Source organism: Rhodococcus sp. NPDC056960, from assembly GCF_042674125.1.
GTDB lineage: Bacteria > Actinomycetota > Actinomycetes > Mycobacteriales > Mycobacteriaceae > Rhodococcus_F.
Map to the genome: position 1 here is coordinate 1 of NZ_JBHURF010000024.1, position 57,671 is coordinate 57,671.

Below are 57,671 nucleotides of genomic sequence, written 5' to 3' on the forward strand. Positions count from 1 at the left end.
GATGGTACTGCACCCGACAGGGTGTGGGAGAGTAGGACACCGCCGAACATCCGTTACCGAAAGCCCCCCAACACCGTTGGGGGGCTTTCGGCATTCCCGGGCATCAACACATCTGCACCACAACAGGTTTCACCGGCGATCACCGCCGGCCAGGACCTGAAGTGCTCGGGCCGCCAGGTGAAGATTCAGGCGCGTGTCGACGCTCCGGAGGTCGCGTCCGGTCAGTTCGTGGATGCGGGACATCCGGTACCGCAGGGTGCTGCGGTGGATCCGGAGTGCCTGTGCGGTTTCGTCGTACTTGCCGCCGCATTCGAGATATTGGGCCAGTGTGGCCGTCATGGTGCTCCGGTGCTCCCGGTCGTAGTCGAGGAGCGGTCCGAGCCATTCCTGAACGAACGCCTCGACGTCGCCGGTACTGCTGTGCGAATCGAGAATGCGGTAGACGCCGAGGTCGTCGAACAGTGCCACCCCGCGGGGTGACAGCGACTGCTTCCGGATTTCGAGCGCACGCATCGCATGGGTGTGCGAACCGGGCAGACTGCTGGGGGAGGTGCATTCGGAGCCGACACCGACCACCCCGACGGCGGGTCCGAGTGCCTTCTCCAACGCTCCGAAGAGGGTGTTCACGTCGGTTTTCGCATTTACGACAGCGGCGAGAACCCCGTGTCGGTGGTCGTCGCCGTTAGCGAGCAGGGCAGCGGAATCGATTGACGCGAGGTGACGCCGGAACACGTCGGCGACGGATTCGACGGGTGTGTCCGAGCCCCACTGGACCACCACGACGCGCTGTGGTGTGTGTAGGTCGTATCCCAGCGCGTCGGCCCGTGAGTACGCGCTGTCGTCGTCGGTCCCCGCGAGCAGGTCGGCTCCCAGGTCGCGGCTGAGCCGCGCCTCCGTTTCGGCGAGGGACCTGCGGTGTGACATGTCCACGGCGAGGACGGTCGTGGCGTACTCGAGGGCGAAGGTGTGCAGGTCGGTGGCCCGGTGGTCCGGGTCCGACAGGTACAGGATTCCGAGGAGCGTCTTGCCGGGCCGGACGATCTGCACGATCCGGTTGTCGTCGCGCAGGGGGCGTCCCTCCGTCGTGGCGCGGCGAATGAGGTCGACGCGGTTGCGGCCGCCGACCTTGCGGTACCTGGGAGGTCTGTTCGGGCCGGCCCAGACTCGAAGATTGCCGAACGCGTCCTCGATTCCGACCGAGAGGCCGGTCAGCTGGTGGAGGGTCTCGGCGATGGCGGACTCGTCGCCGCCGGCGGCGGAGAGGCGTCCGAACGACTGATGGATCTTCGCTTCCTGCTCCAGCCGCTGCGCCCGGGCCGTGATCGTGGCGATGTCCTCCGCGGCCTCGATCAGTTGCCGCTCCTGGGTGGCGGCACGCCCGCGCATCGATGTGGCGCGCAGGGCTGAGCCCGTGTGCTGAATCAGCAACTCGAGCAGTGTGGCCTGCAGCGGGGTCGGCGGGTAGTCGGCCCGCAGAGTCAGCGACACCGGCCTGGACCACGAATCGTCGAGCAGGACGCGGTGCCGCCAGACGTCGCCGTCGTCGTCGTGGGGGTCGCCCGCCACCGCCGATGCGGGCTCCACGGTGAAGGGGCCGAGTTCGGGGAGTGCGTCCACCATCAGGGCGAGGATCTCGTCCCGGTTTCCGCAGTCGTGCATGTGCGCGGTCACGGAGAGCACCGCGCACAGGTTCGCGGCCCGCGGAGTGTGGTCCACCCTCGGGTCTGGGGCTGCATCCAGATCCATGGCATGGAACTACCCCGTTTTGCGCGGTCGAAACCGGGACGCTGTCCGGGGAGGCCGGATTCCGGGCGATTCTTTCGTTCCGTGGTGACCATGTGGCGAGGCGCGCCAACCGCCAACCTTGGTAACTGAGGGGTGGCAAATATGACCCAATCCAATAACTGGCACGATCCGGATCTGAACATGATCCGCGATGTCGTCGCGCATACGTCGGACGGGTGTGAGGGCTGTCTCGCACTCGGTACCCGCTGGGAGCATCTGATGCTGTGCCTGACCTGCGGCTATGTCGGATGCAGCGATGCATCACCGATGAGACACGCGAGACACCACGCCGAGCGCAGCGGTCACCCGATCGTCCAGTCGCTCCACGCGGGGGACAACTGGCGCTGGTGCTTCGTGCACGACGTCCAGATCTGCACGCCGTACCCGGCGACCGGGGCCCGAGTTGTCGCGCCGAGCCTGGTCCCCGGACCGTCGGAGGACGTCAGGCACGGTCTCCGCATCGCGCGATCGCAGTAACGGATCGCCGCAGCAGCGACGCGATGTCGCCGCGTCGCCGGCGGACCTGTTCCCGGGTGCCGTGGGAAGATCTCGGCATGGGTAGAAGCGCGACACCGGAGGGTGATCCGGCCCGCACCATGGAGATGCTGTGGGGTGGCGGCAGCGCACCCGTCTCGCGCCCCCGCAACGGGAAACCCGGCCTGACACTGGACCGTATCGTCGAGGCCGCCGTTGCCGTCGCGGACGCGGAAGGGCTGGACGCCGTCTCGATGCGACGGCTGGCGGCCGAACTCGGCACCGGAGCGATGTCGCTGTACACGCACGTTCCCGGAAAGTCGGAGCTCGTCGAGGTGATGCTCGATCGCGCCCTCGCCACACTCGATCCGGCGGAGCACACCGATGGCGCCTGGCGGGAGCGTCTCACGGACGCCGCCCGCGACTACTTCCAGCTGCTGTGCGCGCACCCCTGGATCCTCGGCGTCGTCGCACTCAGCAGGCCGGTTCTCGGGCCGGGTGGGATGGCCAAGTACGAACGGGAACTGCGCGCCGTCGAGGGCCTGGGACTGTCGGACGTCGACATGGACTCCGTCGTCACGCTGCTGGACAGTTTCGTCGCCGGGGCGGCGCGGGCCTCGGTGGACGCGGCCGCGATCGCCGCCCGCGGGGACGCGGACAGTGAATGGTGGCGGAACATCGCTCCGCATTTCGAGAAGGTCTTCGACCCCGACCGGTTTCCGCTGGCCGCTCGGGTGGGGACCTCGGCCGGCGAGTACCACAGCGCCGCGTTCGCTCCGGCCCACGCCTTCGAATTCGGGCTCGCGCGGCTACTCGACGGAGTCGGCGCCCTCATCGTCGACGACGGAACCGGCACGGATTAGTTCGGCGGGAATCGCAAGCGTGGTCGGCTCGACACGTCCGCGCAGGGTGACGGTGTCCGTGAGTTGCCACCGCGCGCGTTCGTCCGCCGCGGCGGCATCGATCGCGCGCTGCGACGCGACGACGTGCCCGCCGACGTTCTTGGCGAGCTCGGACAGTCGCGCCGCCTCGTTGACGGGATCGCCGATCACCGTGTACTCGAAACGTTCGTGCGCTCCGATGTTCCCGGCCACGGCCCGGCCCGAGGCCACGCCGACCCCGGCGTCGCATTCCGGCACCTCGGCCGAGAGACGTTCGCGCAGAGCCCTCGCCGCGGAGAGGGCGGCGCCGGCATGGTCGTCGAGGGCGACGGGCGCCCCGAAGATGGCGAGCGCCGCGTCGCCCTCGAACTTGTTGACGAACCCGCCCCGGCGATCGATCTCGTCGACGACCACATCGAAGAAGCGGTTGAGCAGGTCCACGACCTCCGCGGGCGAGCGGGTGGCTGCGATCGTGGTGGATCCGATGATGTCGACGAACAGCACCGCTACATCACGTTCCTCCCCGCCGAGTTCAGGATTGTGGCGGAGCGCCTGGGAGGCTACCTCCTGCCCGACGTGGCGACCGAAGAGGTCGCGGATCCGCTCGCGTTCGCGCAGTCCCTCCGCCATCCGGTTGAACCCGGTCTGCAATGCGCCGAGTTCGGTCCCGTCGTACACGACGACCTCGGCGTCGAGATCGCCCTCCGCCACCTTCGCCATACCCTGCGACACCGAACGGATCGGCGCCTCGGTGGCCCGCACGCTGATCACGACCAGCAGGAGTCCGAAGAGCAGGATGACCCCGCCGAGCGCGAGGATCGACACCGCGAGGCTGGTCGGGCTCGCGGGGCGTATGAAACTGAAGATCGCGATGAGCATCAGCCCCAGCACGGGAACGCCGGTCCCGAGCATCCACGCCAGTGCGGTGCGACCGGTGATGCCGAGCGTGCGGCGGGGTTGCGGTCCGTCGGATCCGAGTGCGCGGGCTGCGACGGGCCGGAGCGCGAATTCCGTCAACAGGTAACAGAATGCGCAGACCGTGATCCCCGCGAGGGCGATCGTGAACGCGACCTTCGGGATGGTCTGGTAATCGATGATGCCGTACAGCGTGGTGAAGAAGATCAATCCGAGGCCCCACAGCGCCGCCTGGACCCGGGTCAGACGCCACGGTGCGCGAAACGCGGCCGCCCGGTCGCGGTCGGTGGGCGCGGCGTCCTCCGTCGCCCACCGCAGATCCGACACCAGCCGCTTGGTGCCCCAGGTCACTCCGACCAGCACCGCGCACACCACGAACACCGGAACCGCGACGAAGTTCGCGATCGTGAACTCGCTCGTCCACACGGTCGGGCCCGGGACGACGACGCTGACGAGCAGGGACGTGATCAGCGCGCCGACCAGATTGGTGAACACCAGCGGGGCGGTCAGCAGCAACTGGACACGGATGCGACGCCGGCGTGGACTCTCGTCGGGCGATCCGAGCAACCACGATCCCAGCGGGGCGGCGGATCGGCGAGGGCTGCGCATAGTCATTCGAGACTAGTCGGGGCAATCCCTTAGGGTGGGCGGGTGCGCCTAGTGATTGCCCGATGCCGAGTCGACTACGTGGGCCGCTTGACGGCACATCTGCCCACCGCCCGTCGTCTGCTGCTGATCAAGTCCGACGGCTCGGTGAGCATCCACGCCGACGACCGTGCCTACAAGCCGCTCAACTGGATGTCGCCGCCGTGCTGGCTCGTCGAGGACTCCGCCGAGGACGCGGAAGCCCTGTGGGTGGTGACCAACAAGGCCGGCGAGGAACTGCGGATCACCATCGAGGAGATCGAGCACGACTCCAGCCACGAACTCGGGGTCGATCCGGGGCTCGTCAAGGACGGTGTCGAGGCACACCTTCAGGAATTGCTCGCCGAGCACGTCGAAACCCTCGGCAGCGGTTACACGCTCGTCCGGCGCGAATACATGACCGCGATCGGTCCCGTGGACCTGCTGTGCCGGAATGCCGACGGCGCGTCCGTCGCCGTGGAGATCAAACGCCGGGGGGACATCGACGGTGTCGAACAACTCACGCGGTACCTGGAACTGCTCAACCGGGATCCACTGCTGGCGCCGGTGAGCGGCGTCTTCGCCGCCCAGCAGATCAAGCCGCAGGCCAAAACGCTGGCCACCGACCGTGGAATCCGGTGCCTGGTACTCGACTACGAGGCGCTGCGCGGCACCGAGAGCACCGAGTTCCGGCTCTTCTGAGGCCTAGGCTGAATCCGTGCCCCGTCGTAAACCTCAGCGGAAGAACACGCGCCGCAGTGCGCCCCCGGACGACTCCGAGGGTTCGCTGTTCGGAAGCGCGCTGATGCGTCAGGAATCCGGCCCGGCAGGCGATGCGGACGAGAGCTACATCGTGCGCACCGTCCCGGGGGCCCGGGCGACCAAGTCCTACCGATGCCCCGGCTGCGATCACGACATCCGGCCGGGCGTCGCCCATCTCGTCACGTGGCCCGCCGAATACGGCGGAGCCGAGGACCGGAGGCACTGGCACACCGGGTGCTGGTCGGGGCGCAGCACCCGGGGCCTGACGCGCAGGTGGTCCTAGCTTCCCGTCTTCACGGTTCGCTGATCTGCCGGCCGAGTGGCCGGGTTCTTCTCGACGGTCGTCAGCACCGCCGTGTCCTCGTCGGAGTTGTCCGAGTCACCCTCGGACTTCTTCTCGGACTCGTTCGGCGCGTTCTTCCTGTCCGCGGCGGCCGGAGCCGACTTCGCGTTCTTGTTCTCGTTCGAGCGCTGCTCCGACTTCGACGACGCGGCGTCGGGCTGCGCGTCGAGGAGTTCGCTCTCGCGGTTGACCGATGCCAGCATCGCGGGAACGGAATCGAGCTGTCCCCGAATTCCCAAGAGCTGCGCCAGGATCCGGCCGCGCAGCACTCGCAGTTCCTCCGCCAGTTCCTTGGCGTGCGCGATCTTGCGCTCCGACTGGTCGGTGGCCGCCTGCAGTCTGCGCTCCGCCTCGTGGGTGGCGTCGGCGAGCCGGCGATGCGCCTCCGCCTTGCTGGTGGCCTCGAGCTCGTTGACGGCGGTGATCGTCTTCTGGCGACGCTCGGACATCGCGAGGTCGAAGTCTTCCTGCACCTGCGAGCGGCGCAGTTCTGCTTCGGCGGCGAGCCGGTCGCGCTCCGACTGGGCCGCCTCGACGATCTTCGCCGCCTCCGTGCGGGCCTTGGCCATGGTCTGCTCGTGCTGGATCTCGAGAGCGCTGCGGCGATCTTCGAGTTCCGCGACCAGTGACTCGTACTGGCCGCGGAGCTGCGCGCCTTCCTGCTCGGCGACTGAGATCATCTCGGCGGCGTCGGCCTCGGCCTTGGCCCGCACCTCGGACGCCTCGTCCGACGCGAGACGGAGCATGCGCGAGATGCGGTCACTCATTCCCTCCGCGGTGGTGGGAGGGACGGACAGGCGGTCGACGTCCTTGCGGAGATCGTCGATCTCGTCGCGCGCATCGTCGAGCTGCTTGGCAAGGTCCCGCGCCTGCGCCGCCGCGGCGTCGCGGTCGGCGGCAGTGACGCGGAGCTCGGCGTCGAATCGCTCGAAGTAGTTGCGTACCTCGTCCCGGTCGAATCCCTTACGCACGGTGGAAAAGGGAAGGGGGATCGAACCACGGTCCTGCTCGTTTACCATGGCCGCCAATCTACCTGGGCAAAGTAGAACTTGTCTCTGCGCCTGGTGCCCGGTGCTAGTGGCTCGCCGCGGGCTCCACCAGTTCGACGAGAACGCCGCCCGCGTCCTTCGGGTGGACGAAGTTGATGCGCGAATCGGCGGTTCCCCGGCGGGGAGCGTCGTAGAGCAACCGGACGCCGCGCTCGCGCAGCTGAGCCGAGATGGCGTCGATGTCCGTGACGCGGTATGCGAGCTGCTGCAGACCGGGACCGCTGCGGTCGATGAACTTGGCGATGGTCGAGTTCTCGTTCAACGGAGCGAGCAGCTGCAGCGCGGTGCTGCCGGCGGGCGAGCCGACGACGCTCAGCATCGCCTCGCGCACGCCCTGCTCCTCGTTCACCTCTTCGTGCGTCGACACCATGCCGAGGTGTTCGGAGTACCACGCGATGGCGGCGTCGAGGTCGGGAACGGCGATGCCGACGTGGTCGATGGCGGTCACCAGGTCCGAGGACAGCGGGGACGTGGTCTGGGTGGGGGAGGACTGTGTCATGGTCCCGACGTTAGCGCTACCGTTTCGGTAGTTCTCGTCGGGATGTGACTTCCGTCGCCCGGCACCCGTCCATTCGTTCACACGCGGAGGAAATCGTGACCAGTTCTGTGATCGTCGCCGGAGCCCGGACCCCGATGGGCCGATTGCTGGGTTCATTGAAGGATGTGTCGGGTTCGGATCTCGGCGGGGTCGCGATTCGTGGTGCGCTGGAGAAGGCGGGCGTCGCTCCCGAGCAGGTCGAGTACGTGATCATGGGCCAGGTGCTCACGGCGGGTGCGGGTCAGATCCCGGCCCGGCAGGCGGCGGTGGCCGCAGGCATCGGCATGGACGTGCCCGCGCTGACGATCAACAAGGTGTGCCTGTCCGGGATCGACGCGATCGCGCTGGCGGATCAGCTCATCCGGGCCGGCGAATTCGAGGTCGTCGTCGCCGGGGGTCAGGAGTCGATGTCCCGCGCCCCGCACCTGCTGGAGAAGTCGCGGGAGGGGTTCAAGTACGGCGACGTCACGATGCGCGACCACATGGCCTTCGACGGGTTGTACGACATTTTCACCGATCAGGCGATGGGGAGTCTGACGGAGGCGAAGAACACCGAGGACGGGCAGCGGATCAGCCGAGAGGAGCAGGACGCGTTCGCGGCGGCGTCGCATCAGCGGGCGGCGCGGGCCTGGAAGGACGGGGTCTTCGACGACGAGGTGGTGCCGGTGCCCGTACCGCAGCGCAGGGGTGAACCCGTGCTGGTCGGCTCCGACGAGGGCGTGCGCGGGGACACGACGACGGAATCTCTCGCCAAGCTGCGGCCGGCGTTCAGCAAGGACGGCACCGTCACCGCCGGGTCGGCGTCGCAGATCTCGGACGGAGCCGCCGCCGTCGTGGTGATGAGCAAGGCGAAGGCCGAGGAACTCGGGCTGTCGTGGATTGCCGAGATCGGGGCGCACGGGGTGGTGGCGGGTCCGGATTCGACGTTGCAGTCGCAGCCGGCGCGGGCGATCGCGAAGGCGTGCGCCAAGGAGGGGATCGACCCGAAGGACCTGGATCTGGTGGAGATCAACGAGGCGTTCGCGGCGGTGGGGATCGCGTCGACGCGGGAGCTGGGATTGGATCCGGCGATCGTGAACGTCAACGGCGGGGCGATCGCGATGGGGCATCCGCTGGGGATGTCGGGGGCGCGGATCGCGCTGCATCTGGCGTTGGAATTGCGTCGACGCGGTGGGGGCGTGGGTGCTGCGGCGCTGTGCGGTGGCGGCGGGCAGGGAGATGCTCTGATCGTTCGCGTTCCCCGGTCCTGACCCGACGACGGTCCGCGGTGGTGTATCTCACACCACTACGGACTGTCGTAGAAGGTCGGGCACAATGGTCGGCATGGCGAACGTCTTCGATCTCAGTACCACGGCCAAGCGCTTCCGATTTGTCGCAATTCTGGAGGCCTTCACCTGGCTCGGCCTCCTCATCGGCATGGCCTTCAAGTACCTGCCTGCCGACGGCAACGAGATCGGCGTCAAGATCTTCGGCCCCATCCACGGCGGCGTCTTCGTGCTGTACCTGCTCGTCTCGCTGTGGACCGCCCGCAAGCTGAGCTGGAACCTGGTCACCACGTTCTGGGCCCTCGTCGCCAGCGTCCCGCCGTTCGGCACCGTCATCTTCGAGGTCTGGGCGGCGCGCACCGGCCGCATGGGCGAACTGTCCCGGTCGACCACGGTGAAGGCCGAACCCTCACTCGTCTGACCGACTTCGCGGTAGGCACGGCCCGCATTCCGGTGCGCCCGCAAATCGTGACAAACTGGTGGGCGTGACTCGACCAGGTTCTCGTCCGTCAGCGCGTTCCTCAGCAGTGGCCGCAGCCATGAGTGGAGCAGTCGATCTCTCCGCACTCAAGGAGCGGGCGGCCGCTCCGCCCCCGTCGGCGCCCGCACCCTCCGGTGACGGTGCCGCCCCGGCCGCCCCCGGCAGCACCGGGCTCGCACCCGTCATCGACGTCACCGAGGCGACGTTCGAGGCCGAGGTGCTCGTCCGGTCCCAGCAGGTTCCGGTCGTCGTCGACCTGTGGGCCACCTGGTGCGAGCCGTGCAAACAACTCTCCCCGCTGCTCGAGAAACTGGCGCGCGAGGCCGGCGGCACCTGGGTGCTGGCCAAGGTCGACGTCGACGCCAACCCGCGCATCGCGCAGGCGTTCGGTGTGCAGTCCGTTCCGACCGTGGTCGCCATTGCCGGCGGCCAACCGCTTGCCGACTTCCAGGGCGCGCAGCCGGAACCGCAGCTGCGTCAGTGGCTCGCCGCGGTCCAGCAGGCGGTCGCCGGAAAGCTGTCCGGACCGCCGGCCGGTGACGGCGACCCGGACGAGCCCGAGCCCGAGGACCCGCGCTTCGCCGCCGCCGAGGCCGCCCTCGACGAGGGCGACCTGCCGGCCGCCGAGGCCGAGTTCCAGAAGATCCTCGACGAGGAGCCGGGCAACGCGGAGGCGCAGGGCGCGATCCGTCAGGTGCGTTTCCTCGCCCGGGTGCAGTCCGTCGATCCCGGTGCCGTCGCCGCGGCGGACGCCGCCCCGAACGACATCGACGCCCAGTTCCAGGCCGCGGACGTCGAGCTCTACTCCCAGGCCCCCGACGCCGCGTTCGCCCGGCTCATCGGTCTGGTGGCCCGCAGCGCCGGCGACGACAAGACGCGGGTCCGCACCCGTCTGCTCGAGCTGTTCGAGCTGTTCGATCCGGCCGAGCCCGTCGTGATGACCGCGCGCCGGAAGCTTGCCGCCGCCCTGTACTGACGAGTGAACCGGGGTGAGCGCCGACGGCACTCACCCCGGTTCCGGACCGGAACGTCAGCTCCGGACCCGCTCCACCCGTCCGACCAGGAATACGTAGGACGCGATCCCGACCGCGGTCACCACGGTCATGTAGACGAATCCCGGCGCGAAACTGTCGTCGGTGACGAGCAGCCCGATGACGATCGGCGTCGCGATCGACGACAGGTTGCCGATGAAGTTGAACATTCCCCCGGTGAGCCCGAGCAGGCGTTCCGGTGCGAGAGCCGACACGAGCGACCAGGTAATCGACGCGAGACCGTTGCCGAAGAACGCGATGGACAGGAACAGAATGACCATCGTGGTCGAATCGGTGAAGTTCGCGCCGATCATCGCGACGGTCAGCAGCAGGCCCACGATGATCGGGCCCTTCCGGGCGACCCCGAGCGACACGCCCTTCTTGAGCAGGAAGTCGGAGAACACCCCGGAGAACAGCACACCGACGAGCGCCGCGACGAACGGCAGCGACGCGAGAAAACCGGACTTGATGTAGTCCATACCCCGGTACTCGACGAGGTAGGTCGGGAACCAGGTGAGGAAGAACCACAGCGTCGACGTGAGGCAGAACTGGCCCAGATAGATCCCCCACAGCTTGCGCCGGCCGAGGACGGTCGCCACATCGGTGCGGGTCACGGCCGGACGCTCGGGTTGCTGCTCCTCGACGAGGTCGACGAGTCCGCCGCCTTCGCGGATCAGGTCGATCTCCGCCTCGTTGGCCCGTGAGTCGCGAGGCTCGCGGTAGAAGGCATACCACACGAGACCCCAGCCCGCCCCGATCACACCGGTGACGATGAAGACCCAGTGCCAGGACAGGACGGACTGCAGCCAGGACAGGAACGGCGTGAGCAGTGCCAGGCCGATGAACTGGCCGGAAGTGTAGAAGCCGATCACCGTGGCACGCTCGCGCTCGGGGTACCACGCGGTCGCGACCCGGTTGTTGATCGGATACGCCGGTGCCTCGAACACGCCGACGAGAAGTCGCAGCGCGATGAGGGCGACGAAGCCCCCGATGATCCCCATGAAGGCCGTCGCGACGGACCACAGGATGAGGCACGCCGGGTAGAGCAGTCGCGGGGGGATGCGGTCGACGAGCCAGCCGCCCGGAATCTGCAACGCCGCATACGTCCACCCGAAGGCGGACAGCAGCAGCCCTTGCTGAGCCTTGGACAGATCCATCTCGTCGGCGATCGCGGGCATCGCGATCGACAGGTTCGCGCGGTCCATGTAGTTGATGACGACGGTCACGAACAGCATCACCGCGATGAGGACGCGCGCCTTCGACGCCTGCGTGGCGACGGCCGTGGACGCGCCGATCTTCTGGGTCTGCACCATGTCTCTCACCACTCCGCGAACGAGCCGTCACTGTGCCGCCAGACGGGGTTTCGCCAGCGATGTCCTTCGGCGGCCCGTTCGACCACATACTCCTCGTTCACCTCGATGCCCAGTCCCGGACCGGTGGGGATCCGGACCTGACCGTCCGCGTAGGTGAACACGGACGGGTCGACGAGGTAGTCGAGCAGATCGTTCGACGTGTTGTAGTGGATGCCGAGGCTCTGTTCCTGGATCGTCGCGTTGTAGCAGCCCGCGTCGATCTGCAGGCACGTGGCCAGTGCGATCGGTCCGAGCGGGCAGTGCAGGGCGAGGGCCACGTCGTACGCCTCGGCCATGTGCGCGATCTTCCGGGCCTCGGTGATGCCGCCGCAGTGCGACGGATCCGGCTGGATGATGTCGACGGCTCCGGACGCGAGGACGGTCTTGGAATCCCAGCGGGAGAACAATCTCTCACCCAGTGCGATCGGGATCGGCGACTGTCGCAGCACGTCGACGAAACCGTCGACGTGTTCGGAAAGCACCGGTTCCTCCACGAACATCAACCGGAACGGCTCGAGTTCCTTCAGCAGCACCTTGGCCATCGGCTTGTGCACCCGGCCGTGGAAGTCGACGCCGATGCCGATGTCCGGGCCGACGGCATCGCGCACCGCCGCGACGTTGGCGAGACACCGGTCCACCTTGTCCCAAGTGTCCAGGTACTGCAGCTCCTCGGTGCCGTTCATCTTCACCGCGGTGAAGCCGCGGTCGACGACCTCCCGCGCCGCCTTCGCGGTGTCCGACGGGCGGTCGCCGCCGATCCAGGAGTAGACCTTGATCCGGTCCCGGACGCGGCCGCCGAGAAGTTCGTACGCCGGCACACCGAGGGCCTTGCCCTTGATGTCCCACAGGGCCTGGTCGATGCCGGCCAGTGCACTCATGTGGATGCCGCCGCCGCGGTAGAAGCCCGACCGGTACATGACCGTCCACAGGTCCTCGATCTGCGTCGGATCCTGCCCGATCAGGTAGTCGGACAGTTCCTCGACCGCCGCCGCGACCGATGCCGCGCGGCCCTCGAGGACCGGCTCGCCCCAGCCGACCACACCGTCGTCCGTTTCGATCCGCAGGAACAGCCACCGCGGTGGCACGGTGTAGGTGGTGAGTGACTTGATCTTCATGGAGTCCTCCTGTGCGGGGCGATGATGTGGGCCCCGGTGGTCGTAGGGGTCGGTTCAGGCGGCGTCGGCCGACCAGATGTCCAGCAAGGTGAGTGCGCGGTCACGCACGGCGTCGGCGCTGTCCCCGGGGCGGTACAGGCAGGTGCCGAGGCCTGCGCCGCCCGCGCCGGCGGCGGCCCACTCGGCGAGATTGGTGCGGTCGACGCCGCCGACGGGAAGCAGTTCGACGTCCGGGGGCAGCACCGCCCGCCACGCCTTCATCCCCGCCGTCCCGACGGAATCGGAGGGGAACAGCTTCACGCTGCGGGCGCCCGCGCCGACGGCGAGAAAGGCCTCGGTGGGCGTCGCCGCCCCCGGGTACGGGCGCAGGTTCCGGGCGACGGCAGCGCCGATGACGTCGACATCGGTATTGGGCGAGACGATGATCCGCGAGCCGGCGGCCTCGGCCCGGATCACGTCGTCCACACTCAGCACGGTCCCGGCGCCGACGACACAGACGTCGCCGACGGCAGCCGCCAGCCGTTCGATCGATTCGAACGGCCGAGGCGAGTTCAGCGGGACCTCGATCGCCGCGAAGCCGGCGTCGGCGAGGGCGGAACCCACCGCGACGACGTCCTCGGGGGTGATGCCGCGCAGGATGGCGATCAGTCCGGTCGCGGTTGCAGTGGCTGTGGGGCTCACAGGGTCTCCTTCGAGTGGTTCGTGGATGGTGTCGGTTCGACGAGACCCGCGGCGACCGCCACGTGCCACAGGCCCTGCGCCGCCGCTTCTTCGGCGACCGTTTCGGCGACCACGCCGTGCACACGCAACGCCGCTGCGTAACGCCTGCTCAGATCGGCGTTGCCGCACAGCAGGATTCGGTCGCCGAACGCGTAGTGGGGGAGGAGGTGCCGCACCTCGTCCGCGATGATGACGCCGGAGACGTAGTCGGGAACAGAGGACGGATCGAGCAGTCCGTCGAGGACGAGCGCTCGTGCTCCGAACAACTCGGCGGGCAACCCGCGCGATGGCGCCGACGTTCCCGTGACGAGTCCGCGCTCGAACGCGGCGTCGTCCCGCACTCCGCCGTGTGCGGTCCGGCCGAGGATGCCGTGCTGCATCACCAGGCCGTACAACTCGCCCGACATCGACGTGGCGAACGAGACGATCTTGCGGTTCTCGACGCGGGTCCACTTCGTGTGGGTTCCGGGCAGGACGATCGTGATCGGACCGTCGGTCGGGGGGAGCAGGCCCAGCGCCCCGATGATCTGCGTCTCCTCGCCCCGCATGACGTCGCCGGCGACCGCCCCGTCTGCCGTGGGCGCGACCCGCAGGCCGGGGACGAGATGCAGTACTCCGCGCGGGTGCGGGACCGTGGTGAGGTCCGTGGCGTCGATCGCGAGGTCGGTCGGGGTGGTGAGGTAGCCGGCCTCCCGCCAGCCCTGGGCGCTGCCGACCATTCCGCATGCGATGGCAGGCAGGCCGGGGCAGGCGGCGAGCCAGTCGCCGCAGGCCTCGTCGAATGCGGCTTCGTAGTTGCGGGTTCTGGATCCGGGGTCGTCGCCGGTGGCGCCGAGCAGTCCGAAGTCCGGCCGGCGGACGTCCAGAATGCGGCCTTCGTCGCCGAGGAGCCAGGCGCGCTGCGACGACGTTCCCCAGTCGAGGGCGATCAGACGCGGTGTCGATGGGTCGGGGGTGTTCTGGATCACCCGGTTACTATCGGACGCGAATCCCATAATGACGAATACGGTCCCTATATATGGGACAGTGGGGTGTGGCGACTCCGACGTACGACATTCCACCCGGTACCCAGACGCTGGCACGAGGGCTCTCCGTGATCCGTGCCGTCTCCGACGGCGCGCACGATCTGCGCGCCGTCGTCGAATGCACCGGTCTGGGGCGCAGTACCGCGCACCGACTCGTGCAGCTGCTGGTGCACGAGGGCTACCTCCGAAGCGGCAGCCGCGGCTACTCTCTCGGCCCGACGTTGATCGAACTGGGTTTCAAGGCGCTCCACGGGAACCCGCTGCCCGTCGTCGCCCGCCCGATCCTCGAGGAGTTGTCGGCGCACGTCCACGACACGGTGCACCTGGCGGTGGAGGACGGCGGTTCGGTGCTGTACCTGGACAAGTTGCCCGGATCGCGGGGCGCCGAGATGCGCTCCCGCATCGGCCACCGCATGCCGCTGACCCGGACAGGCGTCGGGAAGGCGCTGCTGCTGGACTCGTCCGAACGCTGGGATGCGCTGTACGAGAGCGACGCCGCGCAGGGGCCGAGACCGGCGGCCGGCGTATCCGGCGGCGCTGCGGAGTTCCGCGCACGCATGAACGACTACGTGCGGACGGGCGCGTCGCTGGACCTCGAGGACAACGAGCCGGGCATCCGGTGTGTGGCGGCGCCGGTCCGGGACGCGTCGTGTGCGATCGTCGGTGCGATCAGCGTGTCGGCGACCAGCCCGTACATGCCGGACGAGCGCATGCGCGGCCTGGTGCCGGTGGTGTGCCGGGCCGCCGGACGGATCTCCGCGGCACTCGGCTACCGGGAGATCTGAGAACGGTCACCGGGCGAGGGTCAGCGGTACCGGCCCTCGCAGGCCTGCTCGCCACCGAGCACCCCGGTGCGGAACGCGTCGACCCGGGAGAACCCGCTCGGCACCGTCTCCCCGTTGACGTCACTGGCGGCCAGTCCGTCGGTGAGCAGACCCGACACGGCCTCGTCGAGGTCGCCGGGGGACAGCCACACGCTGCCCGCCTCCAGGGTGGCGGGATTGTCCGGACTCAGCGCGGTGGTGATGACGCCGGACAGGCAGGCGGCGCGGAGCGCGGTCTGCGGTGAATGCAGATCGTCGCCCCGGTCCCGCTGCAACGCCAGGGTGTACCGGGAGGCGAGCAGGACGTACGCGTTGTAGTCGCCGGTGAGGTTGGTCGGGAAGAGTTCACGCCTGCCGAGGTGCCCTGGTGTGCCGCGTTCGGCGAGGGCGTCGACGCTGACACCGATCGTGTTGGTGGCCGGACAATACGACACCGGTTCGGTGACGTCGGCATCCGGGCAGCCGAGGTCGGCTCCGTCGAGTTGCAGCGCCGGGGGATCGTCGAGATCGAAGATCTGCTGGAACGACGTGAAGAACGACTGCAGCGACTCCTCGGTGACGGGCAGTTCGCCGTCGTCGGATTCGTCGGCGAACCGCTGCGGCAGATCCGCGCGCCGCGAGTCGATCTCCTTCTCGTCGATCCGCGTGCACGGCGCCGGACCGTCCGTGAACCCGATCTGTGTTGCGGTGACCCGTTCGAACGCCGAACCGTGCACGTTGTCGGGGTCGTTCGGGTCGGTGTCGCCGATGGCCACCGCGGACGCGAGCACCTTGTTCAGCCCGTCCGACGTGTTGAGCGTGAAGTGTGGTGCCTTGTCCTCCGCGATGTGCCGCATGAACGCCCCCGCGAGACAGTCGGCCTGCTGTTCCCGCACGATGCCACCGCCCTCGTCCTCGTCGGCGATGCCCGCCTTCGTCTGGACGGCGTGCCCGTATTCGTGAGCCAGGACGAACACGGCGGCGACGACGCCGAACTTCTTCACGACCTCCGGCAGCAGCAGAGCCCGGTCCCAGCCGATCGTGTGGTCGGTGGTGCAGTATCCGGCGTTGAGCAGTTCCCTGGTGCTGTCTCCGCAGAACCGCGGGCCGTCGGCGTCGCGGGGATCCCAGGAGATCAGTTCCTCCACCGGTTCGAAATTGCGCTGGAACAGCACCGGAAATTCGGTGCTCCAGTAGTTCTCGATGTCGCTGACCGCGTTGGCGACCATCGTGTCGATCTCGCCGCCGTCGGTGCCGGTGACCGGGAGGTCGGCGTCGGGCGCGCCCTTGCGGGCACCGCTCGGCCCCGACGTCGCATCCAGTCCCGCGACCTTGAAGGGGTCGTCGTAGATGGACGCCGCTTCGCCGTCGACGGAACGGGCGCATCCCGACAGGACGACCGCGGTCACGGCCAGCACGCCCATGCTCGCAGCCCACTGCCGGCGTCGGGTCAGCAAGGCCGTGCCTTCATCAACGCTCCAGACTCATCCAGATCGCCCCGTTGGCGGGCAGTGCCACCTCTGCCGAGGCGGGACGGCCGTGCCACGGCTGCGAAGTCGCCGTCACCGCACCGAGATTTCCCCAACCCGATCCCGCATAGGCCTCGGCGTCGGTGTTGAGAATTTCACGCCATTCGCCCAGTTCTGGCAAGCCCACACGATAATTCGCGTGCGGGGAACCCGAGAAATTGAACAGGCAGGCCAGGATCGACCCGTCGGTGCCGTAGCGCAGGAAGCTCAGAACGTTGTTGGCGGTGTCGTTGGCGTCGATCCAGGAGAACCCGCCCGGCGAGGTGTCGAGAGTCCACAACGACGGGTGCTCGCGGTAGGTGGCGTTGAGGTCGTGGACGAGACGGAGCAGACCGCGATGGAAGCCGCCGGTGTACCGGTCGTCGAGTTGGTACCAGTCGAGTCCCCGCTCCTCGGACCATTCCGCGGTCTGTCCGAACTCCTGGCCCATGAACAGCAGTTGCTTACCCGGGTGGGACCACATGTACGCGAGCAGGGCGCGGACCCCCGCGGCCTTCGCGTGGTCGTTTCCCGGCATCCGTGTCCACAGGGTGCCCTTGCCGTGCACCACCTCGTCGTGGCTGATGGGCAGCAGGTAGTTCTCGCTCCACGCGTACATCAGCGAGAACGTGATCTCGTGATGGTGATAGCTGCGGTGCACGGGATCGTGGGCCATGAATCCGAGGGTGTCGTGCATCCACCCCATGTTCCATTTCATGTTGAAACCGAGACCGCCGACGTTGGTCGCGCGCGTGACTCCCGGCCACGCCGTCGACTCCTCGGCGATGGTGACGACCCCGCGGTGCTGCTTGTGGACCGTGGCATTGGTCTCCTGCAGGAAGGCGACGGCCTCGAGGTTCTCCCGGCCGCCGTGGATGTTCGGCGTCCACCCGCCCTCCGGCCGCGAATAGTCGAGGTACAGCATCGAGGCGACCGCGTCGACGCGCAGGCCGTCCACATGGAACTCGTCCAGCCAGTACAGCGCGTTGGCGACCAGGAAATTGCGGACCTCCCGCCGCCCGAAATCGAACACGTACGTTCCCCAGTCGAGTTGCTCGCCGCGCTGAGGGTCGCTGTGTTCGTAGAGGGGCGTGCCGTCGAATCGTGCGAGGGCCCACTCGTCCTTGGGGAAATGGGCAGGCACCCAGTCGACGATGACCCCGATGCCGGCGGCGTGCAGGTGGTCGACGAACCACCGGAAGTCGTCGGGGGAGCCGAACCGCGCGGTGGGCGCGTAATACGACGTCACCTGGTACCCCCACGATCCGCCGAACGGGTGCTCGGCGACCGGAAGCAACTCGACGTGCGTGAAACCCGTCTCCGTGACGTGGGCGGCGAGTTGCTCGGCCAGTTCGCGGTAGGTCAACCCGGGACGCCACGAACCGAGGTGGACCTCGTACACGCTCATCGGGGATTGCGCCGGCTCGGTCGCGGCGCGCTGTTCCAGCCACTCGGCGTCGTTCCACTCGTACGTGCTGACCGACACCCGCGACGCCGTCGCGGGCGGCACCTCGGTGGCGAAGGCCATGGGATCGGCCTTGTCGCGCGCGCTGCCGTCGGGCCCGTGGACCCGGAACTTGTACAACTCGCCGACCTCGATACCGGGGATGAACAGCTCCCACACCCCGGTGGACCCGAGCACGCGCATCGGGAAGTTCCGGCCACTCCACCCGTCGAAATCGCCGATCACGCTGACACCGCGGGCGTTGGGGGCCCACACGGCGAACGACGTGCCGGTGACGGTGCCGTCGGGGGTGTCGTAACGACGGCGGTGTGCGCCGAGGATCTCCCACAACCGTTCGTGCCTGCCCTCCCCGAACAGGTGCAGATCGAGTTCGCCGAGGGTGGGCAGGAACCGGTACCCGTCGGCGGAGACGTCGTTGTGACCGCCCGGCCACGTCGTGGACAGGCGGTAGTCCATCAGGTCCCGGTACGGGACGAGCGTTCCCCACACCCCGTGTGCAAGATGGTCCAGCGAGAAACTCGTTCCCCCGATGACAGCGTCGACCGCCTCGGCATACGGCCGCAGTGCGCGGATCACCGTGCCCTCGGGGTGCGGGTGCGCACCGAGGATCGAGTGGGGGTCGTGATGCTCTCCCCGCGCCAGCAGGTCGAGGTCGGCGGCGTCGGGTGCGATGGCGGCAGGCGGTTCGACGGTCACTCTGTACCTCCGCGGTGGGCCAGCTTCGTTCTGGCCGGATAGGGGATCGACGGTAGTGCCAGGATATGGGCCACGGAGCGCCACGGTTCGAGGCGCACGAAGTTGGCCTGGCCCCAGTGGTACTGCTCGCCGGTGACCTCGTCGAGCACGGTCAGGTGGTCGTGCCAGTCGCGTCCGAGCGCGGGCATGTCGAGCCACACGTTGCCCTGTTCGGCGCCATACGGGTTGAGGTTGATCACCGTCAGCACCGCATCGCCGGTGGTGGCGTCGAATTTGGAGTAGGCGATCAGGGCGTCGTTGTCGACGTGATGGAAATGGATGTTGCGCAACTGCTGCAACGCCGGATGCTGCCTGCGGATCCGGTTGAGCGCGGTGATCCACGGCTCGAGGGACTCACCGCGTGCGGCCGCACCCTCGAAATCGCGGGGACGCAACTCGTACTTCTCCGAATCCAGGTATTCCTCGCTGCCCGCCCGCACCGGAACGTGTTCGTACAGTTCGTATCCCGAATACACGCCCCACGTCGGAGACAGCGTCGCCGCCAGCGCGGCGCGCAGCGCGAACATGCCCGGGCCGCCGTGCTGCAGGCTCTCGTGCAGGATGTCCGGGGTGTTGACGAAGAGGTTCGGGCGCGCCTCGTCGGCCTTCGCGGCGATCTCCTTGCCGAACTCCGTCAGCTCCCACTTGGCCGTGCGCCACGTGAAATACGTGTACGACTGTGTGAACCCGCGGCGGGCGAGGCCGTACAACCGGGCCGGACGGGTGAACGCCTCGGACAGGAACAGGACGTCCGGATCCGACTTCTTCACCTCGGCGATCAGCCACTCCCAGAAGTCGGCCGGTTTGGTGTGCGGGTTGTCGACCCGGAAGATCTTGACACCCGCCGCCACCCAGTGCCGCACCACCCGCAGGACCTCCGCGTAGATGCCGTCCCGGTCGTCGTCGAAGTTGACCGGATAGATGTCCTGGTACTTCTTCGGCGGATTCTCCGCGTAGGCGATGGTGCCGTCGGGAAGCACGGTGAACCATTCGGGGTGCTTCTTCGCCCACGGGTGGTCCGGCGCGGCCTGAAGGGCCAGGTCGATGGCCACCTCCATGTTCAACTTCCGGGCGGCCGCGATGAAGGCCTTGAAGTCGCGCATCGTCCCGAGCTGGGGGTGGATCGCGTCGTGGCCGCCCTCGTCCGAGCCGATGGCCCACGGTGAACCGACGTCCTCGGGCCCCGGGGTGAGGGTGTTGTTGGGGCCCTTCCGGTTGATCTTGCCGACCGGGTGGATGGGCGGGAGGTAGACGACGTCGAATCCCATCGACGCGATCCGGGGGAGCGCGGCCGCGGCGGTGGCGAACGTGCCGTGCCGGGGTCGCCCGTTCTCGTCCCAGCCGCCGGTCGAGCGCGGGAAGAACTCGTACCACGAGCCGAACAGGGCGCGGGTGCGGTCGACGAGCACCGTGTGCGGTTCGCTCTTGGTGACGAGGTCGCGCAGCGGATGCGCCCGCAGCAGTTCGGTGAGGTCCGACCCGAATGCCGGCGCCACCCGTTCGGACAGGTGACGGTCGGAACGCAGCGACGCCGCAACCCCGGTCAGCCGGGAGCGGTCGGCGCGGGGCACACCCTTCGCGGCACGCTCGAAGAGCCGTGCACCGATCTCGAGGTCGTTGGCCAGTTCGGCGGCGCCCTGACCCACCGACAGTTTCGCCTCGACCGCGTGCTTCCACGTGGTCACAGGATCGCTCCACGCCTCGATGCGGTACGTCCAGAGGCCCTCGCCGGTCGGAGTGAACGAGCCGTCGACGGTATCGGGCACCGGGCCGCTGGTCATGGGGATACGGAACGTCGCGGAGCCGCCCGACGCGGCGCCACGGGGCCCCCGCACCGCGAGCGTGGCGGCCACGGCGTCGTGGCCTTCGCGCCACACTGTTGCCCGGACGGGAAACACCTCACCCACAACGGCCTTGGCTGGATACCGACCACATCCGATGTTCGGTTCCACGTCGTCGATACCGAGTCGACCTGTCACGCTGGGCTCCGTTCCATAGCCGGAAGTTGCCGGCGGCTCGTGGGCTGGGCCGCCGGTTCAACCGTAATGGAGTCGACCGGTTCCTGTCGGTATTGGAGTTCTGGCGCCGACCCACCCCGACACGCACGCAGTGGTCCTCGTAGTGCGTTATCGTTCGCGAGGTGAAAGCCTTGCGTCGGTTCACTGTCCGCGCCCACCTTCCGGAGCGGCTCGCTGCCCTCGGACCGTTGTCCACCAATCTCCGCTGGTCGTGGCACCCGGCCACGCAGGAGTTGTTCGGACTGCTGGACGAGGACCTGTGGCGGCAGGTGCAGTTCGACCCGGTCCGGATGCTCGGCGAGGTCGATCCCGCGCGCCTCGACGAACTGGCCGAGGACGTCTCGTTCCTCGCGCGCCTCGACGCCGCGGCCGCCGATCTCGACGACTACCTGTCGAGGCCCCGCTGGTATCAGAACCAGCAGGCCAAGGGAGTCTCGCTGGACGGCGGGATCGCCTATTTCTCAATGGAGTTCGGTGTCAGCGAAGTGCTGCCCAACTACTCCGGCGGTCTCGGGATCCTCGCGGGCGACCATCTGAAGGCGGCGTCCGATCTGGGGCTGCCGCTGATCGGAGTCGGGCTGCTGTACCGCTCGGGATACTTTCGTCAGTCGCTGACCGCCGACGGCTGGCAGGCCGAGCACTACCCGCCCCACGACCCGCAGGGTCTGCCGCTGCGGCTGCTCACCGAGTCCGGGCCGTCCTCGTCCGACGGTGCCCCCGTCCTCGTCCACGTCGCGGTCCCCGGCGGCCGGGTTCTGCGCGCCCGGGTCTGGATCGCCCAGGTGGGGCGCGTCCCGTTGCTGCTGCTCGACTCCGACATCGCGGAGAACGACGCCGAGATGCGGGGCGTCACCGACCGACTGTACGGCGGCGACCAGGACCATCGGATCAAGCAGGAGATCCTCGCCGGCATCGGCGGGGTGCGGGCCGTGCGCGCCTACACCCACGCCTACGGTCTGCCCGATCCCGTCGTCTTCCACATGAACGAGGGACATGCCGGGTTCCTCGGCATCGAGCGGATCCGGGAACTGGTCACCGCGGGCGGCCTCGACTTCGACGAGGCCCTGGCCACGGTCCGCGCCGGCACCGTGTTCACGACCCACACCCCGGTGCCCGCCGGAATCGACAGATTCCCGGCCGACCTCGTCCGGCACTACTTCGGTGGCGACAACGGCGCGAACGAATCCTCGCTGCTGCCGGGACTGACGGTCGACCGGATCCTCGGACTCGGGCGCGAGCCGGATCCGTCGGTGTTCAACATGGCCCACATGGGCCTGCGACTCGGGCAGCGCGCCAACGGTGTGTCCAAATTGCACGGCATCGTCAGCCGTGAGATGTTCCGGCCGCTGTGGCCGGGGTTCGACGCCGGCGAGGTGCCGATCGGTTCGGTGACCAACGGCGTCCACGCGCCCACCTGGGCCGCACCGGAGTGGATCGACCTGGCGACCCGGATTCTGGGCCCCGAGCTGGTGGAGGAGGCCCGCGGCTGGGAGCGGCTGCAGGATCTATCCGCCGAGGAGCTGTGGGCGACCCGGAACGCGCTGCGCGGGAAGCTGGTGGAGGAGGTGCGCCGGCGGGTGCGCGCGTCCTGGATCGAACGCGGAGCGACGTCGGCCGAGCTCGGCTGGACGAACGAAGTGTTCGATCCGAACGTGCTCACGGTCGGGTTCGCCCGCCGGGTGCCCACCTACAAGAGACTGACGCTGATGCTGCGCGATCCCGCTCGGCTGAAGGCCCTCCTCCTCGACGAGGAGCGGCCCGTGCAGCTGGTGGTCGCGGGGAAGAGTCACCCCGCGGACGACGGTGGGAAGGCCCTCATCCAGCAGGTCGTGCGTTTCGCCGACGCCGCCGACGTCCGGCACCGGATCACCTTCCTCCCCGACTACGACATGTCGATGGCGCGGTACCTGTACTGGGGCTGCGACGTGTGGCTCAACAACCCGCTGCGACCACTCGAGGCCTGCGGCACGTCGGGCATGAAATCGGCGCTCAACGGCGGACTGAACCTGTCGATTCGCGACGGGTGGTGGGACGAGATGTTCGACGGTGAGAACGGCTGGGCCATCCCCACCGCCGACGGCGTCGTCGACGAGACCCGGCGGGACGACCTCGAGGCCAGCGCGCTGTACGAGCTGCTCGAGCGCGCCGTGCTGCCCCGGTTCTACGACCGCGCCGACGGCCTGCCGGTGCGCTGGGTGGAGATGGTCCGTCACACGCTGCAGAATCTCGGGCCCAAGGTGCTCGCGTCGCGGATGGTGCGCGACTATGCCGTCCAGTACTACGCGCCGGCGGCCGAATCGGCCCGGACGGTGGCGGCCGACGACTTCGCCGGCGCCCGCGAGCTGGCCCGGTTCCGTCGCCGGGTCGAGGCGGCCTGGCCGGCGGTCGCGGTCCTGCAGGTCGACGGCGCGGGATTGCCCGACACCCCCGAGATCGGAGCGAATCTGGCACTCCGCGCCCGCGTCCGCCTCGGTGCACTGTCCGTCGAGGACGTCACCGTGCAGGCCGTCATCGGAAAGGCCGGTCCGGACGAGGAACTCACCGACATCGTCACCGTCCCGATGACCCACCTGTCGTCGGACGAGTCGGGGGAGTTGTTCGCCGCGGACCTGGCGCTGCCGCTGTCCGGGTCGGTCGGATACACGGTGCGGGTCCTCCCGCACCACCGGTTGCTCGTCGATCCGTCGGAGCTGGGTCTGGTGGCGGTGCCGCACCCCTGACCGCCGAGTCGGCCGACGGGGACCCCGGCGGCCGACACCTCAGCGGCCCACGTCCCGTCGCCGGAAGCCCGTGATTCCGGCGAGAAACAGGATCGCCGCGACACCGAGCAGAACGACGAGGGGAGGGGCCGCGAAACTCTCGGCCGGCAGGGCGGGCGTGTAGTGGAAGGGGGACAGCACCCCGAACCAGCCCGGGAGCACTTCCCCGAACATGCCGGCGACGAGCACGTAGCCCAGGTAGGCCCACAACACCGGCAGCATGCGCGGGACGATGCCGTACACCGCCGCGCACAGCCCGACGATCAGGAGCAGCGCGGGCACGGTATTCAGTGCCGCCCCGAGCAACCGGCCGACAGCGCCCGCGTCGGACAGGGTGAATGCGGCGGTGATCCCCATGCCGATCCCTGCCGCCGCCGCGATCGCGACGGCCGCGGTGGCGGTTATCGCCAGCTGCCCGCCCAGCCATCGCGCCCGCGACACCGGAGTCGCCAACGCCTCCTCGGCGCGACCCGAGGACTCCTCAGAGCGGATGGACCCGACCGCCCCGACGGCGTACATCGCGGCCATCACCACCAGGAACACCAGGTAGAGGGCGAACGCCCCGTCGGCCGCCGCGGCGGCGCCACCCGGCAGCAGCTGGGCGAGATCGGGATCCTGGTCGATGAAATCGCTGATCTGCCTGCCCAGGGACCCGATGGGCAGCGACAGGGCGAACACGCCGACACCCCAGGCCAGGATCTGGCCGCGTTGCTGACGCGTCGCCAGTGCCGCGACACCGTTCAGGCGGGCGGTCGCCTCGGCGCGCCCACGCCGTGGCGGGAGAAGCCCCGCCCCGACGTCCCGGCGACCGATGGCGGCATACGCACCCGCCACGGTCAGCGCCGCAGCGACGAGGCCGATCAGCAACGGCCACCAGCGTTCGTCGACATAGGCGCGGGTGGCCTGCGACCAGCCGATCGGCGACACCCACGTCAGCAGGCTCCCGCTTCGCCCCTCCTGGACGTCGCCGACGGCACGCAGCAGATACGCGACGACGACCGCGCAGATTCCGGCCCCGCTCGCGGCGCGGGCGTGTTCGGTGAGCTGAGACGCCAGTGCCGACAGCGCGGTGAACACCAGACCCACCACCAGCACACCGGCGGACATGTTCAGCGACCCCGCCGGCGGCAGACCCACGGCCAGCAACCCGATGACGAGCAGAAGGGCGACGAACACGTTGGCGAGTGCCGCGGAGATCAGTCCCGCCGTGATGCCCGCGTACCGACCGACGACGCCGGCGCGCACCAATTCCGTGCGCCCGGTCTCCTCCTCGGTCCGCAGGTGCCGGGTCACCAGCAGTACCGACATGATCGCCACCGCCACCATCGTCATACCGGCGATCTCGTTGGCCACCATCGCGCCCAGCGTGTAGTCGTCGAGGCCGTACCCCGGACCGGCGAGCGCGGTCGCGGCCGGGGACGAGATGAGTTCGGCACGGGCCTGACGGGACTGTGCGGTCGGGTAGATGGTGGAGTAACTCGAGGCGAGCAGCACGGTCAGTCCCGCGACCGCGACCGTCCACACCGGGATCCGCACTCGGTCGGTGCGCACCGCCAGTTCGGCCAGCACAGCCGCTCCGCTCAGCCGGCTCACTGCGACCGTCCGATCCCGAGGGCCTCGACCTCGTCGCGGTACTCGCGGAGGAACAGGTCTTCGAGCGTCGGCGGGTTGGCGGTGATGGAGACGATGCCCAGCCCGGTCAGCGTGGTCATGACCGGATCGATCTGATCGGCGTCGACGTCGAACGTCACGGTGTTCGCGTCGTCACCCTTCCGCAGGTTGTGCACACCGGGGACGTTCGCGATGGGGTTGGGTTTGATCCGGGTGGTGGCCGTCACCGTCGTGCGGGTGAAATGCCGCAGTTCGGTCAGCGTTCCCGCCTGCACGGTCTTGCCCGCGCGAATGATCGTGACGGCGTGGCACAGCGCGTCGACCTCGGCGAGGATGTGGCTGGACAACAGGACGGTGCGCCCGCCGCGCGCGAATTCGGTGATGCACTCCTGAAACACGGCCTCCATCAACGGGTCCAGGCCCGATGTCGGCTCGTCGAGAATGAGGAGTTCGGTGTCCGCGGCCAGCGCCGCCACCAGGGCGACCTTCTGCCGGTTGCCCTTCGAATACGTGCGGCCCTTGCGGGTGGGATCGAGTTCGAACCGTTCGATCAGCGCGGCGCGACGCGCCGGATCGAGTCCGCCGCGCAGGCGCCCGAGAAGGTCGATCGCCTCCCCGCCGGACAGCGTGGGCCACAGGTTCACGTCACCCGGAACGTAGGCGAGTCGTCGGTGCAGGGGAACGGAATTCCGCCACGGATCGGAACCGAGAACGGACGCGGAACCGCCGTCGGCGCGGAGGAGACCGAGAAGAACCCGGATGGTCGTGGACTTGCCCGAGCCGTTGGGGCCGAGGAATCCGTGCACCTCACCCGGTTTCACCTCCAGGTCGAGGCCGTCGAGGGCGAGGACGTCGCCGAACTTCTTGGTGAGTCCGCGGACTGAGATCGCAAGGTCCATCGGTCGAGCATAGGTGCGCACCGATCCGGTGTCCGAGTCAGTGCGCGACAGTGGTTCAGGCCGGCGCGACCGCGGTTCAGGGGCGCGAGTCGCGGATCCGGCCGAGTGCCTTACGCACGACTTCCGGATCGGACGTCTCCCAGAACGGCGGCAGCGACGCGCGGAGGTATCCGGCGTAGCGGGCGGTGGCGAGCCGCGGGTCGAGGACGGCCACCACCCCCTTGTCGTCGACACTGCGGAGCAGTCGCCCCACGCCCTGCGCCAGCAGCAGGGCCGCGTGATTGGCTGCGACGGAAAGGAACCCGTTGCCACCGCGGGACTCGACGGCCTTCTGCCGGGCGACCAGCAGGGGGTCGTCGGGGCGGGGGAACGGGATGCGGTCGAGGATCACGAGGCTCAGCGACGGGCCCGGCACGTCGACCCCCTGCCACAGCGACAGGGTGCCGAAGAGCGACGTCGGCTCGTCGCCGGCGAACGCCCGGACGAGGGCCCCCGTCGAGTCGTCGCCCTGGCACAGGATCGGGCTGTCGAGTCGGTCGCGCATCGCCTCGGACGCGGCCTTGGCGGCCCGCATCGACGAGAACAATCCCAGGGTGCGGCCGCCCGCCGCCTCCACGAGTTCGGCGATCTCGTCGAGATACGTGGGGGAGAGGCCGTCCCGTCCCGGCGGCGGAAGATGTTTCGCGATGTAGATGATGCCGGCGCGGCCGTGGTCGAACGGCGATCCCACGTCGAGGGCGTTCCATTTGATCGTGCCTGCGTCGGACGGCGCCTCGGATCCGGTGGCCAGCGCCGGATCGATGACGACCGATGATTCGGCGGGAAGCCCCCAGTTGACCGCCAGCCCGTCGAAGGAGCCGCCGACGGTCAGCGTCGCGGACGTCAGGACCACCGTCGATTCGGCGAACAGCCGGGACCGCAGCAGCCCGCCCACCGACAGCGGCGCCATCCGCACCACCCGGCGGACCGAACCGCGGTTGTCATCCGCGGCCAGCCACACCACGTCGTGGCGCTTCGCCGGGTCCGGTTCGTCGAAGGCGCTGAGCACGCGGACGGCGCTGTCGTGCACCTCCTCGACCGACGCGAGCGCGGTGTTGCGTGCCGCGGCCGCCTCCGGATCGCTCAACGCCATGCCGGGACGGGACGGGCCGATGGCCGTGCGCAGCGACCAGGCGGCGTCGCGGACGGCGGCGAGCGCGGGCGCGGCGCCGGGCGGCAACGCCTCCCACCGCTCCGGCCGCAACTCCTCGAGCAGCGCCGCCCAGCCCTCGCCCGCTGCCTCGAGACGATCGGCGTCCTCCTCGTCGACGAGCTTCGCGCAGCGCCGCGCCGCGGCGCTGATCGTCGACGCCGCCAACTCGGCGGTGGCGACGTTGGTGACACGGTCGACCAGTTCGTGCGCCTCGTCGATGACCACGACGTCGTGTTCGGGGAGGATCGCGATTCCGGTGATGGCGTCGATGGCGAGCAGCGCGTGGTTGGTGACGACGACGTCGACCTGCGACGCCTCCGCGCGGGCCCGCTCGGCGAAGCAGTCCTCGCCGACCGGGCAGCGGGACTTGCCGAGGCACTCCCGCGCCGTCACGCTGACCTGCCGCCACGCCTTGTCGCTGACTCCGGGGGCCAGGTCGTCGCGGTCACCGGTCTCGGTGTCCGAGGACCACTCGGTGAGACGCTGGACCTCACGCCCGAGCCGGGACACCGCGAACGGATCGAACAGCTCGTCGGCCGGCGGCTCCTCCGCAGTCCCGGTGTGGATCTTGTTCATGCAGAGATAGTTGTTGCGGCCCTTGAGGATCGCGAAGTGCGGTCTGCGGCCGAGGGAACCCTCGAGCGCGTCCGCGAGCCGCGGCATGTCGCGGTCGATCAGCTGACGCTGCAGCGCGATGGTGGCCGTCGAGACGATGACCGTCTTGCCGCTCTGCACCGCGTGCCGGACGCTCGGCACCAGGTAGGCGAGTGACTTGCCGGTACCCGTTCCGGCCTGGACGGCCAGATGCTCCCCGGTGTCGATCGAGTGGGCGACGGCGGAGGCCATGGTGAGCTGGTTCGACCGTTCGGCGCCGCCCAGCGACCGCACCGCCGTGCGCAACAGCTCGGGGACGTTGGGGAGGTTTTCAGGCACCCGAGCAGGTTACTCGGGACCTACGTCAGAAATCGCCACGCGGTCCGAGGGAGCGTCCGGGTCGCGGCCCACGAGGCGCACCCCGGCGGCCCGCATCCGCTCGAGAGCGGCCTCGACGGTCGCGGGGGACACGCCCGCGGTGAGGGGCAGCAGTACCCGGGTCGGGAACCCCGCCGCCACGGCATCGAGGGCTGTCGCCACCACGCAGTGATCGGTGGCGATCCCGACGATGTCGACGTCGGTGACCCCGCCCGCACGCAGCCATTTCTCCAGGCTCCGGCCGTCGGGGTCCGTGCCCTCGAAGCCCGAGTAGGCCGCCGAGTACTCGCCCTTGGAGAAGACCGATTCGATGCCGCTCAGGTCGAGGTCCGGGTGGAAGTCGGCACCTCGTGTTCCCGATTTGCAGTGCACCGGCCACGTGTCCACGTAGTCCGGCTCCGCCGAGAAGTGCCTGCCCGGATCGATGTGGTGGTCGATGGTCGCGGCGACGGCGTCGTACGGAGTGGAGGCCAGGAAGCGGCTGATCGCGGCCGCGACCGCGGAACCGCCGTCCACGGCGAGCGAGCCGCCCTCGCAGAAATCGTTCTGGACGTCGACGACGAGCAGTGCCCGCCGGATATGGGTGGCGGTCATCACGCCCTCCTGGACTCGGGTTCGGCGAACCGCACCGGGACCGCCGGTTCGCCGCGGGAGAGCTTCAGCCCCTCCCACGGCAGGCTGACCAGACCCGCGGCGAGGAGGGACCTGCTGTCCTCCAGGGTAGTCGCGTCGCACGCCGTCTCACCGGATCGCACCAACGGGACCAGCAGTTCCCGCGCCTCCAGCCCGGGGGCGCCGGGGGCATCCGCGTGCGCCGAGTACACGACCTCTTCCACCAGCGTGCCCGTGTCCCGGGCGAACCGCACCGCACGCTTCGTGCCGCCCCGCGACGCCTTGTTGCTGCTGCGCTTCTCGACCGGGATGCCGTCGACCTCGACGAGTTTGTAGACCATGCCGGCGGTGGGCGCACCGGACCCGACGACGACGGATGTTCCGACGCCGTACACGTCGACCGGCTCGGCGCGCAGTGCGGCGACGGCATATTCGTCGAGGTCCCCCGAGACGACGATCTTCGTCCCGGTCGCACCGAGGTCGTCGAGTTGCCTGCGGACCTGCCGGGCCAGGACACCCAGATCGCCGGAGTCGATCCGCACCCCGCCGAGTCCGGTGCCCGCGACCTCCACGGCGGTCCTGACGCCCTCGGTGATGTCGTAGGTGTCGACGAGCAGAGTGGTGCCCACCCCCAGCGCCTCGACCTGCGCGCGGAACGCCGCGGCCTCGTCCGGCCCGTCCGGGGTGGAGTGCAGCAACGTGAACGCGTGTGCGCTGGTGCCGGCGCCGGGGACCCCGTGCCTGCGGACCGCCTCCAGATTCGATGTCGCCGTGAAACCCGCCAGGTAGGCGGCGCGGGACGACGCCACCGCGGATTCCTCGTGGGTGCGCCGCGAGCCCATCTCGATCATGGGCCGACCGTCGGCGGCGCTGACCATGCGCGCGGCGGCGGACGCGATCGCGCTGTCGTGGTTGAGGATCGACAGACTCAGCGTCTCCAGCAGGACGCATTCGGCGAACGTGCCGCGGACCGACAGGATCGGGGAACCGGGGAAATAGAAGTCGCCCTCGCGGTATCCGTCGATGTCACCGCCGAAGCGGTAGTCGCGCAGCCACTCGACGGTCCGGTCGTCGAGGAAGCGGGAGACGATCTCGAGCTCCGGCTCGCCGAAACGGAATTCCGCCAGCGCGGACACCAGACGGGCGGTGCCGGCGACCACGCCGTACCGGCGGCCGTCCGGGAGGCGCCGGGCGAACACCTCGAAACTGCAGCGCCGGTGCGCGGAACCGTCGGCGAGGGCCGCCGACAGCATCGTCAGCTCGTACTGGTCGGTGAACAAGGCGGTGCTGTCTCTGGACACCCGGCCACTGTAAGCCGCGGTGTCGTCCGATGGAGGAGCGTCGTACCCTGGTGGCATGGCTCATCGCTCGACGACAGCTCCACTCGTGGATGCCGTGCCGGCATCGCCGCAGGTCACCCCTGCGGAGGCGGAGGTCGTCGAGGTCGATGAAGCCAATGATCGACCCTGGGTCACCGTCGTGTGGGACGATCCGGTGAATTTGATGCACTACGTCACGTACATATTCCAGAAGCTCTTCGGCTACAGCAAAGCCAAGGCCACGGAACTGATGATGCAGGTGCATTCCGAAGGGAAGGCCGTCGTGTCGAGCGGCTCCCGGGACAAGGTCGAAAACGATGTACGCAAGCTGCACGCGGCGGGTCTGTGGGCCACGATGCAGCGCGACGGCAGCTAACTTTCCGTTCGGACAGTAAGGAATTCGGTACACGACGTGCGGATGTGGAGCAGGAAGAACTCGCTCGGCGGCGTGAAGCTGCGGTCGGAGATGGACGCGCACGAGGCCACGGTCCTGCGATCACTGGTCGCCTCCGTCCTCGGACTCCTCGAGGAGCGGGCCGCGTCCGCGCCGGAGGACGAACTCGCCGCACTCACCGGGATGCGCACCGGCAACACGACCGCGCCCGACGAGGAAGTCCTGGCCCGGTTGCTGCCCGACTTCCACCGGCCCGACCTGGACGCACCCGACGACGAGGAGATCCGGGCCGAATCGAAGGCCGACATCAACGGCGCGCTCCGCGGACTCCACGAACCGGAGATCATCGACGCCAAACTGGCGGCCGGCTCCGTCATCCTCCACACCGTGCCCGAGAACGGCGGCAAGGTGCTGCTCACCCCGGAGCAGGCCGACGCCTGGCTCAGCGGACTCAACGATATCCGGCTGGCACTCGGGACCAATCTCGGCATCGACGCCGACACCCCCGACGAACTCGACCCCGCCGATCCCCGCGCACCGCACCTCGACATCTACCACTGGCTGACCTGGATGCAGGACTCTCTGGTTCAGGCGCTCGCACCGTGACCGCCACGACGCCGGGCCGCACCGATTCACTTGTCGACGTGGTGGGACTGAGCGTCGGGCACCACCACGAACTCGACGCCGGCGCGACCCTCGGCAGTGGCGCCGCCACCGGATGCACGGTCGTCCTCGCTCCGCACGGCGCGACCGCTGCCGTCGACGTCCGCGGCGGCGGGCCGGGCACCCGGGAAACCGACCTCCTCGACCCCAGCCACAGCGTCCAGAAAGTGCATGCGATTGTCCTGACCGGCGGCAGCGCGTACGGCCTCGCCGCGGCCGACGGCGTCATGCGCTGGCTCGAGGAACACGGTCACGGAATCGCGTTGGGGGAGCCCGGGCAGGTGGTTCCCATCGTCCCCGGCGCTGTGATCTTCGATCTCCCGGTTGGTGACTGGCGCATCCGGCCCACTGCCGAATTCGGTTATCGGGCAGCGGATTCTGCGTCGCACACCGTCACGTCCGGGTCGGTGGGCGCCGGGGTGGGAGCCCGCGCCGGGGCGCTCAAAGGGGGAGTCGGGACGGCGAGCGTCGTCGTCACGGACGGACCGGCGAAGGGCATCACGGTGTCCGCGCTGATGGTGGCCAATCCCGTCGGCACCGTGTTCGACCCCGCGACGGGGTTGCCGTGGGGCGTCGCCACCGTGGGCCCAGCCGCCTTCGGGCTCCGGCCCCCGCGCGCCGCCGAGTTGTCGGCGGCGCGCGCACTTGTCGACAAGAGCACCGTCCTCAACACCACGATCGGCGTCGTCGCGACCGACGCCGCACTCGGCAAGGCCGCGATGCGCCGCGTCGCCGTCGCGGGACACGACGGGCTCGCCCGCGCGGTCCGGCCTGCGCATTCGCCGCTCGACGGTGACACAATCTTCGCGCTCTCCACCGGCATCCACCCGGTTCACCACCCGGCCGGAGTGCCCGACAGTTTCCCGCCCGATCTGCCCGTCGTCGACGCCGTCTGCACGGCGGCCGCCGAAGTGGTGGAGAAGGCCGTCGTCGACGCCGTCCTCAGCGCCACCCCCGTCGCGGGAATTCCCACCTACTGTGAACTGTTCCCCTCTGCACTGCGTTCCTGACAAGCGGCCCGCCGTGACATGCGGCCCGCCGGCCTGGTGGCCGACTCGACGGTCCGCACCTAGGATGACGCTCACGGAGGTGGATGACGTGCTGGTGATTCGATCGGACTTCGTCGAAGCGATGGTTGCGCATGCGCGCGCCGACCATCCGGACGAGGCGTGCGGGGTCATCGCCGGTCCCGAGGGCTCCGACCGTCCCGAACGGCACATCCCGATGATCAACGCCGAGCGCTCGCCGACGTTCTACCGATTCGACTCGGGCGAGCAACTGAAGGTGTGGCGGGCGATGGACGACGCGGACGAGGTGCCCGTCGTGATCTACCACTCGCACACCGCCACCGAGGCATACCCCAGCCGGACCGACGTCTCCTTCGCGTCCGAACCGGACGCCCACTACGTGCTGATCTCCACCCGCGACCCCGACACTCACGAACTGCGCAGCTACCGCATCGTCGACGGTGTCGTCACCGAGGAACCCGTCGACGTGGTCCAGAGCTACAAATTCGCCCACACCTCCGTGGCCGACGTTCCCGACAAGTAACGGTGCCGTCCGACGCGACGGGCCTGCGGCAGGAAGACATCCCACACACCGAGGAGCCGATCATGGCTGTCACAGTTTCGATCCCCACCATCCTCCGTACCCACACCGGCGGTGAAAAGCGAGTGGAGGCAACAGGTCCCACACTCTCCGCCGTCATCGACGACCTCGACGGTCACTACGGCGGGATCAAGGACCGCCTGATCAACGACGGTCGCCTGCACCGCTTCGTCAACGTCTACGTCAACGACGAGGACGTCCGGTTCTCGGGTGGACTCGACACCGAGGTGGCCGACGGAGATTCGGTGACGATCCTGCCCGCCGTCGCGGGAGGCTGATCGCGGCGTGGCGCGGTTCGATTCGCTGATCGACACCCTCGGCGACACCCCCCTCGTCGGGCTGCCCCGATTGTCGCCGGACTGGAACGGCCCGTCACCGGTCCGGTTGTGGGCGAAGCTCGAGGACCGCAACCCCACCGGTTCGGTGAAGGACCGGCCCGCGCTCCGCATGATCGAACAGGCCGAGAACGACGGCACCCTGACCCCGGGTGCGACAATCCTGGAACCGACCAGCGGGAACACCGGGATCTCGCTGGCGATGGCCGCGAAACTCAAGGGTTACCGCCTGATCTGCGTCATGCCCGAGAACACGTCTGTGGAACGCCGGCAACTGCTGACGATGTTCGGGGCGGAGATCATCGACTCACCCGCCCGCGGCGGCTCGAATCAGGCTGTCGCGGTGGCCAAGGGATTGTCCGCAGAGCATCCCGACTGGGTGATGCTCTACCAGTACGGCAATCCCGCGAACGCGCTGGCGCACTACGAGACCACGGGCCCCGAGATCCTGCGCGATCTCCCCGAGATCACCCACTTCGTGGCCGGTCTCGGCACCACCGGAACCCTGATGGGCGTCGGCCGGTATCTGCGCGAACGCGTCGACGGGATCGAGATAGTGGCCGCCGAACCGCGGTACGGGGAACTCGTCTACGGCCTCCGCAACATCGACGACGGCTTCGTTCCCGAGTTGTACGACGAGTCCGTCCTCACCTCGCGGTTCTCGGTGGGCCCCGCCGACGCGGTCCGTCGCACCCGGCAGCTGATCGACAACGAAGGCATCTTCGCCGGCATCTCGACCGGCGCGATCCTCCACGCCGCCCTGGGAGTGGCGCGCAAAGCGGTCAACGCCGAACGCACGGCGAACATCGCGTTCATCGTCGCGGACGGCGGGTGGAAGTATCTGTCGACCGGCGCGTACGGCGGTACGGTCGAGGAAGCGGAAGAAGCATTGGAAGGACAGTTGTGGGCATGACGACGGCGGTGCGCAGATCATGACTTCTTCGTTCGACTCCTCACGTTTCGGGTCGCCGGTACCGCGGGGCGGCACGACGCCGTCGCCGAAGTCGAGGCCGCTGTGGCTGCAGTCGGCGATCCTCGTCGGCGGCTTCACCATGCTGCTGTACGTCATCGAGATCGTCGACGTCCTGTCCGGCGAGCGGCTCGAGCGAAACGGTGTGGAACCGCGGTCGATCGACGGCCTGTGGGGAATCCTGTTCGCCCCGGTACTGCACGACGACTGGGCGCACCTGTTCGCGAACACCGTCCCGCTGCTCGTCCTCGGGTTCCTCGTGCTGCTGTCGGGCATCGCCCGCGGTCTCGCGGCCACCGGGATCGTCTGGGTCGTCGGAGGTCTCGGGACGTGGCTGACCGGCGGAACCTACTCCAACCACATCGGCGCCTCGGTCCTGATCTTCGGCTGGCTCGCGTACCTGCTGGTCCGGGGAATATTCGCCCGCAGCATCGGCCAGATCCTCGTCGGTGTGGTCGTGTTCGTCGTCTACGGCGGACTGCTGTGGGGCGTGCTGCCGAGCGCGCCGGGCGTGTCCTGGCAAGGACATCTGTTCGGAGCCGTGGGCGGAGTCGTCGCAGCGTGGCTGCTCTCCTCGGACGCCAGAAAGCAGCGCAACCAGAAAGCGGTGGGGCCGCAGTCGTTCGGCTGATCGCTCCCGAGAACCGAATATGCGGTCTACCAGCGTGTACTCCGCATCGGACGCCTGGTCGAACGGCCTGCTGGTAGGCTCCTCGCGAGATCCGGGCACCGTAGGAACCGCGTAGTTCAGAGCTGCCCACGGTGTCATCGCGGGTGGCCGGTTGATGGGGTTCGAACTCGCGGGTTCGCACACGCTGAGTCGCCGACTGCGTTCCCAGCGTCGGATCTCCCTCGCCGCACCCATCCGCACGCTCAGGAGCAGATTATGGCTGTCACCATTCCGAACCTCGACGTCGACGGCGAGTGTCCGTCCGTTCGCTGCGTAGTCGCGGAAGGCTGATCGCTGCCGTGGCACGGTTCGATTCGTACATCGACACACTCGGAAACACCCCTCTCGTGGGCCTGCCCCGGCTGTCGCCCTCGTGGAACGGCAGCCGCCCGGTGCGTTTGTGGGCCAAGCTCGAGGACCACAATCCCACCGGTTCGATCAAGGACCGCCCGGCGCTGCGCATGATCGAGCAGGCCGAGCGGGACCGCCGACTCACCCCCGGTGCGACGATTCTCGAATCCACGAGCGGCAACACGGGTATCTCGCTGGCGATGGCCGCCAAATTGAAGGGCTACGAGCTGATCTGCGTGATGCCCGAGAACACCTCGGCGGAGCGCCGCCAGCTGCTCACGATGTTCGGCGCCCGGATCATCGACTCGCCGGCCGCGGGCGGTTCCAACGAGGCCGTGGCCGTCGCGATGCGGCTGTCGGACGAGAATCCGGACTGGGTCCTGCTCTACCAGTACGGCAACCCCGCCAACGCGATGGCACACTACGAGACCACCGGGCCGGAGATTCTGCGCGACCTGCCCGAGATCACCCACTTCGTGGCGGGGCTCGGCACCACGGGAACTCTGATGGGGACGGGCAGGTTCCTCCGCGAGCACGTCGCGGACATCGAAATCGTGGCCGCGGAACCACGGTTCGGGGAGCTGGTGTGCGGACTCCGCAACATCGAGGAGGGATTCGTGCCGGAGTTGTACGACGAATCGGTCCTCACCCGCCGTTTCCGCGTTCGCCACGCCGAGGCGATCCAGCGCACCCGCGAGCTGATCGACGTCGAGGGAATCTTCGCAGGCACCTCCACCGGCGCCAATCTCCATGCGGCACTCGACGTGGCCCGGTGCGCCGTCGAAGCCGGGGAACGGGCCGACATCGCGTTCGTGGTCGCCGACGGCGGATGGAAGTACCTGTCCACCGGTACCTACGACGCGCAAGTTCAGGTCCTCGAAGAGGCATGGGAACGATAACGGCGCCGGAAGTTCGGTAGATCGCCGTGGTCAGGTCACAGTTCCCCATCGGTTGTGAGGTCGACGCGCCAATTCGGTCGGAAGCTTTTTCCACGACGGGTCGCCGTGGCAGCATGGCGGGTATGCGCATTACCGTCCTGGGGTGTTCAGGGAGCGTCTCCGGACCAGACTCACCTGCATCGGGTTATCTGTTGACCGCGCCGGACACACCGCCGCTGGTACTCGACTTCGGACCCGGTGTCCTCGGTGCGCTCCAGCGGTTCGCCGATCCCGGCGAGGTCTCCGTCCTCCTCAGCCATCTGCACGCAGACCACTGCCTGGACCTCCCGGGACTGCTCGTCTGGCGTCGCTACCATCCGCGCCCGCCCCGGGGTCGCGCACTCGTCTTCGGTCCCTCCGACACCGCCCGCCGGATCGGCGTCGCATCCGCGGAATGCGGCGGCGACATCGACGACATCTCCGACACGATCGACCTGCACCACTGGGTGGACGGCGAGCCGGTCACGTTCGGTGACCTGACGATCACCGCGCGCCGCGTCAACCATCCGCCCGAGGCCTACGGGTTCCGCGTGACCAACGGTGCCGGACGCACCCTCGTCTACAGCGGCGACACCGGGATGTGCGACGAAGTGATCGAACTGGCCCGCGATGCCGACGTGCTGCTGGCCGAGGCGTCGTGGACGCACAGCCCGAACCGCCCCGAGGGCATCCATCTCTCGGGCACCGAGGCCGGTCAGGTCGCGCATCGCGCCGGTGTCGCCGAACTCCTGCTCACCCACATCCCGCCGTGGACGTCCCGCGAAGACGTCATCGCCGAGGCCAAGGCCGAATTCTCCGGCCCCGTCCACGCCGTGTCCGCGGGCGGCGTCTACACCGTGTGAAGCCGTGTGCCTGCGCCCCACAGCGGGGCGACTAGGCTCTCCGCTGTGACCACACGAGAAGACGGTAGGGCGGACGACGAACTCCGCGAGGTCAAGATCACCCGGGGGTTCACCACTCATCCCGCGGGATCGGTGCTGGTGGAATTCGGAAACACCAGGGTGATGTGCACGGCCAGTGTGGAGGACGGCGTTCCCCGCTGGCGTCAGGGCTCCGGACTCGGCTGGCTGACGGCCGAGTACGCCATGCTGCCCGCCGCCACCCACACCCGCAGCGGCCGAGAGTCCGTCAAGGGCAAGGTCGGTGGGCGCACGCAGGAGATCAGCCGGTTGGTCGGCCGCTCACTCCGCGCCTGCATCGACCTCGCCGCCATCGGTGAGAACACCATCGCCCTCGACTGCGACGTCCTGCAGGCCGACGGTGGAACCCGCACAGCCGCCATCACCGGCGCCTACGTCGCCCTCGTCGACGCGGTGACCTACCTCCGTGCCGCCGGCCGCCTAGCCGATCCCCAGCCGATCTCGTGCGGCATCGCCGCGGTGAGCGTCGGTGTCGTCGACGGCCGGGTGCGCCTCGACCTGCCGTACGAGGAGGATTCGCGCGCCGAGGTCGACATGAACGTGGTGGCCACCGACACCGGCACCCTCGTCGAGATCCAGGGCACCGGTGAAGGCGCGACCTTCCCGCGAAGCACGCTCGACAAACTCCTCGACTCGGCGTTGGCCGGGTGCGAGCAACTCTTCGAGATCCAGAAGGCCGCACTCGAACTGCCCTACCCCGGTGTGCTGCCGGAGCCGAAGGTCCCGGAGACGTCGAAGAAGAAGTTCGGGAGCTAGGCCGGTGCCGGGAACCACACGGGTGTTGGTGGCCAGCCGCAATGCGAAGAAACTCCGGGAACTGCATCGCGTGCTCGCGGCGGCGGGGGTCGATGGAATCGAACTGGTCGGGCTCGACGCCGTGCCCGAGTTCCCCGAGGCCCCAGAAACAGGTGCCACGTTCGAGGAGAACGCGCTCGCGAAGGCGCGCGACGGCGCCTCGGCAACCGGATTGCCCTGTGTCGCAGACGATTCCGGAATCGAGGTAGATGCCCTCAACGGCATGCCGGGCATCCTGTCCGCCCGGTGGTCGGGTACGCACGGAAACGATCCCGCGAACACGGCACTCGTCCTGGCTCAGCTCGGCGACGTGCCCGACGAGCGCAGGGGAGCGGCATTCGTCTCGGCGTGCGCGCTCGTGGTGCCCGGCGGCGACGAAGCGGTCGTCCGGGGCGAATGGCGGGGGAGCATCGCCCGTGAACCGGTCGGCGACGGCGGATTCGGGTACGACCCCGTATTCGTGCCCGAGGGTGACACTCGGTCGGCCGCGCAGCTGTCACCCGAGGAGAAGGACGCGTCCTCGCACCGAGGGCGCGCCCTGATTCAGCTGGTCCCCGCGCTGGCCGCGCTCAGCGGCCGCTGAGCGCGGTCAGAGACCGAAGTCGCGCCGGACCTGCTTGGTCCGCTGGTGCTCGACGTAGAACGACAGGAACGGAATGGTGCCGGCGAGGAGCGTTCCGACCGTCCGGCCCGCGGGCCAGCGCACCTTGACTGCCAGGTCGAGCGTCACCAGCAGATAGACGAAGTACACCCAGCCGTGGACCACGGCGATCCAGGTGGGCAGGTTGTCGACCTTGAAGATGTACTTGGCCACCACCTCTGCGGTGAGGACCAGCAGCCACACGCCGGTGGCGTAGGCGAGGACGCGGTAGCGCAGGAGCGCGGGAGCGATCTTCTTCTGCTTCGCGGTGTCTACGACCGAACCGGCAATCGTCTCGTCTTGGCCCGTGCTCACGTGGTGCTCCTATCGGTCTCGCGAGCGGACAGCTCGGCGAGGTACTGGTTGTACTGCGAAATCTGCAGGCTCTCGAGGTCATCCGGATCGTCGTCCTCGGCGATCGAGGGGCGAGCGGGCAGGATGTCTGCCGGGATCTCCCTCAGCTCGGCGGGAGTATCCGGGACGTCGGCCGTGTCGGCCGGCTCGGCATCCTCGAGCTGCACGAACCGGCGGTAGGCGTAGACGAGGAACGCCGCGAACAGGGGCCACTGGAATGCGTAGCCGAGATTCTGACCGGTGCCGCCCACCGCTTCGAAGCGTGTCCATTGCCACCAGCCGAGTGCAAGGCACCCCACAGCCCCGACGGCCACGAACAGAATCAGCGCGGGGCGGCGTTGCTTACGGTTTCCGGACACGTAAAGACGGTACCTGAATCGCCGAATGTGCTGCTAGGAGAGGTTGCCGCTATGGCGGCGGTCACAGCCGTCACCCGCGGCCGACGAGTTGCCCGACCTTGCGTGAACTTTTCGCCACCAGTGCCGTCGCGAGAAGCTGCGCGTTGCGGAGCGCGGTGTGAATCGACAGTTCAACCTGCTTCATGGCGCTCGGGTTCATCGCCTTCTCCAGTGCCTCTTCGAGCGCGGGATCATCGATGTCCGACGCCCGCAGGGCGTCGAGGTTCTCCTGCGCGAACTGCTTCGCGCCGTGATCGAGACGGGTGCGACCGATGACCTCGAGCGGGATCTCGTCCGGCAAGGATGGGCAGCGGTCCAGCGCGCCGGCGACACGCAGGTTGATCATCGTGCGCACACACTTCTCGCACTTTCCACAGTTGTAGTCAGTTCCGTAATTCGTCCAGCAGACGTGCAGATTGTCGAGGGCGGCAGGTGACTGCGCGATCCCGGCAGCCTTCTGCGGCCGGGTGGCCTCGACTCCGTCGTGCTCGAAGCGCACCGCGCTGCTGGCCCACAGATGATCCAGGTCGGGGTGGCTGCCCCACGGCTCCTGGATGGACTTGGCGAAGCTCGACGGAACGATCACAGTGTGAAGGTGCTCGGACAGCAGCAGTCCGACATGCGCGAGGACCGCGCCGTGCGCTGCCCTGCCCCAGTCCACACCGTTCAGGAAGTGGAGATGACGGAGGTTCGTGCGCACCTCGATCAGCTGTTTGCCGAGATCGGCGGCCGCACGACGCATAGCGGTCACCGTCTCGAGGAACAGCTTCTCGTTATCGAGCATGATGTCGAACCCGTGCACGAAGATGACGTGCGTGATCGTGTCGCTGTGCTTGATCGCCGAGTAGAACGAGTCGAGTCCGCCGCTGAAGAAGCAGCCGACTCCGCGCCCGTCCTGGCACTCGGCAACCGTGGACAGCTCGGCGTGGACTTCTACCGCCCCCATGTCGCCGTACCACGAGTCGAGTAGCGACTGGGCCTTCTCGACGCCCTTCAGGACGGCGGAGTCAACCGGCTCGTCGGTCGATACCGGCATGCCCCGCTTCATCCCCACCAGTGCTGCGGGATACACCCACGGTTCGATGCCGTGCGCAAGCGAGATGTTGGCCGAGGTTTCGACCTCGAGCTTCTTACCACCCCACGAGACCTCGGCGCGTGCCTGGGAAGGCTCGCTGGGGAGAAGCGCGATTGTCACGGACTTCGACGACATGGCGGAAATGCTCCTTTGACGAGTTGGCGTGTGGAGAGGCGGATCGCAAGGGAGGTATTGCGGGCCGCCCCGACCCTGGCGGGTACCGGGCGCCGCATCAGCCCGAAGTCGAGAAGTGCGCGAGGGGGGACTCGAACCCCCACGTCCTTTCGGACACCAGGACCTAAACCTGACGCGGCTGCCTAATTACGCCACTCGCGCGCGATGCACAGACTACGCCATGAACGAGGCACTCCCGCATTCGCACTCAACCGGCGAGGTTGCCGTCATCGCTGCTCTTGCGCCCCGCCCACGTTGCGGTCTGGCTGTGGCAGTTGGGGCACAGGAACCGCACTTCCTCCAAGCGCGAGTCGCACGGGTCTCCCCGAATGTGGTCCACGTGCAGGATCAGCGGGAGCCCGCACCATTCATCCTGCACACCACACGTGACACATTCGTACGGCACTCCTGCCTCGATCAGTGCCCGTCGCAGAAGGTGAGCTGCAACGCGACGGCTGTTCGCTGGGCGGCGGATCAGTATCTCCTGCCACGTCATTCGGTTTCGGGCAGGTAACCCCTAGGTGTGCGCCTGACCCGTGAAGTGCGACGTGTCGATTCCGAGTGACCTGATCCGGCGACGCAAGTGAGCGTGTGTCCCTCCTGCGGGCTTCAGTCCGAGAAGTCGCATGACGCCGGCGTAACTCGTCGATTCTGCGACTGCCTGCTCGAGTACCTCGCGCGTGTACTTCATCTCGCACCTGCCGACCGACGCTGCCGGCGCTGGTAGTGCCAGATGGCGTGGGTGACGGTGGCGGGTGTGGTCTCGAGCCGTGCGGCCACGGCGGCGACGAGGTCCTCCACGTGTGTTGCGGAGGCGGGCGATTCGAGCTCGAGTGCCTCGCTGATGAAGTCGCACAACACTTCTCGCGATTCTGCTGTGGGGATGCCGAGTTGCATGAGGAGGCACTCCCAGGTGGCGACACCGAACCCGGGCACCCCGACGAGGGCGTTGCGCTGTGTGTCGTCGTCGCGGAGATCGGCCGACGTGAGGCACCCCGCCTCGGTGAGCGCGCGGGCAGCGGTCGCGACGGCCTCTGCCTTGGTGGTGTAGTTCCCGGGCACCCTCTGCCTGTTGTCCAGGATCTCGACGAGACGCCCGGGTTCGTGGGCATGGGCGGCGAGTGCGGTGAGGTCGTCGAGCGATGTCATGCGGTGAGCGCGCCAGCGGGTGACGACGGCGCGGACGCCGGAGGTGGGTGTGCCGAACGTGGCGCGGGCCGAGAAAGCGGCGTCGAGCAGCCCGGCTTCGATCTCCCGCGGCCATCCCTCCGTCCAGTGCGGCCACGAATGCCTGGGCAGCTCGGCGTCGATGTGGTCGAGCAGGATGCGGACGTGTGCAGTGCTCATTTCTTCCCCCCGGAGAACGGCTGTTTGCTGAACTTTGTTCGAACACTAGTGCGAGGGTCCGACAGGTTCGGATTTACCGCCGTCCGGACCCGCGTCCGGGGGCGCAGACGTGCATGAACCAGGCACTTCGTCAAGGTGGTAACGAATTGATAACGATTAACGTGAGGCTTTCCTCAGGTTCTTGGACGTCCTTGCACCGCCACGTCCAGCGACGACGTGATCTACCCGTCGGTCACTTCGCGGAAGGTCTGTGAGCGACATCACGCGATATTTCTCCGATGCGTGGCTGTGACACGGGGGCCGGCCGTGAACGTGAGGAAATCCTCATGATTCTGTGTCAACCTTGAACGGCCCAGAACAGCTGATCAGAGCCGATACAGCAGGCACACGATGCCGAGGGCAGCAGACAGCAATCCCCACCTCCCCCCAGAGGGGACCAGGAGAGGACATTACGCGTGACGATTGACGACACGACACCCGCAGGAAACGGAAGAAACTCGAAGGGTTCGCGGCGCATCGGCGTAGACCGGGACGACACTCGGTCGTCGAGCAAGGGCACCCTCGTGGATCGTCTGCTCGGAGGTGAGCCCTACGCGCTCGCCTTCGGCGGTCAGGGCGCGCCCTGGCTGAGCTCGCTCGAAGAACTGAGCCGTGACAACGGACTCGAGCCGGCACTCACCACGATCGTCAACGACGCGGCCGACCTCTTGGCCCCCGTGGCACAGGAACTCCTCGTCGTTCGCCCGGTCGGTTTCGACCCCATCGCATGGATCCTCGAGCAGGAACTCGCCGACGAAGAGGACGGCGCGCAGGCGGCCGGACCCTCCGCGGCTGCACTCACCTCGGCGGCGGTGTCTCTCCCCGGCGTCTTCCTCACCCAGGTCGCGGCGCTGCGTGCGCTGGCAGCTCAGGGCCTCGATCCCGCGGTTACGGCTCCCGTGTCGGTGATCGGCCACTCCCAGGGACTCATCGCCGCCGAGGCCGTTGCCGCCTCCGGCCAGAAGGACGGCGAACTCCTCGCCCTCGCTCAGCTGATCGGTGCAGCCGCCGGTCTGGTCGGCCGTCGTCGCGGAGTGATCGCCGCCGCCGACTCCACCCCGATGCTCGCCGTCTCCAATGTCGACCCGGAACGGCTCCGTCAGATCGTCGCAGAGCTCGCGGAGGGTCTCGAGCCCGAGCGCGCCGCCGTCCTCGGCATCCGGAACGCCCGTCGTCGCGTCGTGCTGTCCGGCCCGCCGGCGCAGCTGGCACGCGTCCAGCAGCGTTGCGAGCAGATCGAGGCCGACGAGGCCCGTGAGCGCGACGCCAAGAAGCGTGGCGGCTCCATCTTCGCGCCCGTCTTCGAGCCCCTCACCGTCGAGATCGGCTTCCACCACCCCGCACTCGCGGAGACCATCGACATCGTCGGCCAGTGGGCCGTGCGCTGCGGTCTCGACGAGGAGAAGGCCCGCGCCCTCACGAGCGCCTGCCTCGTCGATCCCGTCGACTGGGTCGACGCCGTCGACGGCACCATCGAAGCCGGTGCCGCCTGGATCCTCGACCTCGGACCCGGTGACCTCCTCACCCGCATGACCTCGGCCAGCGTCCGCGGCCAGGGCGTCGGCATCGTCGCCGCCGCGACCCGTGGCGGAAACCGCAACCTCCTCACCCCGGGCGCAACGCCCGAGGTTCCCGCCGCGTGGACCGAATTCCTCCCGAAGCCGGTGTCGCTGCCGGGCGGCCGCATCGGAGTCGAGACCGCCTTCACGAAGCTGACCGGTCGTTCGCCGATCCTGCTCGCGGGCATGACCCCGACCACGGTCGACCCGAAGATCGTCGCTGCAGCCGCCAACGCAGGCCACTGGGCCGAGCTCGCCGGCGGTGGCCAGGTCACCGAGCAGATCTTCGCCGACAACGTCGAGAAGCTCACCGGGCTGCTCGAGCCGGGCCGCGCCGTGCAGTTCAACTCGATGTTCCTCGACCCCTACCTGTGGAAGCTCCACGTCGGTGGCAAGCGCCTCGTCCCGAAGGCCCGCGCCGCGGGTGCGCCGTTCGACGGCGTCGTCGTCACCGCAGGCATCCCCGAGCTCGAGGACGCCGTCTCGATCATCGCGGACCTCACCGAGGCCGGATTCAGCTACGTCGCGTTCAAGCCGGGCACGGTCGCGCAGATCCGCTCGGTCATCCGCATCGCGAACGAGGTTCCCTCGTTCCCCGTCATCGCCCACATCGAGGGCGGCCGCGCCGGTGGCCACCACTCGTGGGAAGACCTGGACGACCTCCTCCTCGACACCTACGCGGAGCTGCGTACCCGGCCGAACCTGGTCCTGTGCGTCGGTGGCGGCATCGGCACGCCCGAGCAGGCTGCCGACTACCTGACCGGTCGCTGGTCCGTCGCGCACGGTTTCCCGGCCATGCCGCTGGACGGCATCCTGGTCGGCACCGCCGCCATGGCCACCCTCGAGGCGACCACCTCTCCCGAGGTGAAGCAGCTCCTCGTCGACACCCCCGGTACCCCGGACTGGGTCGGTGCGGGCACCGCCGAAGGCGGCATGGCCTCCGGCCGTAGCCAGCTGGGCGCCGACATCCACGAGATCGACAACGCCGCGTCCCGCACGGGCCGCCTCCTCGACGAGGTCGCCGGTGACTCCGACGCCGTGGCCGAGCGCCGCGACGAAATCATCGAGGCACTGAACGTCACGGCCAAGCCGTACTTCGGTGACGTCGCGACGATGACGTACGAGCAGTGGCTGCGCCGCTACCTCGAGCTGGCCGTCGGAATCGACGCGGCGAAGGCATTCGACTGCGGCTCCGACCTCCAGGACGCCATCATCGAGGCCTCCGAGAGCCCGTGGATCGACATCACCTGGCGTGCGCGCTTCGGTGAAATGCTGCAGCGCACCGAGTCGCGTCTGCACCCCGTCGACCGCGGTCCCATCCCCACCCTGTTCGCCGACGACGCGATCCTCGAGCGTCCCGAGGCGGCCATCTGCGCCCTGCAGGCACAGTTCCCCGACTACGCGACCACGGTTCTGCACCCCGCGGACGTCTCGTTCTTCGTCTCGCTCTGCAAGACCCCCGGCAAGCCGGTCAACTTCGTGCCCGTCGTCGACGGTGACGTCCGCCGCTGGTGGCGTTCCGACTCGCTGTGGCAGGCGCACGATCCCCGCTACACGGCCGACCAGGTCTGCATCATCCCCGGCACCGTCGCCGTCGCGGGCATCACCCGCGCCGACGAGCCCGTCGGAGAATTGCTGGACCGCTTCGAGAAGGCCACCTACGACGAGCTGGTCACCGCCGGTGCCGCGCCGCAGTCGCTGCTCGCGCGCCGCCACGCGGACATCGCCCGCGGTCTCCTGGACACCGTCCTGTCGGCTCCCGACATCCAGTGGGCCTCGCGCCTGACCCTGAACCCGGTTCGCCGACTCGGTGACCTCGACAAGTGGTCGATCGAGTCCGACACCCGCGCGGTCCACGAGACCACCGGTGCCGAGCTGTCCGTGATCGACGCCCAGCAGGTGCTCCTCACCGTCCCGCTGGTGGCCGGCAAGTCCGTCGAGATCACCATCACCGTTCCCGCATCCGTCGCCGACGGTGGCGCCCCCGTGGTCACCGAGCCCGACGCGGAGAAGTCGATGACGGCGCTCCTCGCGGTCGCGGCCGGTCAGGAACTGCCCACCGTCAAGAACGGTGTCGCGCGGCTCAACCTTGCCTGGATGCCCGACCTGGTCGCCGACCACGCCGGTGTCACCGGCTCGGGTCTGCCCACCACTCTGAGCGTCAGCGGCAAGGCTGTCCCGGATGTCGTCGTCGGTGCCTGCTGGCCCGCCGTGTTCGCCGTGCTCGGTGCCGCGAAGACCGAGGACTCGCTCTCCGTCATCGAAGGCATGCTGGACCTGGTCCACCTCGACCACAGCGTCGACTTCGTCGGCGAACTGCCGTCGGAGACCAGCATTCTCGTGGTCAAGGCCGAGGTCGCCTCGGTCCTCGACACCGACCTGGGCCGCGTGGTCGAGGTCAAGGTCGAGGTCGGCGCCATGCTCGGAGAGGGCCTGGACGCGCCTGCCGTCGTCACCCTGTCGGAGCGCTTCGCGATCCGCGGCCGCACCGGCAAGGGCGAACTGTCCGACCCGGCCCGCGCCGGTGGCTCGCTCAGTGACGAGGCCGTCGACACCCCGCGTCGCCGCCGCCGCGACACCACGATCGTCGCTCCCCGCAACATGGGCTCCTTCGCCCAGGTGTCGGGCGACCACAACCCGATCCACACCTCCGACAACGCGGCACTGCTCGCCGGACTCGGCAGCCCGATCGTGCACGGCATGTGGCTCTCCGCCGCCGCCCAGCAGGTCGTCACCGCCGTGGACCCGGCCGAGACCAAGACGCCGCCGCGTCGTCTCACCGCTTGGACCGCACGCTTCCTGGGCATGGTTCGCCCGGGCGCCGAGATCGACGTCCGCGTCGACCGCGTCGCCGTGGACCGTGGCGCCGAGATCGTCGAGGTCGGATGCCGCATCGACGGTGAACTGGTGATGGTCGCGACGGGTCGCACCGCGGCTCCGAAGACCGTCTACGCGTTCCCCGGACAGGGCATCCAGCGTCCCGGCATGGGCCTCGACGCCCGGGCCCGGTCCAAGGCCGCCCGCGAGATCTGGGACCGCGCCGACAAGCACACCCGTAAGGCCCTCGGCTTCTCGATCCTCGCCGTGGTCCGCGACAACCCGACGGTCGTCAAGGCCCGCGGTGTCGAGCACAAGCACCCGGACGGTGTCCTGCACCTGACCCAGTTCACCCAGGTCGCGATGGCGACTCTCGGTGTGGCTCAGGTCGCCGAGCTCCGTGAGTCCGGTGCCTTCGTCGAGGGTGCGCTGCTCGCAGGCCACTCGGTCGGTGAGTACAACGCTCTCGCCGCCGTCGCCGGTGTGCTGCCGCTCGAAGCGGTTCTCGAGGTCGTGTTCCAGCGTGGCTCCGCGATGCACGCACTCGTTCCCCGCGACGAGGCGGGCCGTTCCGACTACCGGATGGCCGCCATCCGCCCGTCGCAGATCGGTCTGGCCGACGACGACGTCGAGGCGTTCGTCGCCGGTGTCGCCGAGGCGACCGGTGAGTTCCTGCAGATCGTGAACCTGAACCTGCGTGGCTCGCAGTACGCCATCGCCGGCACGGTCGCCGGGCTCAACGCGCTGGAGGTCGAAATCGACATCCGCCGTGAGGCTTTCGGTGGCAAGCGCGCCTACATCATGGTTCCGGGCATCGACGTTCCGTTCCACTCCACGGTGCTGCGTGGCGGTGTCGACGACTTCCGCGGTCGTCTCGAGGAACTGCTGCCGAAGGACATCGACCCGGCCATCCTGATCGGGCGGTACATCCCGAACCTGGTTCCCAAGCCGTTCTCCCTGAAGAAGGAGTTCGTGCAGGAGATCGCCGACCTGGTGCCGTCGAAGCCCCTCGACAAGGTGCTGAAGGACTTCGACTCCTGGGCGAAGAAGCCGGTCGAACTCACCCGCGTGGTCCTCACCGAGCTCCTGGCATGGCAGTTCGCCAGCCCGGTGCGGTGGATCGAGACGCAGGATCTGCTGTTCGCCGACGAGTCCGAGGGTGGACTGGGTGTCGAGCGGTTCGTGGAGATCGGCCTGGGCTCCGTCCCGACCGTCGCGAACCTCGCGTCGCAGACCCTGAAGCTGCCGGGCCGCTTCGGCTACCCGGTCGAGGTCCTCAACATCGAGCGTGAAGCCGCCATCGTGTACTCCACCGACGTCGATCCGGCGCCGGTCGAGGACGACGAGCCGGAAGCTCCCGCTGCCGCGGCTCCCGCCGCTGCCGCTGCTGCTCCCGCGGCTGCGCCCGCTCCGGCGGCCGCACCGTCCGGTGGACCGCGTCCCGACGACATCGCATTCAAGGCTGCTGACGCGACCAAGGTCCTGATCAGCCTGTGGACCAAGCTCCGTCCCGATCAGGTCGGCCCCGTCGACACGATCGAGGCGCTGTGCGACGGCGTGTCCTCGCGGCGTAACCAGCTGCTCGTCGACCTCGGCTCCGAGCTCTCGCTCGGCGCGATCGACGGTGCCGCCGACGCCGACATGGGCTCGCTCGCCGGCACGGTCGACTCGCTGGCCCGTACGTACAAGCCGTTCGGCCCGGTGCTGTCCGACTCGATCAACGATCACCTCCGCAAGGTCTTCGGCCCCTCGGGTCGTCGTCCGGCGGCGATCGCGGACCGCGTGAAGAAGGTCTGGGACCTCGGCGACGGCTGGGCGTACCACGTCACCGCCGAGGTGGCCCTCGGAACCCGCGACGGCTCCAGCATCCGTGGCGGTGACCTCGGCGGCCTGGCCGGCGGCGGACTCGCCGACGGTGCCGCAGTGGACGCCGTCATCGACAGCGCGGTGGCCGCAGTAGCCTCCCGCCGCGGAATCAGCGTCTCCCTCCCGTCCTCGGGTGGCGGCGCCGGCGGCACCGTCGACGCGGCGGCGCTGGGCGAGTTCACCGAGCACATCACCGGTCGCGACGGCGTGCTGGCCTCGGCCGCCCGCCTCGTGCTCGAGCAGCTCGGATTCGCCGGCGACACGGCGGCGGCAGCGCAGCCGTCCGACACCGAACTCGTCGACCTCGTGTCGGCGGAACTCGGTTCCGACTGGCCGCGACTCGTCGCTCCGGCGTTCGACGCCAAGCGTGCGGTGCTGCTCGACGACCGCTGGGCCAGCGCCCGCGAGGACCTGGCTCGGCTGTGGGTCGACGCGGCCGGCGTCGAGTCCCTCGAGATCGAAGGCTTCGCCGGTGCAGGCAAGTCCGTTGCGGCGCAGGCCGCATGGTGGCAGGCCCGCGCAACCGACGAGGGTCGTACGGCCCTGGCGGAGAAGTACGGGCGTATCGCGGAGGCGGCAGTCGTCGTCACCGACGAGACCCCGGAATGGGCGGACCAGGTCGCCGTCGTCACCGGTGCCAGCAAGGGCTCCATCGCGGCCTCGGTCGCGGGCAAGCTCCTCGCCGGCGGCGCGACGGTCTTCGTGACCACCTCGCGTCTCGACGACAAGCGTCTCGGCTTCTACCGCGACCTCTACCGCCGCACGGCTCGCGCCGGCGCCGCCCTGTGGGTGGTTCCCGCGAACATGGCGTCCTACACGGACATCGACTCGCTCATCGAGTGGATCGGTGAAGCCCAGTACGAGACGGCCGGTGGATCGAAGAAGCTCGTCAAGGAAGCGGTCACCCCGACGCTGCTGTTCCCGTTCGCCGCGCCTCGCGTGGCAGGCGACCTCGCCGACGCCGGCGCCCGCGCCGAAATGGAGATGCGTGTTCTCCTGTGGTCGGTGGAGCGCCTGATCGGCGGACTGTCGAAGATCGGTTACGACCGTGACGTCGACACCCACCTGCACGTGGTCCTGCCCGGTTCCCCGAACCGCGGTCTGTTCGGTGGCGACGGTGCGTACGGCGAGGCCAAGGCCGCGCTGGACGCAGTGGTCGGCCGCTGGAAGGCCGAGCGCAACTGGGCCGAGCGCGTCACCCTGGTGCACGCTCTCATCGGCTGGGTCCGCGGAACCGGACTCATGGGTGGCAACGACCCGCTGGTCGAGGCCGTCGAAGGTGCCGGTGTCCGTACCTGGTCCACCCAGGAAATGGCCACCGAACTGCTGCAGTGGTGCGAGCCCGAGGCCCGTCGCCTCGCCTCCACCGAGCCGCTCGCGGCCGACCTGACTGGTGGGCTCGCCCAGGCGAACCTGGACCTGCCCGCCCTGGCGAAGCAGGCTCAGGAAGCTGCGGCTGCTGCTGCCGAGGCGGACGAGGACGTGGACGCGCTCGACACGATCGCTGCTCTGCCGGCCCCGCCGCGGGTCTCCGCGTCGGTGGCACCGGCCTGGTCCGGCGTCACTGCGGCTCCGGAGGACCTCGTCGTCATCGTCGGTGCCGGTGAGCTCGGACCGTTCGGTTCCTCGCGTACCCGCTTCGAGATGGAGGTCGACGAAGAGCTTTCGGCGGCAGGCGTTCTCGAACTCGCCTGGAACACCGGACTCGTCGTGTGGGAGACCACGCCGTCCGCGGGCTGGTACGACGCCGAGACCGGGGAACTGGTTCCGGAGGCCGAGATCGCGGACCGGTACCACGACCGGGTCGTCGAGAACTGCGGCATCCGCCGCTACGCGGACGACGGCTCCATGATCGAGAACACGGCGCCGCTGCTCACGTCGGTCTTCCTCGACAAGGACCTGAGCTTCGTCGTCAGCACCGAGGCGGAGGCACTGACCTTCGTCGAGTCGGACCCGGAGAACACGGTCGCGACGCCGGTTCCGGACAGCGGTGACTGGCAGGTCACGCGCCGCGCCGGCACCGAGATCCGCGTGCCCCGCAAGATGAAGCTCACGCGCAGCGTGGGTGGTCAGATCCCGACCGGATTCGACGTCACCAAGTGGGGCATCCCCGCCGACATGGCCGACTCCGTCGACCGCGTGGGCCTGTGGAACATCGTCGCCACGGTGGACGCGTTCCTCACCGGTGGGTTCACGCCCAGCGAACTGCTGCGGTGGGTGCACCCCTCGCTGGTCGCCAACACCCAGGGCACCGGCATGGGCGGCATGACCTCCATGAGGTCGCTGTACATCGACACGCTGCTCGGCGAGAACCGGCCGAACGACATCCTGCAGGAAGCCCTGCCGAATGTTATTGCGGCGCACGTCGTCCAGTCCTACGTCGGCGGTTACGGCGCCATGGTCCACCCGGTTGCGGCATGCGCCACGGCCGCGGTGTCCGTCGAAGAGGGCGTCGACAAGATCAAGCTCGGCAAGGCCCAGCTCGTGGTCGCCGGCGGGTTCGACGACCTCAGCGCGGAGGGCATCATCGGATTCGGTGACATGTCCGCCACGGCCAAGACCGACGACATGCGGGCCAAGGGCATCGACGACCGTCGATTCTCGCGGGCCAACGACCGTCGTCGCGGCGGGTTCGTCGAGTCGCAGGGTGGTGGCACCATCCTGCTGGCCCGCGGTGACCTGGCACTCGAGATGGGCCTGCCCGTCCTCGGTGTGGTCGCCTACGCCGGCTCGTTCGCGGACGGTGTCCACACCTCGATCCCGGCTCCCGGAATCGGTGCGCTCGGCGCGGGTCGTGGGGGAGCGGATTCGCAGCTCGCCCAATCCCTCGGCAAGCTCGGTGTGAGTGCCGACGACATCTCGGTGATCTCCAAGCACGACACCTCCACCGCGGCCAACGATCCCAACGAGGCGGAGCTGCACGAGCGCCTCGCCGGGGCACTCGGCCGCAGCGAGGGTGCACCGCTGTTCGTCGTCTCGCAGAAGAGCCTCACCGGACACGCCAAGGGTGGTGCCGCAGCGTTCCAGCTGATCGGTCTCTGCCAGGTGCTGGACCAGGGCATCGTGCCGCCGAACCGCAGCCTGGACTGCGTCGACGAGAAGATGGCCGAGTTCGAACACCTCGTGTGGGCTCGGGAGCCGCTCCGCTTCGGCGAGCAGTTCCCGCTGAAGGCCGGTCTGCTGACCAGCCTCGGCTTCGGGCACGTGTCGGGCATGGTCGCGGTCGTGCACCCGCAGGCGTTCGTCGAGGCCATCGCGGCCGACAAGCGTGAGGCGTACCTCGAGCAGGCACGCAAGCGCACCGTCGAGGGTCAGCGTCGTCTGGCCAAGGCTATGGTCGGTGGCGGCAGCCTGTACGAGCGTCCGGCGGATCGCCGCTTCGGTGGCGACAGCGTCCCGGCCGCAGCGTCCCGTCAGCTTGAGGCGGACGTCCTGCTCACCGAGGCCGCGCGCCTGGGAGCGGACGACGTGTACAGCTCGGGTCTGCCCGGCTGCAAGTAGGAACGACGGATGGGAGTTCTGGGGATCGGCTTCGATCTCGTGACGGTGTCGGAGTTCGCCGAGCAGCTGGACCGGCCAGGGACGGCAATGCTCGACAACTTCACACCGGGCGAGCGTCGGGATGCCGTGACCCGGAGCTCCGATCCGGCTAGACATTTCGCCGCCCGGTGGGCTGCGAAGGAGGCAGTGATCAAGGCTTGGTCGACGTCTCTCTTCGCCAGCCCGCCGGTGCTGCCCGAGATGATCCACCACCTCATCGAGGTGGTGACGGATGCGTGGGGACGACCGAGTATCCGCCTACGCGGAGACGTTGCCAAGCATCTGACGGATGTGAGGATTCACATCTCCCTCACCCACGACGGGGACATGGCCGGCGCGTTCGCCGTCATCGAGTCCCTGTAGGCGCCTCCGGCGCTCGTGCGCCCTTCTGGTAGCTCCGGCAACCAGAAGGGCGCACGTGCGCGTAGCGCCTAGGTGGTGCGCGATTCCTTTTCGGCGACCAGCAGGTACGCCACCATCAGTCGTTTCAGTTCGGCGACGGCGTCCGCGTGGCTCTGATTGTCCTGCACCGAGAAGTTGAGCATCGAATACACGACGTGGACGAGGACCTCGGCCATCATCGTGCGCCGCTCCCGCGACGTCTGCGGGGTCAGCGGCGCCAGCATTCGCGAGACCTGTTCGGCGAACGCCTTCTCGTGGATGGCCCCGGTGGCGCGCGTCGACGGGGTCGACTGCATCGCCAGCCACACCTCCCGCCGGGACGGATCTGATGTCCACAGCCCCGCCATGTGATCGACGAAAGAATTGAGGAACCGCAGCCAGTCGAGGGACGGGACCTCGCCGTTGAACTGGGCGATCTCGTGCTGGACCCCGACGAGGTCCTGCCGGTTGAGCTCGCAGACGATCACGTACTTGTTCGCGAAGAACTGGTAGAGGGTGCCGATCGGGACGTCCGCGCGTGCGGCGACCTCCTCGCAGGTGAACGATTCGAATCCCACGTCCACCAGCAACTCCCGCGACGCGGTGAGCAGCGCGTCGAACTTGCGGCGACTACGTTCCTGGGTCGGACGTCTGCGGGGCAACAGCTCCTGCGGGTCCGACTGCTGCTCCAACGCCGGGTCCACACGGCGCGGCGCTTGCTTGCTGACTGAAGACTCCACCGCCCCAGGCTATCCGTCTTTCGTCCGGATTCCGAAGATCCCTCCCGGTGACGCGTCAGGTTTCACGGGGCCGTTGCAACTCGTCGCGTCGATCTCCGGGGGAGGGCTGTGACCGTCCGCAAGCGGCCGGTGCGGGCGATTCCGACCCGCCACAAGGGCGGCTCACGGGCGGCCGACAGTCGCAGCCGCCCGTGCGCCGGTCAGACGGACAGATCCCGCCGCAGCTTCGCGACGTGGCCCGTGGCGCGGACGTTGTACTGGGCCACCTCGATCTTGCCGTCCTCGTCGACGAGGAACGTGGAACGGATGACGCCCTGCACCGTCTTGCCGTACATCTTCTTCTCGCCGAACGCGCCCCACGCCTCGAGCGTGGTCTTCTCGGGATCGGAGAGGAGGGGGAAGGTCAGTTCCTCGGCGTCGCGGAACTTGGCCAGCTTCGCCGGCTTGTCGGGGGAGATGCCGACGACGTCCAGGCCGGCGCCGTTCAGGTCGGCGAGACTGTCGCGGAAGTCGCAGGCCTGTTTGGTGCAGCCCGGCGTGCTCGCCGCCGGGTAGAAGTACACGACGACCTTGCGGCCGCGGTAGTCGGCGAGCGACACGTCGTTGCCGTCGGCGTCGGGCAGCGTGAAGGTGGGGGCGTTGTCTCCGGGGGCGAGTCTGCTGTTGTCGGTCACGAGAAGTCAGGCTACCGGGCAGGGGCGACGGTGAGCCGAAGCGCGATCGGGGGAGACGGAGTCGCAGGTCGCGTGTTCTCGTCTACGGTTGACGCAAGTGTGGGATCGCCGCGGTAGCGTCGCTCTCGCTGATCGAACAAGTCGAACAAGTTGGAGGACACGTGCCCAGGGACACCGAGAGCATCGAGCGTGAGATCGAGAACGCGCGTAATCAGCTCGCGAGCACTCTCGACGAATTGACGGTCCGCACCAACCCGAAGCGTCTCATGGAGAACACGAAGCGGACGCTGATCGCCAAGCTGAACGAGCCGGCGGTCAAGTACGGACTGATCGCCGTGGGTGCGGTGGCAGGGCTCCTGGTGCTCCGCAAAGCGTTGCGCTGAACGACCCTTAACGATCGAACGGGCCGTCGGATGTGAAGTTCGCAGTGACTTCACGTTCCGGCGGCCCGTTCGTCATCCGGCCGCCCCGCGCTCACGGTGGGATGGTGGTGACACGAGAAAGGCCCCCATCCTCGTGAGAGGATGGGGGCCTTTCTTGCAAGTGCGCCCACAGGGACTCGAACCCCGGACCCAGTGATTAAGAGTCACTTGCTCTACCAACTGAGCTATAGGCGCTCGCTCTTGCGAGACAGAACATTAGCGGGTCGCTTCTCGGGAATGCAAATCGCCTGGTGGTGACTTCCCGCCGCGCCCCACTCCAAGGGGTGGCGCGTAACGAGAGCGCCCCTGGTCACGATTGATATTCGAACGTTATTGAGCGGCCCGGCGCTTGGTTGGAACCGGTCTCCGGTGGCTGGCATCATTGGAAACCACACGGTCTCGACGTGCCGATTCGTCTTGCGAAGGCGAGGGGACGTGCCGGCTTGAACGTGAATTCGGAGCGAGGACGTGAAGTGGGGTTATCCATGGGTGTGGGGCGTGGCGGGCGCGTGCGTGCGCAATCGGTGAGATCCGTCTCGAGGACGGCGACGATTGTGGCGGCATCACTCGTATTCGCAGTGTCGATCGCGGGGTGCACCGTCTCCGGCGCCGACGTCACGTCGGAAGGTGAGGCGCCGATCGATTCCAATCCGGTCACCGAGCTCATCAAGCCGAAGCTGACGGCGTCGGCCGTCGACGGTGCGGTGGGATTCTCACCGGGACAGCCGGTGACGGTCACGGTGGCCGACGGCACCCTGGCCGCGGTCACCATGCTCAACCCGGAGGGCGTGCCGGTCGACGGCGCCATCGCTCCCGACGGATTGTCCTGGGTCAACACCGAGCCGCTGGGCTACGACAAGGAATACCGGCTCGAGGTGAAGGCGAACGGTCTCGGCGGCGGTACCACCTCGACGTCCGCGTTCACCACCAGCGCGCCCGGCAATGTCACCAAGCCGTACGTGATGCCGTCCGAGGGTGACCTGGTGGGCATCGGCCAGCCGATCGCGGTCCAGTTCGACGAGAACATCCCGGACCGCAAGGCCGCCGAGTCCGCCATCACGGTGACGACGAATCCGCCCGTCGAGGGTGCGTTCTACTGGGTCAACAACCGCGAGGTGCGGTGGCGTCCGCAGACCTACTGGGCGCCCGGCACCGCCGTCGACGTCAAGGTCTCCGTGTACGGACGTGATCTCGGCGACGGCCTGTACGGCCAGGAGGACGTACACACCGCCTTCACCATCGGCGACGCCCTCGTCGCGACCGCGGACGACAACACCAAGCAGGTGACGTTCGAACGCAACGGCGAAGTGATCATGACGATGCCCACGTCGATGGGCAAGGACGACACCCCCACCGACAACGGTGTGTACATCATCGGCGACCGATTCGCGAACCTCGTCATGGACTCGTCCACCTACGGCGTTCCGGTCAACTCCCCCCAGGGATACAAGACCCCCGTCGACTGGGCCACCCGAATGTCGTACAGCGGCATCTTCTTCCACTCGGCGCCGTGGTCGGTGGGCCAGCAGGGCTACTCGAACGCGAGCCACGGCTGCCTGAACCTCAGCCCGTCCAATGCGAAGTGGGTGTACGACAACACCAAGCGCGGCGACATCGTGGTCGTGAAGAACACGGTGGGCGGCACGTTGTCGGGCACGGACGGTCTCGGCGACTGGAACATCCCGTGGGATGTCTGGAAGGCCGGTAACTCGAACGCCTGACCGGCAGGCGTCAGACCAATCGCAAAGAGGAAAGCCCCCGGCCGAGGCCGGGGGCTTTCCGTATGGGGTGAGTGACGGGACTCGAACCCGCGACAGCCAGGATCACAACCTGGTGCTCTACCAACTGAACTACACTCACCATGTGCTTCAGGCACCGTCCGGAGGCGGTTACTTCGGCGAGGAAGATACTAGCGCGTCCGGTGCCCGAGAAGCCAATCGGTATCTCAGGCGGGCCCGAGTTCCTCGACAACTGAGGTGATGTCGCTGGTAGAGGGCCCGGGATCGGCCACGAACGCCGTCTTCCGGTAGTACCGGAGTTCGCGGATCGACTCCTTGATGTCGGCGAGGGCTCGGTGGGCGAGACCTTTTTCGGGCTGACCGAAGTAGATCCGCGGGTACCAGCGCCTGCACAGTTCCTTGATGGAGCTGACGTCGATCATCCGGTAGTGCAAGTAGGTGTCGAGGTCGGGCATGTCGCGGGAGATGAAGCCGCGGTCGGTGGCGATCGAGTTCCCGGCGAGCGGCGCCGTCCCGGCGACCGGCACGTGTTCACGGATGTACGCGAGTACCTGCTGCTCGGCCTCGGCGAGGGTGACCGTGGACTTCCGGACCTCGTCGGTCAGCCCCGAGTTCTCATGCATCTTGGTCACCACGTCGGGCATCGCCGCGAGAGCCTCGTCGTCGGCGTGGATGACGATGTCGACACCCTCGCCGAGCACGTTGAGCTCGCTGTCCGTGACCAGAGCCGCGATCTCGATCAGCTTGTCGGTACCGAGCCGAAGGCCGGTCATTTCACAGTCGATCCACACAAGTTTGTCCTGCACCAGGAACACAGTAGTCACGTGGCCGACGGGATAAGGTCTGCGGTGGACACTTTCTCCCGATGTGTGTGATCCGAGGAGGGCTTGGATGACCGAGCAATCGCAGCACGGCGGCGCTGCCTCGACCCCGGCGGAGAGGGCGGCCGCAGCGAGAGCGGCGGCAGCCGACGCGGCCCGGATCGCGGCGGAGGCAGAGGCCGCGGCAGAAGCGGCGGAGCGGGAGGCCCGGGAGGCGGAGGCTGCGGAGAACCGTGCTCCCACAGGTGCTGCCGACCCGGCCGGCGCCGCAGCGGGTATCGCGGCCGGATACTCGTCGGACGGTGCGGCGCTGGAGTTGGGCACCGTGGTTCTCGGCGGCGTGGTGGATCCGTCGGCCCGGGTGCGCATTCCGCTCGCGACGATCAACCGGCACGGTCTGGTGGCCGGTGCCACCGGGACCGGAAAGACCAAGACGCTGCAGGGGATCGCCGAGCAGTTGTCGGCGGCAGGGGTTCCCGTCGTCATGGCGGACGTGAAGGGCGATCTGTCGGGACTGTCGCAGCCCGGCGAGGCCGGCGACAAGATCGCGGCGCGGGCGTCGGAGACCGGCGACGGCGAGTGGCGACCGGCGGGATCCCCGGTCGAGTTCCTGTCGCTCGGGACGGACGGCCTCGGCATCCCGGTCCGTGCGACCATCACCGCGTTCGGGCCCATCCTGCTGGCGAAGATTCTCGGGCTCAACGAGACTCAGGAATCCACCCTGGGGCTGATCTTCCACTGGGCCGACACCCAGGGCCTGGCCCTGCTCGATCTGAAGGATCTGAGATCGGTCATCGCGCATCTCACCAGCGACGAGGGCAAGGCCGATCTGAAGGGAATCGGCGGTGTGTCCCCGGCCACTGCGGGGGTGATCCTCAGGGCCCTGGTCAATCTCGAAGCGGACGGCGGCGACACGTTTTTCGGGGAGCCCGAACTCGAGACCGAGGACCTGCTCCGGGTGATCGACGGCGCGGGGGTGATCACGTTGTTCGAGTTGGGCGCTCAGGCGGCACGTCCTGCGCTGTTCTCCACCTTCCTGATGTGGGTGCTGGCAGACCTGTTCCAGACCTTGCCGGAGGAAGGCGATCTCGACAAACCCAAACTCGTCTTCATCTTCGACGAGGCTCACCTGTTGTTCGCGGACGCGTCCAAGGCGTTTCTGCAGCAGGTCGAGCAGACGGTCAAACT

The 57,671-nt window shown here is 68.4% G+C and carries 48 protein-coding genes, 3 tRNA genes and 1 pseudogene (1 of these 52 running past the window's edge); 25 read left to right on the forward strand and 27 right to left on the reverse strand.

The genetic code is table 11. The features are described 5' to 3' along the window. Window positions 1-129: 129 nt before the first annotated feature. The gene (locus ACFTWF_RS32045; RefSeq protein ID WP_378465125.1) at window positions 130-1,746 is read right to left on the reverse strand and encodes a PucR family transcriptional regulator; all 1,617 of its coding nucleotides are present in this window, start codon (window positions 1,744-1,746) and stop codon (window positions 130-132) included. A gap of 141 nt (window positions 1,747-1,887) precedes the next feature. Between ACFTWF_RS32045 and ACFTWF_RS32050 the strand changes: the two genes are divergently transcribed. Then, the gene (locus ACFTWF_RS32050; protein WP_073360204.1) at window positions 1,888-2,262 is read left to right on the forward strand and encodes a UBP-type zinc finger domain-containing protein; all 375 of its coding nucleotides are present in this window, start codon (window positions 1,888-1,890) and stop codon (window positions 2,260-2,262) included. Between the two features lie 77 nt (window positions 2,263-2,339). Next, window positions 2,340-3,122, forward strand: a complete 783-nt coding sequence (locus tag ACFTWF_RS32055) for a TetR/AcrR family transcriptional regulator C-terminal domain-containing protein (RefSeq protein ID WP_378465126.1) — start codon at window positions 2,340-2,342, stop codon at window positions 3,120-3,122. Here ACFTWF_RS32055 and ACFTWF_RS32060 read toward each other — a convergent pair. Further along, window positions 3,069-4,670 (reverse strand): adenylate/guanylate cyclase domain-containing protein, encoded by a 1,602-nt coding sequence (locus ACFTWF_RS32060; protein WP_378465127.1) that lies wholly within the window; start codon window positions 4,668-4,670, stop codon window positions 3,069-3,071. The genes ACFTWF_RS32055 and ACFTWF_RS32060 overlap by 54 nt on opposite strands. A gap of 36 nt (window positions 4,671-4,706) precedes the next feature. On the opposite strand from ACFTWF_RS32060, the gene nucS reads away from it, so the two are divergent. Together nucS and ACFTWF_RS32070 are read left to right on the forward strand one after the other, a co-directional pair. Continuing rightward, on the forward strand, window positions 4,707-5,381 hold the full coding sequence (gene nucS / locus ACFTWF_RS32065; protein WP_185724732.1) for an endonuclease NucS: 675 nt from the start codon (window positions 4,707-4,709) through the stop codon (window positions 5,379-5,381). Window positions 5,382-5,397: 16 nt separating this feature from the next. After that, complete coding sequence (locus tag ACFTWF_RS32070) at window positions 5,398-5,724, forward strand: ATP/GTP-binding protein (protein WP_378465128.1); 327 nt, start codon at window positions 5,398-5,400, stop codon at window positions 5,722-5,724. On the opposite strand, the gene ACFTWF_RS32075 is transcribed toward ACFTWF_RS32070, so the two are convergent. Together ACFTWF_RS32075 and mce are read right to left on the reverse strand one after the other, a co-directional pair. Continuing rightward, window positions 5,721-6,803, reverse strand: coding sequence for a hypothetical protein (locus ACFTWF_RS32075; RefSeq protein WP_378465129.1), 1,083 nt, complete (start codon window positions 6,801-6,803; stop codon window positions 5,721-5,723). The genes ACFTWF_RS32070 and ACFTWF_RS32075 overlap by 4 nt on opposite strands. A 55-nt stretch (window positions 6,804-6,858) precedes the next feature. Beyond that, complete coding sequence (mce, locus tag ACFTWF_RS32080; RefSeq protein WP_185724729.1) at window positions 6,859-7,332, reverse strand: methylmalonyl-CoA epimerase; 474 nt, start codon at window positions 7,330-7,332, stop codon at window positions 6,859-6,861. A 95-nt stretch (window positions 7,333-7,427) separates the two neighbouring features. On the opposite strand from mce, the gene ACFTWF_RS32085 reads away from it, so the two are divergent. The 3 genes from ACFTWF_RS32085 (at window position 7,428) to ACFTWF_RS32095 (ending at window position 10,093) form a co-directional block, all read left to right on the forward strand. Continuing rightward, a complete protein-coding gene (locus ACFTWF_RS32085; RefSeq protein WP_378465130.1) occupies window positions 7,428-8,621 on the forward strand; it encodes an acetyl-CoA C-acetyltransferase in 1,194 nt (397 codons plus the stop codon). Window positions 8,622-8,685: 64 nt separating this feature from the next. Beyond that, window positions 8,686-9,057, forward strand: coding sequence for a DUF3817 domain-containing protein (locus tag ACFTWF_RS32090; protein ID WP_378465131.1), 372 nt, complete (start codon window positions 8,686-8,688; stop codon window positions 9,055-9,057). A 118-nt stretch (window positions 9,058-9,175) separates the two neighbouring features. Then, window positions 9,176-10,093: a tetratricopeptide repeat protein gene (locus ACFTWF_RS32095; protein ID WP_378465132.1), complete on the forward strand. Its 918-nt coding sequence runs from the start codon at window positions 9,176-9,178 to the stop codon at window positions 10,091-10,093. Window positions 10,094-10,147: 54 nt separating this feature from the next. On the opposite strand, the gene ACFTWF_RS32100 is transcribed toward ACFTWF_RS32095, so the two are convergent. Genes ACFTWF_RS32100 through ACFTWF_RS32115 form a run of 4 tightly spaced genes read right to left on the reverse strand, consistent with a single transcriptional unit; the run spans window position 10,148 to window position 14,303 of the window. After that, complete coding sequence (locus ACFTWF_RS32100; RefSeq protein WP_378465133.1) at window positions 10,148-11,461, reverse strand: MFS transporter; 1,314 nt, start codon at window positions 11,459-11,461, stop codon at window positions 10,148-10,150. A gap of 5 nt (window positions 11,462-11,466) precedes the next feature. After that, window positions 11,467-12,615, reverse strand: a complete 1,149-nt coding sequence (gene dgoD, locus ACFTWF_RS32105) for a galactonate dehydratase (RefSeq protein WP_378465134.1) — start codon at window positions 12,613-12,615, stop codon at window positions 11,467-11,469. Window positions 12,616-12,669: 54 nt separating this feature from the next. Then, entirely contained in the window at window positions 12,670-13,296 is a 627-nt protein-coding gene (locus ACFTWF_RS32110) for a 2-dehydro-3-deoxy-6-phosphogalactonate aldolase (RefSeq protein ID WP_378465135.1), read from the reverse strand. Further along, window positions 13,293-14,303: a 2-dehydro-3-deoxygalactonokinase gene (locus ACFTWF_RS32115; protein ID WP_378465136.1), complete on the reverse strand. Its 1,011-nt coding sequence runs from the start codon at window positions 14,301-14,303 to the stop codon at window positions 13,293-13,295. Before ACFTWF_RS32115 ends, ACFTWF_RS32110 begins: the two co-directional genes overlap by 4 nt. 50 nt (window positions 14,304-14,353) lie before the next feature. Here ACFTWF_RS32115 and ACFTWF_RS32120 point away from each other — a divergent pair, with 50 nt between their 5' ends. After that, on the forward strand, window positions 14,354-15,145 hold the full coding sequence (locus ACFTWF_RS32120) for an IclR family transcriptional regulator (RefSeq protein WP_378465137.1): 792 nt from the start codon (window positions 14,354-14,356) through the stop codon (window positions 15,143-15,145). Window positions 15,146-15,165: 20 nt separating this feature from the next. On the opposite strand, the gene ACFTWF_RS32125 is transcribed toward ACFTWF_RS32120, so the two are convergent. The 3 genes from ACFTWF_RS32125 to ACFTWF_RS32135 are packed head-to-tail and all read right to left on the reverse strand — an operon-like array spanning window position 15,166 to window position 20,850. Beyond that, window positions 15,166-16,587 carry a neutral zinc metallopeptidase gene (locus ACFTWF_RS32125; protein ID WP_378465270.1) on the reverse strand — a complete coding sequence of 474 codons (1,422 nt, stop codon included), beginning with the start codon at window positions 16,585-16,587 and terminating at the stop codon, window positions 15,166-15,168. Window positions 16,588-16,633: 46 nt separating this feature from the next. Further along, window positions 16,634-18,832 (reverse strand): 1,4-alpha-glucan branching protein GlgB, encoded by a 2,199-nt coding sequence (gene glgB, locus ACFTWF_RS32130; RefSeq protein WP_378465138.1) that lies wholly within the window; start codon window positions 18,830-18,832, stop codon window positions 16,634-16,636. Then, window positions 18,829-20,850 carry a maltotransferase domain-containing protein gene (locus ACFTWF_RS32135; RefSeq protein WP_378465139.1) on the reverse strand — a complete coding sequence of 674 codons (2,022 nt, stop codon included), beginning with the start codon at window positions 20,848-20,850 and terminating at the stop codon, window positions 18,829-18,831. The genes glgB and ACFTWF_RS32135 overlap by 4 nt, the downstream gene beginning before the upstream one ends. Before the next feature lie 161 nt (window positions 20,851-21,011). Between ACFTWF_RS32135 and glgP the strand changes: the two genes are divergently transcribed. Next, complete coding sequence (gene glgP, locus ACFTWF_RS32140; protein WP_378465140.1) at window positions 21,012-23,609, forward strand: alpha-glucan family phosphorylase; 2,598 nt, start codon at window positions 21,012-21,014, stop codon at window positions 23,607-23,609. A gap of 39 nt (window positions 23,610-23,648) precedes the next feature. Here glgP and ACFTWF_RS32145 read toward each other — a convergent pair whose 3' ends face one another. The 5 genes from ACFTWF_RS32145 to ACFTWF_RS32165 form a co-directional block, all read right to left on the reverse strand. Next, complete coding sequence (locus tag ACFTWF_RS32145; protein WP_378465141.1) at window positions 23,649-25,241, reverse strand: ABC transporter permease; 1,593 nt, start codon at window positions 25,239-25,241, stop codon at window positions 23,649-23,651. Continuing rightward, window positions 25,238-26,158, reverse strand: coding sequence for an ATP-binding cassette domain-containing protein (locus ACFTWF_RS32150; protein WP_378465142.1), 921 nt, complete (start codon window positions 26,156-26,158; stop codon window positions 25,238-25,240). The genes ACFTWF_RS32145 and ACFTWF_RS32150 overlap by 4 nt, the downstream gene beginning before the upstream one ends. 76 nt (window positions 26,159-26,234) lie before the next feature. Next, window positions 26,235-28,283, reverse strand: a complete 2,049-nt coding sequence (locus ACFTWF_RS32155) for an ATP-dependent DNA helicase (protein WP_378465143.1) — start codon at window positions 28,281-28,283, stop codon at window positions 26,235-26,237. A 9-nt stretch (window positions 28,284-28,292) separates the two neighbouring features. Then, window positions 28,293-28,916: a nicotinamidase gene (locus ACFTWF_RS32160; RefSeq protein WP_378465144.1), complete on the reverse strand. Its 624-nt coding sequence runs from the start codon at window positions 28,914-28,916 to the stop codon at window positions 28,293-28,295. Beyond that, window positions 28,916-30,292, reverse strand: a complete 1,377-nt coding sequence (locus tag ACFTWF_RS32165) for a nicotinate phosphoribosyltransferase (RefSeq protein ID WP_378465145.1) — start codon at window positions 30,290-30,292, stop codon at window positions 28,916-28,918. Before ACFTWF_RS32165 ends, ACFTWF_RS32160 begins: the two co-directional genes overlap by 1 nt. On the opposite strand from ACFTWF_RS32165, the gene clpS reads away from it, so the two are divergent. From clpS to rdgB, 11 genes are all read left to right on the forward strand, one after another. Beyond that, window positions 30,291-30,629: an ATP-dependent Clp protease adapter ClpS gene (gene clpS, locus ACFTWF_RS32170; protein WP_378465146.1), complete on the forward strand. Its 339-nt coding sequence runs from the start codon at window positions 30,291-30,293 to the stop codon at window positions 30,627-30,629. The genes ACFTWF_RS32165 and clpS overlap by 2 nt on opposite strands. 36 nt (window positions 30,630-30,665) lie before the next feature. Then, window positions 30,666-31,253 (forward strand): DUF2017 domain-containing protein, encoded by a 588-nt coding sequence (locus tag ACFTWF_RS32175; RefSeq protein ID WP_378465147.1) that lies wholly within the window; start codon window positions 30,666-30,668, stop codon window positions 31,251-31,253. Continuing rightward, complete coding sequence (locus ACFTWF_RS32180) at window positions 31,250-32,320, forward strand: P1 family peptidase (protein ID WP_378465148.1); 1,071 nt, start codon at window positions 31,250-31,252, stop codon at window positions 32,318-32,320. The genes ACFTWF_RS32175 and ACFTWF_RS32180 overlap by 4 nt, the downstream gene beginning before the upstream one ends. Before the next feature lie 64 nt (window positions 32,321-32,384). Beyond that, window positions 32,385-32,861 carry a Mov34/MPN/PAD-1 family protein gene (locus ACFTWF_RS32185; RefSeq protein ID WP_378465149.1) on the forward strand — a complete coding sequence of 159 codons (477 nt, stop codon included), beginning with the start codon at window positions 32,385-32,387 and terminating at the stop codon, window positions 32,859-32,861. Window positions 32,862-32,923: 62 nt separating this feature from the next. Beyond that, window positions 32,924-33,196 (forward strand): MoaD/ThiS family protein, encoded by a 273-nt coding sequence (locus ACFTWF_RS32190; protein ID WP_073360260.1) that lies wholly within the window; start codon window positions 32,924-32,926, stop codon window positions 33,194-33,196. A gap of 7 nt (window positions 33,197-33,203) precedes the next feature. Beyond that, window positions 33,204-34,166, forward strand: coding sequence for a PLP-dependent cysteine synthase family protein (locus ACFTWF_RS32195; RefSeq protein WP_378465150.1), 963 nt, complete (start codon window positions 33,204-33,206; stop codon window positions 34,164-34,166). 19 nt (window positions 34,167-34,185) lie between these two features. After that, entirely contained in the window at window positions 34,186-34,854 is a 669-nt protein-coding gene (locus ACFTWF_RS32200; RefSeq protein ID WP_378465151.1) for a rhomboid family intramembrane serine protease, read from the forward strand. A gap of 338 nt (window positions 34,855-35,192) precedes the next feature. Beyond that, a complete protein-coding gene (locus ACFTWF_RS32205) occupies window positions 35,193-36,143 on the forward strand; it encodes a PLP-dependent cysteine synthase family protein (RefSeq protein ID WP_378465152.1) in 951 nt (316 codons plus the stop codon). A gap of 122 nt (window positions 36,144-36,265) precedes the next feature. After that, a complete protein-coding gene (locus ACFTWF_RS32210; RefSeq protein ID WP_378465153.1) occupies window positions 36,266-37,024 on the forward strand; it encodes a cyclic nucleotide-degrading phosphodiesterase in 759 nt (252 codons plus the stop codon). A 45-nt stretch (window positions 37,025-37,069) separates the two neighbouring features. Next, window positions 37,070-37,858: a ribonuclease PH gene (gene rph, locus ACFTWF_RS32215; RefSeq protein WP_005248301.1), complete on the forward strand. Its 789-nt coding sequence runs from the start codon at window positions 37,070-37,072 to the stop codon at window positions 37,856-37,858. 4 nt (window positions 37,859-37,862) lie between these two features. Further along, window positions 37,863-38,480 carry an RdgB/HAM1 family non-canonical purine NTP pyrophosphatase gene (gene rdgB / locus ACFTWF_RS32220; protein ID WP_378465154.1) on the forward strand — a complete coding sequence of 206 codons (618 nt, stop codon included), beginning with the start codon at window positions 37,863-37,865 and terminating at the stop codon, window positions 38,478-38,480. 6 nt (window positions 38,481-38,486) lie between these two features. Here rdgB and ACFTWF_RS32225 read toward each other — a convergent pair whose 3' ends face one another. The 6 genes and pseudogenes from ACFTWF_RS32225 to ACFTWF_RS32250 form a co-directional block, all read right to left on the reverse strand. After that, window positions 38,487-38,852: a DUF3817 domain-containing protein gene (locus ACFTWF_RS32225; RefSeq protein ID WP_378465155.1), complete on the reverse strand. Its 366-nt coding sequence runs from the start codon at window positions 38,850-38,852 to the stop codon at window positions 38,487-38,489. Further along, entirely contained in the window at window positions 38,849-39,250 is a 402-nt protein-coding gene (locus tag ACFTWF_RS32230) for a transcriptional regulator (protein ID WP_378465156.1), read from the reverse strand. The genes ACFTWF_RS32225 and ACFTWF_RS32230 overlap by 4 nt, the downstream gene beginning before the upstream one ends. Before the next feature lie 70 nt (window positions 39,251-39,320). Continuing rightward, window positions 39,321-40,499 carry a hypothetical protein gene (locus tag ACFTWF_RS32235; RefSeq protein WP_378465157.1) on the reverse strand — a complete coding sequence of 393 codons (1,179 nt, stop codon included), beginning with the start codon at window positions 40,497-40,499 and terminating at the stop codon, window positions 39,321-39,323. Between the two features lie 116 nt (window positions 40,500-40,615). Continuing rightward, window positions 40,616-40,700: transfer RNA gene (locus tag ACFTWF_RS32240), tRNA-Leu, on the reverse strand. A 46-nt stretch (window positions 40,701-40,746) separates the two neighbouring features. Next, window positions 40,747-41,229: pseudogene (locus ACFTWF_RS32245) on the reverse strand (HNH endonuclease). Beyond that, window positions 41,226-41,885 carry a hypothetical protein gene (locus tag ACFTWF_RS32250; RefSeq protein WP_378465158.1) on the reverse strand — a complete coding sequence of 220 codons (660 nt, stop codon included), beginning with the start codon at window positions 41,883-41,885 and terminating at the stop codon, window positions 41,226-41,228. The pseudogene ACFTWF_RS32245 and the gene ACFTWF_RS32250 overlap by 4 nt, the downstream one beginning before the upstream one ends. A gap of 455 nt (window positions 41,886-42,340) precedes the next feature. Here ACFTWF_RS32250 and ACFTWF_RS32255 point away from each other — a divergent pair, with 455 nt between their 5' ends. Further along, a complete protein-coding gene (locus ACFTWF_RS32255) occupies window positions 42,341-51,667 on the forward strand; it encodes a fatty acid synthase subunit beta domain-containing protein (RefSeq protein ID WP_378465159.1) in 9,327 nt (3,108 codons plus the stop codon). Between the two features lie 9 nt (window positions 51,668-51,676). After that, window positions 51,677-52,069 carry a holo-ACP synthase gene (locus tag ACFTWF_RS32260; protein WP_037236411.1) on the forward strand — a complete coding sequence of 131 codons (393 nt, stop codon included), beginning with the start codon at window positions 51,677-51,679 and terminating at the stop codon, window positions 52,067-52,069. Window positions 52,070-52,137: 68 nt separating this feature from the next. On the opposite strand, the gene ACFTWF_RS32265 is transcribed toward ACFTWF_RS32260, so the two are convergent. After that, window positions 52,138-52,827, reverse strand: a complete 690-nt coding sequence (locus ACFTWF_RS32265; RefSeq protein WP_087561043.1) for a TetR family transcriptional regulator — start codon at window positions 52,825-52,827, stop codon at window positions 52,138-52,140. Between the two features lie 200 nt (window positions 52,828-53,027). Further along, complete coding sequence (gene bcp / locus ACFTWF_RS32270) at window positions 53,028-53,501, reverse strand: thioredoxin-dependent thiol peroxidase (protein WP_378465160.1); 474 nt, start codon at window positions 53,499-53,501, stop codon at window positions 53,028-53,030. A 161-nt stretch (window positions 53,502-53,662) separates the two neighbouring features. On the opposite strand from bcp, the gene ACFTWF_RS32275 reads away from it, so the two are divergent. Beyond that, window positions 53,663-53,884: a DUF3618 domain-containing protein gene (locus tag ACFTWF_RS32275; RefSeq protein ID WP_005248277.1), complete on the forward strand. Its 222-nt coding sequence runs from the start codon at window positions 53,663-53,665 to the stop codon at window positions 53,882-53,884. Window positions 53,885-54,045: 161 nt separating this feature from the next. Here ACFTWF_RS32275 and ACFTWF_RS32280 read toward each other — a convergent pair. Beyond that, window positions 54,046-54,118, reverse strand: a tRNA-Lys gene (locus tag ACFTWF_RS32280). A 290-nt stretch (window positions 54,119-54,408) separates the two neighbouring features. Between ACFTWF_RS32280 and ACFTWF_RS32285 the strand changes: the two genes are divergently transcribed. Continuing rightward, a complete protein-coding gene (locus tag ACFTWF_RS32285) occupies window positions 54,409-55,644 on the forward strand; it encodes an Ig-like domain-containing protein (protein ID WP_378465161.1) in 1,236 nt (411 codons plus the stop codon). A gap of 63 nt (window positions 55,645-55,707) precedes the next feature. Here ACFTWF_RS32285 and ACFTWF_RS32290 read toward each other — a convergent pair. Together ACFTWF_RS32290 and orn are read right to left on the reverse strand one after the other, a co-directional pair. After that, window positions 55,708-55,783 (reverse strand) — tRNA-His (locus ACFTWF_RS32290). A gap of 85 nt (window positions 55,784-55,868) precedes the next feature. Then, a complete protein-coding gene (gene orn / locus ACFTWF_RS32295; RefSeq protein ID WP_378465271.1) occupies window positions 55,869-56,468 on the reverse strand; it encodes an oligoribonuclease in 600 nt (199 codons plus the stop codon). 85 nt (window positions 56,469-56,553) lie between these two features. Between orn and ACFTWF_RS32300 the strand changes: the two genes are divergently transcribed. Then, window positions 56,554-57,671, forward strand: partial view of a helicase HerA-like domain-containing protein gene (locus ACFTWF_RS32300; protein ID WP_378465162.1) — the 5' portion only. The gene runs 616 nt beyond the window's last position; the window shows 1,118 of its 1,734 coding nt (coding positions 1-1,118); its start codon is at window positions 56,554-56,556; the stop codon falls past the right edge of the window.

Bases quoted from the DNA above. Each gene is read 5' to 3' on its own strand.
- ACFTWF_RS32045 (WP_378465125.1), bottom strand. From the start codon at position 1,746: ATGGATCTGGATGCAGCCCCAGACCCGAGGGTGGACCACACTCCGCGG.
- ACFTWF_RS32050 (WP_073360204.1), top strand. From the start codon at position 1,888: ATGACCCAATCCAATAACTGGCACGATCCGGATCTGAACATGATCCGC.
- ACFTWF_RS32055 (WP_378465126.1), top strand. From the start codon at position 2,340: ATGGGTAGAAGCGCGACACCGGAGGGTGATCCGGCCCGCACCATGGAG.
- ACFTWF_RS32060 (WP_378465127.1), bottom strand. From the start codon at position 4,670: ATGACTATGCGCAGCCCTCGCCGATCCGCCGCCCCGCTGGGATCGTGG.
- ACFTWF_RS32075 (WP_378465129.1), bottom strand. From the start codon at position 6,803: ATGGTAAACGAGCAGGACCGTGGTTCGATCCCCCTTCCCTTTTCCACC.
- mce (WP_185724729.1), bottom strand. From the start codon at position 7,332: ATGACACAGTCCTCCCCCACCCAGACCACGTCCCCGCTGTCCTCGGAC.
- ACFTWF_RS32090 (WP_378465131.1), top strand. From the start codon at position 8,686: ATGGTCGGCATGGCGAACGTCTTCGATCTCAGTACCACGGCCAAGCGC.
- ACFTWF_RS32095 (WP_378465132.1), top strand. From the start codon at position 9,176: ATGAGTGGAGCAGTCGATCTCTCCGCACTCAAGGAGCGGGCGGCCGCT.
- ACFTWF_RS32100 (WP_378465133.1), bottom strand. From the start codon at position 11,461: ATGGTGCAGACCCAGAAGATCGGCGCGTCCACGGCCGTCGCCACGCAG.
- dgoD (WP_378465134.1), bottom strand. From the start codon at position 12,615: ATGAAGATCAAGTCACTCACCACCTACACCGTGCCACCGCGGTGGCTG.
- ACFTWF_RS32120 (WP_378465137.1), top strand. From the start codon at position 14,354: ATGGGACAGTGGGGTGTGGCGACTCCGACGTACGACATTCCACCCGGT.
- ACFTWF_RS32125 (WP_378465270.1), bottom strand. From the start codon at position 16,587: ATGGGCGTGCTGGCCGTGACCGCGGTCGTCCTGTCGGGATGCGCCCGT.
- ACFTWF_RS32150 (WP_378465142.1), bottom strand. From the start codon at position 26,158: ATGGACCTTGCGATCTCAGTCCGCGGACTCACCAAGAAGTTCGGCGAC.
- ACFTWF_RS32160 (WP_378465144.1), bottom strand. From the start codon at position 28,916: ATGACCGCCACCCATATCCGGCGGGCACTGCTCGTCGTCGACGTCCAG.
- clpS (WP_378465146.1), top strand. From the start codon at position 30,291: ATGGCTCATCGCTCGACGACAGCTCCACTCGTGGATGCCGTGCCGGCA.
- ACFTWF_RS32165 (WP_378465145.1), bottom strand. From the start codon at position 30,292: ATGCCACCAGGGTACGACGCTCCTCCATCGGACGACACCGCGGCTTAC.
- ACFTWF_RS32185 (WP_378465149.1), top strand. From the start codon at position 32,385: ATGACGCTCACGGAGGTGGATGACGTGCTGGTGATTCGATCGGACTTC.
- ACFTWF_RS32190 (WP_073360260.1), top strand. From the start codon at position 32,924: ATGGCTGTCACAGTTTCGATCCCCACCATCCTCCGTACCCACACCGGC.
- ACFTWF_RS32200 (WP_378465151.1), top strand. From the start codon at position 34,186: ATGACTTCTTCGTTCGACTCCTCACGTTTCGGGTCGCCGGTACCGCGG.
- ACFTWF_RS32210 (WP_378465153.1), top strand. From the start codon at position 36,266: ATGCGCATTACCGTCCTGGGGTGTTCAGGGAGCGTCTCCGGACCAGAC.
- ACFTWF_RS32235 (WP_378465157.1), bottom strand. From the start codon at position 40,499: ATGTCGTCGAAGTCCGTGACAATCGCGCTTCTCCCCAGCGAGCCTTCC.
- ACFTWF_RS32250 (WP_378465158.1), bottom strand. From the start codon at position 41,885: ATGAGCACTGCACACGTCCGCATCCTGCTCGACCACATCGACGCCGAG.
- ACFTWF_RS32260 (WP_037236411.1), top strand. From the start codon at position 51,677: ATGGGAGTTCTGGGGATCGGCTTCGATCTCGTGACGGTGTCGGAGTTC.
- ACFTWF_RS32285 (WP_378465161.1), top strand. From the start codon at position 54,409: ATGGGTGTGGGGCGTGGCGGGCGCGTGCGTGCGCAATCGGTGAGATCC.